The 57,384-nt window shown below is 35.5% G+C and carries 63 protein-coding genes and 1 pseudogene (1 of these 64 cut by a window edge); 31 read left to right on the top strand and 33 right to left on the bottom strand.

The window, feature by feature from the left end; genetic code table 11:
• A protein-coding gene (locus CDZ92_RS19400; protein ID WP_096156841.1) for a dicarboxylate/amino acid:cation symporter crosses the window boundary here: on the top strand, positions 1-1,043 show its 3' portion. 124 nt of this gene lie to the left of the window's left edge; only the last 1,043 of its 1,167 coding nucleotides appear in the window; its start codon lies off the left edge, out of view; it ends in the stop codon at positions 1,041-1,043.
• Positions 1,044-1,133: 90 nt separating this feature from the next.
• Here the strand turns inward: CDZ92_RS19400 and CDZ92_RS19395 are convergent, their stop codons facing one another.
• Positions 1,134-1,316, bottom strand: coding sequence for an H-type small acid-soluble spore protein (locus CDZ92_RS19395; RefSeq protein WP_096156840.1), 183 nt, complete (start codon positions 1,314-1,316; stop codon positions 1,134-1,136).
• Positions 1,317-1,430: 114 nt separating this feature from the next.
• On the opposite strand from CDZ92_RS19395, the gene CDZ92_RS19390 reads away from it, so the two are divergent.
• On the top strand, positions 1,431-1,685 hold the full coding sequence (locus CDZ92_RS19390) for an atypical membrane-integrating protein (Mistic protein) (protein ID WP_227521433.1): 255 nt from the start codon (positions 1,431-1,433) through the stop codon (positions 1,683-1,685).
• On the top strand, positions 1,685-2,695 hold the full coding sequence (locus CDZ92_RS19385) for a potassium channel family protein (protein ID WP_176483823.1): 1,011 nt from the start codon (positions 1,685-1,687) through the stop codon (positions 2,693-2,695). Before CDZ92_RS19390 ends, CDZ92_RS19385 begins: the two co-directional genes overlap by 1 nt.
• On the opposite strand, the gene CDZ92_RS19380 is transcribed toward CDZ92_RS19385, so the two are convergent.
• The 3 genes from CDZ92_RS19380 to CDZ92_RS19370 form a co-directional block, all read right to left on the bottom strand.
• Positions 2,692-3,093, bottom strand: coding sequence for a YugN-like family protein (locus CDZ92_RS19380; RefSeq protein WP_096156838.1), 402 nt, complete (start codon positions 3,091-3,093; stop codon positions 2,692-2,694). The genes CDZ92_RS19385 and CDZ92_RS19380 overlap by 4 nt on opposite strands.
• Before the next feature lie 126 nt (positions 3,094-3,219).
• The gene (locus CDZ92_RS19375) at positions 3,220-4,569 is read right to left on the bottom strand and encodes a glucose-6-phosphate isomerase (protein WP_096156837.1); all 1,350 of its coding nucleotides are present in this window, start codon (positions 4,567-4,569) and stop codon (positions 3,220-3,222) included.
• A 198-nt stretch (positions 4,570-4,767) separates the two neighbouring features.
• Positions 4,768-5,004, bottom strand: coding sequence for a hypothetical protein (locus CDZ92_RS19370; RefSeq protein WP_096156836.1), 237 nt, complete (start codon positions 5,002-5,004; stop codon positions 4,768-4,770).
• Between the two features lie 302 nt (positions 5,005-5,306).
• Between CDZ92_RS19370 and CDZ92_RS19365 the strand changes: the two genes are divergently transcribed.
• Genes CDZ92_RS19365 through mnhG form a run of 7 tightly spaced genes read left to right on the top strand, consistent with a single transcriptional unit; the run spans position 5,307 to position 11,086 of the window.
• The gene (locus tag CDZ92_RS19365) at positions 5,307-7,727 is read left to right on the top strand and encodes a Na+/H+ antiporter subunit A (RefSeq protein WP_096156835.1); all 2,421 of its coding nucleotides are present in this window, start codon (positions 5,307-5,309) and stop codon (positions 7,725-7,727) included.
• Entirely contained in the window at positions 7,714-8,136 is a 423-nt protein-coding gene (locus CDZ92_RS19360) for a Na(+)/H(+) antiporter subunit B (protein ID WP_096156834.1), read from the top strand. Before CDZ92_RS19365 ends, CDZ92_RS19360 begins: the two co-directional genes overlap by 14 nt.
• Positions 8,136-8,477, top strand: coding sequence for a Na(+)/H(+) antiporter subunit C (locus tag CDZ92_RS19355; protein ID WP_096156833.1), 342 nt, complete (start codon positions 8,136-8,138; stop codon positions 8,475-8,477). Before CDZ92_RS19360 ends, CDZ92_RS19355 begins: the two co-directional genes overlap by 1 nt.
• A complete protein-coding gene (locus CDZ92_RS19350; protein ID WP_096156832.1) occupies positions 8,470-9,951 on the top strand; it encodes a Na+/H+ antiporter subunit D in 1,482 nt (493 codons plus the stop codon). The genes CDZ92_RS19355 and CDZ92_RS19350 overlap by 8 nt, the downstream gene beginning before the upstream one ends.
• Before the next feature lie 5 nt (positions 9,952-9,956).
• Positions 9,957-10,433: a Na+/H+ antiporter subunit E gene (locus CDZ92_RS19345; RefSeq protein WP_096156831.1), complete on the top strand. Its 477-nt coding sequence runs from the start codon at positions 9,957-9,959 to the stop codon at positions 10,431-10,433.
• A 1-nt stretch (position 10,434) separates the two neighbouring features.
• A complete protein-coding gene (locus tag CDZ92_RS19340; protein WP_096156830.1) occupies positions 10,435-10,731 on the top strand; it encodes a Na(+)/H(+) antiporter subunit F1 in 297 nt (98 codons plus the stop codon).
• Entirely contained in the window at positions 10,715-11,086 is a 372-nt protein-coding gene (mnhG, locus tag CDZ92_RS19335) for a monovalent cation/H(+) antiporter subunit G (protein ID WP_096156829.1), read from the top strand. Before CDZ92_RS19340 ends, mnhG begins: the two co-directional genes overlap by 17 nt.
• Positions 11,087-11,131: 45 nt before the next feature.
• On the opposite strand, the gene CDZ92_RS19330 is transcribed toward mnhG, so the two are convergent.
• Positions 11,132-12,295 (bottom strand): iron-containing alcohol dehydrogenase, encoded by a 1,164-nt coding sequence (locus CDZ92_RS19330; protein ID WP_096156828.1) that lies wholly within the window; start codon positions 12,293-12,295, stop codon positions 11,132-11,134.
• A gap of 495 nt (positions 12,296-12,790) precedes the next feature.
• Between CDZ92_RS19330 and CDZ92_RS19325 the strand changes: the two genes are divergently transcribed.
• Positions 12,791-13,024 carry a DUF378 domain-containing protein gene (locus tag CDZ92_RS19325; protein ID WP_096156827.1) on the top strand — a complete coding sequence of 78 codons (234 nt, stop codon included), beginning with the start codon at positions 12,791-12,793 and terminating at the stop codon, positions 13,022-13,024.
• A 245-nt stretch (positions 13,025-13,269) separates the two neighbouring features.
• Here the strand turns inward: CDZ92_RS19325 and yugI are convergent, their stop codons facing one another.
• On the bottom strand, positions 13,270-13,674 hold the full coding sequence (gene yugI / locus CDZ92_RS19320; protein WP_096156826.1) for a S1 domain-containing post-transcriptional regulator GSP13: 405 nt from the start codon (positions 13,672-13,674) through the stop codon (positions 13,270-13,272).
• A gap of 306 nt (positions 13,675-13,980) precedes the next feature.
• Here yugI and CDZ92_RS19315 point away from each other — a divergent pair, with 306 nt between their 5' ends.
• Both CDZ92_RS19315 and CDZ92_RS19310 read left to right on the top strand, forming a co-directional pair.
• Positions 13,981-14,337 carry a helix-turn-helix domain-containing protein gene (locus CDZ92_RS19315; protein ID WP_096156825.1) on the top strand — a complete coding sequence of 119 codons (357 nt, stop codon included), beginning with the start codon at positions 13,981-13,983 and terminating at the stop codon, positions 14,335-14,337.
• Positions 14,338-14,675: 338 nt separating this feature from the next.
• On the top strand, positions 14,676-15,506 hold the full coding sequence (locus CDZ92_RS19310) for an alpha/beta fold hydrolase (RefSeq protein ID WP_096156824.1): 831 nt from the start codon (positions 14,676-14,678) through the stop codon (positions 15,504-15,506).
• Positions 15,507-15,578: 72 nt separating this feature from the next.
• On the opposite strand, the gene CDZ92_RS19305 is transcribed toward CDZ92_RS19310, so the two are convergent.
• Positions 15,579-15,839, bottom strand: a complete 261-nt coding sequence (locus tag CDZ92_RS19305) for a DUF1871 family protein (protein ID WP_096156823.1) — start codon at positions 15,837-15,839, stop codon at positions 15,579-15,581.
• A 253-nt stretch (positions 15,840-16,092) separates the two neighbouring features.
• On the opposite strand from CDZ92_RS19305, the gene CDZ92_RS19300 reads away from it, so the two are divergent.
• Positions 16,093-17,262: a MalY/PatB family protein gene (locus CDZ92_RS19300; RefSeq protein WP_227521432.1), complete on the top strand. Its 1,170-nt coding sequence runs from the start codon at positions 16,093-16,095 to the stop codon at positions 17,260-17,262.
• A 211-nt stretch (positions 17,263-17,473) separates the two neighbouring features.
• On the opposite strand, the gene CDZ92_RS19295 is transcribed toward CDZ92_RS19300, so the two are convergent.
• The 4 genes from CDZ92_RS19295 to CDZ92_RS19280 form a co-directional block, all read right to left on the bottom strand.
• A complete protein-coding gene (locus CDZ92_RS19295; protein ID WP_096156822.1) occupies positions 17,474-18,073 on the bottom strand; it encodes a histidine phosphatase family protein in 600 nt (199 codons plus the stop codon).
• Positions 18,074-18,285: 212 nt separating this feature from the next.
• Entirely contained in the window at positions 18,286-18,831 is a 546-nt protein-coding gene (locus tag CDZ92_RS19290; protein WP_406564914.1) for a superoxide dismutase family protein, read from the bottom strand.
• A 132-nt stretch (positions 18,832-18,963) separates the two neighbouring features.
• Positions 18,964-19,167 carry a hypothetical protein gene (locus tag CDZ92_RS19285; RefSeq protein WP_096156820.1) on the bottom strand — a complete coding sequence of 68 codons (204 nt, stop codon included), beginning with the start codon at positions 19,165-19,167 and terminating at the stop codon, positions 18,964-18,966.
• A gap of 142 nt (positions 19,168-19,309) precedes the next feature.
• A complete protein-coding gene (locus CDZ92_RS19280) occupies positions 19,310-20,041 on the bottom strand; it encodes a peptidylprolyl isomerase (RefSeq protein WP_096156819.1) in 732 nt (243 codons plus the stop codon).
• Between the two features lie 85 nt (positions 20,042-20,126).
• Here CDZ92_RS19280 and CDZ92_RS19275 point away from each other — a divergent pair, with 85 nt between their 5' ends.
• The gene (locus CDZ92_RS19275) at positions 20,127-20,510 is read left to right on the top strand and encodes a kinase-associated lipoprotein B (RefSeq protein ID WP_096156818.1); all 384 of its coding nucleotides are present in this window, start codon (positions 20,127-20,129) and stop codon (positions 20,508-20,510) included.
• 83 nt (positions 20,511-20,593) lie between these two features.
• On the opposite strand, the gene kapD is transcribed toward CDZ92_RS19275, so the two are convergent.
• On the bottom strand, positions 20,594-21,199 hold the full coding sequence (gene kapD, locus CDZ92_RS19270) for a 3'-5' exonuclease KapD (protein WP_096157074.1): 606 nt from the start codon (positions 21,197-21,199) through the stop codon (positions 20,594-20,596).
• 282 nt (positions 21,200-21,481) lie between these two features.
• On the opposite strand from kapD, the gene CDZ92_RS19265 reads away from it, so the two are divergent.
• A complete protein-coding gene (locus CDZ92_RS19265; protein WP_176483861.1) occupies positions 21,482-22,666 on the top strand; it encodes an MFS transporter in 1,185 nt (394 codons plus the stop codon).
• Between the two features lie 147 nt (positions 22,667-22,813).
• Here CDZ92_RS19265 and CDZ92_RS19260 read toward each other — a convergent pair whose 3' ends face one another.
• From CDZ92_RS19260 to CDZ92_RS19250, 3 genes are all read right to left on the bottom strand, one after another.
• Positions 22,814-23,197, bottom strand: coding sequence for a hotdog fold thioesterase (locus CDZ92_RS19260; protein WP_096156816.1), 384 nt, complete (start codon positions 23,195-23,197; stop codon positions 22,814-22,816).
• A 357-nt stretch (positions 23,198-23,554) separates the two neighbouring features.
• Complete coding sequence (locus CDZ92_RS19255; RefSeq protein WP_096156815.1) at positions 23,555-24,181, bottom strand: SIMPL domain-containing protein; 627 nt, start codon at positions 24,179-24,181, stop codon at positions 23,555-23,557.
• A 52-nt stretch (positions 24,182-24,233) separates the two neighbouring features.
• The gene (locus CDZ92_RS19250; RefSeq protein WP_096156814.1) at positions 24,234-24,842 is read right to left on the bottom strand and encodes a DedA family protein; all 609 of its coding nucleotides are present in this window, start codon (positions 24,840-24,842) and stop codon (positions 24,234-24,236) included.
• 177 nt (positions 24,843-25,019) lie between these two features.
• Here CDZ92_RS19250 and CDZ92_RS19245 point away from each other — a divergent pair, with 177 nt between their 5' ends.
• From CDZ92_RS19245 to rodA, 9 genes are all read left to right on the top strand, one after another.
• Entirely contained in the window at positions 25,020-25,865 is an 846-nt protein-coding gene (locus CDZ92_RS19245) for an SDR family oxidoreductase (protein WP_096156813.1), read from the top strand.
• Positions 25,866-26,414: 549 nt separating this feature from the next.
• Positions 26,415-26,873 carry a hypothetical protein gene (locus CDZ92_RS19240; RefSeq protein ID WP_141395248.1) on the top strand — a complete coding sequence of 153 codons (459 nt, stop codon included), beginning with the start codon at positions 26,415-26,417 and terminating at the stop codon, positions 26,871-26,873.
• Positions 26,874-26,997: 124 nt separating this feature from the next.
• Positions 26,998-27,855, top strand: a complete 858-nt coding sequence (locus tag CDZ92_RS19235; RefSeq protein ID WP_096156811.1) for an ABC transporter ATP-binding protein — start codon at positions 26,998-27,000, stop codon at positions 27,853-27,855.
• A complete protein-coding gene (locus CDZ92_RS19230; RefSeq protein ID WP_096156810.1) occupies positions 27,852-30,077 on the top strand; it encodes a hypothetical protein in 2,226 nt (741 codons plus the stop codon). The genes CDZ92_RS19235 and CDZ92_RS19230 overlap by 4 nt, the downstream gene beginning before the upstream one ends.
• Before the next feature lie 33 nt (positions 30,078-30,110).
• Positions 30,111-30,716 carry an RNA polymerase sigma factor gene (locus tag CDZ92_RS19225; RefSeq protein WP_096156809.1) on the top strand — a complete coding sequence of 202 codons (606 nt, stop codon included), beginning with the start codon at positions 30,111-30,113 and terminating at the stop codon, positions 30,714-30,716.
• Positions 30,667-31,485, top strand: a complete 819-nt coding sequence (locus tag CDZ92_RS19220) for a hypothetical protein (RefSeq protein WP_096156808.1) — start codon at positions 30,667-30,669, stop codon at positions 31,483-31,485. The genes CDZ92_RS19225 and CDZ92_RS19220 overlap by 50 nt, the downstream gene beginning before the upstream one ends.
• Positions 31,486-31,497: 12 nt before the next feature.
• Positions 31,498-32,361: an ATP-binding cassette domain-containing protein gene (locus CDZ92_RS19215; RefSeq protein WP_096156807.1), complete on the top strand. Its 864-nt coding sequence runs from the start codon at positions 31,498-31,500 to the stop codon at positions 32,359-32,361.
• A 457-nt stretch (positions 32,362-32,818) separates the two neighbouring features.
• Positions 32,819-33,973: a putative lipid II flippase FtsW gene (ftsW, locus tag CDZ92_RS19210; RefSeq protein ID WP_096156806.1), complete on the top strand. Its 1,155-nt coding sequence runs from the start codon at positions 32,819-32,821 to the stop codon at positions 33,971-33,973.
• Entirely contained in the window at positions 33,949-35,115 is a 1,167-nt protein-coding gene (gene rodA / locus CDZ92_RS19205; RefSeq protein WP_096156805.1) for a rod shape-determining protein RodA, read from the top strand. Before ftsW ends, rodA begins: the two co-directional genes overlap by 25 nt.
• Positions 35,116-35,200: 85 nt before the next feature.
• Here rodA and CDZ92_RS19200 read toward each other — a convergent pair whose 3' ends face one another.
• The 4 genes from CDZ92_RS19200 to CDZ92_RS19185 form a co-directional block, all read right to left on the bottom strand.
• Complete coding sequence (locus tag CDZ92_RS19200) at positions 35,201-35,440, bottom strand: YueH family protein (protein ID WP_096156804.1); 240 nt, start codon at positions 35,438-35,440, stop codon at positions 35,201-35,203.
• Between the two features lie 444 nt (positions 35,441-35,884).
• Positions 35,885-37,216 (bottom strand): Na+/H+ antiporter family protein, encoded by a 1,332-nt coding sequence (locus CDZ92_RS19195; protein WP_096156803.1) that lies wholly within the window; start codon positions 37,214-37,216, stop codon positions 35,885-35,887.
• Positions 37,217-37,395: 179 nt separating this feature from the next.
• Positions 37,396-38,898, bottom strand: a complete 1,503-nt coding sequence (locus tag CDZ92_RS19190; protein ID WP_096156802.1) for a leucyl aminopeptidase — start codon at positions 38,896-38,898, stop codon at positions 37,396-37,398.
• 220 nt (positions 38,899-39,118) lie between these two features.
• Positions 39,119-39,496 carry a DUF309 domain-containing protein gene (locus CDZ92_RS19185; RefSeq protein ID WP_096156801.1) on the bottom strand — a complete coding sequence of 126 codons (378 nt, stop codon included), beginning with the start codon at positions 39,494-39,496 and terminating at the stop codon, positions 39,119-39,121.
• Positions 39,497-39,731: 235 nt separating this feature from the next.
• Here CDZ92_RS19185 and CDZ92_RS19180 point away from each other — a divergent pair, with 235 nt between their 5' ends.
• Complete coding sequence (locus CDZ92_RS19180; protein WP_096156800.1) at positions 39,732-40,214, top strand: divergent PAP2 family protein; 483 nt, start codon at positions 39,732-39,734, stop codon at positions 40,212-40,214.
• Between the two features lie 57 nt (positions 40,215-40,271).
• Here the strand turns inward: CDZ92_RS19180 and CDZ92_RS19175 are convergent, their stop codons facing one another.
• The 7 genes from CDZ92_RS19175 to CDZ92_RS19155 form a co-directional block, all read right to left on the bottom strand.
• Positions 40,272-40,994, bottom strand: a complete 723-nt coding sequence (locus CDZ92_RS19175; protein WP_406564872.1) for a 3D domain-containing protein — start codon at positions 40,992-40,994, stop codon at positions 40,272-40,274.
• Positions 40,995-41,220: 226 nt separating this feature from the next.
• Positions 41,221-41,550 carry a YuiB family protein gene (locus tag CDZ92_RS19170; RefSeq protein ID WP_096156798.1) on the bottom strand — a complete coding sequence of 110 codons (330 nt, stop codon included), beginning with the start codon at positions 41,548-41,550 and terminating at the stop codon, positions 41,221-41,223.
• A 119-nt stretch (positions 41,551-41,669) separates the two neighbouring features.
• Positions 41,670-41,792: a YuiA family protein gene (locus CDZ92_RS20165; RefSeq protein WP_176483822.1), complete on the bottom strand. Its 123-nt coding sequence runs from the start codon at positions 41,790-41,792 to the stop codon at positions 41,670-41,672.
• A gap of 175 nt (positions 41,793-41,967) precedes the next feature.
• Positions 41,968-42,447, bottom strand: a complete 480-nt coding sequence (locus tag CDZ92_RS19160) for an NUDIX domain-containing protein (protein WP_096156796.1) — start codon at positions 42,445-42,447, stop codon at positions 41,968-41,970.
• A gap of 169 nt (positions 42,448-42,616) precedes the next feature.
• Positions 42,617-42,757 carry a hypothetical protein gene (locus CDZ92_RS20160; protein WP_176483821.1) on the bottom strand — a complete coding sequence of 47 codons (141 nt, stop codon included), beginning with the start codon at positions 42,755-42,757 and terminating at the stop codon, positions 42,617-42,619.
• Positions 42,726-42,857, bottom strand: coding sequence for a hypothetical protein (locus CDZ92_RS20405; protein ID WP_255249845.1), 132 nt, complete (start codon positions 42,855-42,857; stop codon positions 42,726-42,728). Before CDZ92_RS20405 ends, CDZ92_RS20160 begins: the two co-directional genes overlap by 32 nt.
• 42 nt (positions 42,858-42,899) lie before the next feature.
• A complete protein-coding gene (locus tag CDZ92_RS19155) occupies positions 42,900-44,126 on the bottom strand; it encodes an NAD(P)/FAD-dependent oxidoreductase (RefSeq protein WP_096156795.1) in 1,227 nt (408 codons plus the stop codon).
• A 618-nt stretch (positions 44,127-44,744) separates the two neighbouring features.
• Between CDZ92_RS19155 and CDZ92_RS19150 the strand changes: the two genes are divergently transcribed.
• Both CDZ92_RS19150 and CDZ92_RS19145 read left to right on the top strand, forming a co-directional pair.
• Positions 44,745-45,737, top strand: a complete 993-nt coding sequence (locus CDZ92_RS19150) for an NAD(P)/FAD-dependent oxidoreductase (protein ID WP_096156794.1) — start codon at positions 44,745-44,747, stop codon at positions 45,735-45,737.
• A 311-nt stretch (positions 45,738-46,048) separates the two neighbouring features.
• On the top strand, positions 46,049-46,603 hold the full coding sequence (locus CDZ92_RS19145) for a hypothetical protein (protein ID WP_096156793.1): 555 nt from the start codon (positions 46,049-46,051) through the stop codon (positions 46,601-46,603).
• A gap of 301 nt (positions 46,604-46,904) precedes the next feature.
• On the opposite strand, the gene CDZ92_RS19140 is transcribed toward CDZ92_RS19145, so the two are convergent.
• The 3 genes from CDZ92_RS19140 to CDZ92_RS19130 form a co-directional block, all read right to left on the bottom strand.
• Positions 46,905-47,636: a hypothetical protein gene (locus tag CDZ92_RS19140; RefSeq protein WP_096156792.1), complete on the bottom strand. Its 732-nt coding sequence runs from the start codon at positions 47,634-47,636 to the stop codon at positions 46,905-46,907.
• Positions 47,637-49,478: 1,842 nt separating this feature from the next.
• Complete coding sequence (locus CDZ92_RS19135; protein ID WP_096156791.1) at positions 49,479-49,841, bottom strand: HesB/IscA family protein; 363 nt, start codon at positions 49,839-49,841, stop codon at positions 49,479-49,481.
• Positions 49,842-50,186: 345 nt separating this feature from the next.
• Positions 50,187-51,419, bottom strand: coding sequence for a NupC/NupG family nucleoside CNT transporter (locus tag CDZ92_RS19130; RefSeq protein WP_096157073.1), 1,233 nt, complete (start codon positions 51,417-51,419; stop codon positions 50,187-50,189).
• A 340-nt stretch (positions 51,420-51,759) separates the two neighbouring features.
• Here CDZ92_RS19130 and CDZ92_RS19125 point away from each other — a divergent pair, with 340 nt between their 5' ends.
• Positions 51,760-52,458, top strand: a complete 699-nt coding sequence (locus tag CDZ92_RS19125) for a DUF2225 domain-containing protein (RefSeq protein ID WP_096156790.1) — start codon at positions 51,760-51,762, stop codon at positions 52,456-52,458.
• Between the two features lie 62 nt (positions 52,459-52,520).
• Here CDZ92_RS19125 and CDZ92_RS19120 read toward each other — a convergent pair whose 3' ends face one another.
• The gene (locus tag CDZ92_RS19120; protein ID WP_096156789.1) at positions 52,521-52,757 is read right to left on the bottom strand and encodes a YuzB family protein; all 237 of its coding nucleotides are present in this window, start codon (positions 52,755-52,757) and stop codon (positions 52,521-52,523) included.
• Positions 52,758-53,013: 256 nt separating this feature from the next.
• Here CDZ92_RS19120 and CDZ92_RS19115 point away from each other — a divergent pair, with 256 nt between their 5' ends.
• A complete protein-coding gene (locus CDZ92_RS19115; RefSeq protein ID WP_096156788.1) occupies positions 53,014-54,084 on the top strand; it encodes an NAD(P)/FAD-dependent oxidoreductase in 1,071 nt (356 codons plus the stop codon).
• A gap of 43 nt (positions 54,085-54,127) precedes the next feature.
• On the opposite strand, the gene CDZ92_RS19110 is transcribed toward CDZ92_RS19115, so the two are convergent.
• Positions 54,128-54,451, bottom strand: a complete 324-nt coding sequence (locus tag CDZ92_RS19110) for a YuzD family protein (protein WP_096156787.1) — start codon at positions 54,449-54,451, stop codon at positions 54,128-54,130.
• A gap of 426 nt (positions 54,452-54,877) precedes the next feature.
• Between CDZ92_RS19110 and CDZ92_RS19105 the strand changes: the two are divergent.
• A pseudogene (locus CDZ92_RS19105) lies at positions 54,878-55,108 on the top strand (NifU family protein); the annotation flags it as partial.
• 58 nt (positions 55,109-55,166) lie between these two features.
• Here CDZ92_RS19105 and CDZ92_RS19100 read toward each other — a convergent pair.
• The gene (locus CDZ92_RS19100; protein ID WP_096156785.1) at positions 55,167-56,135 is read right to left on the bottom strand and encodes a 2-hydroxyacid dehydrogenase; all 969 of its coding nucleotides are present in this window, start codon (positions 56,133-56,135) and stop codon (positions 55,167-55,169) included.
• 235 nt (positions 56,136-56,370) lie between these two features.
• Positions 56,371-57,375, bottom strand: coding sequence for a spore coat putative kinase YutH (yutH, locus tag CDZ92_RS19095; RefSeq protein WP_096156784.1), 1,005 nt, complete (start codon positions 57,373-57,375; stop codon positions 56,371-56,373).
• Positions 57,376-57,384 lie beyond the last annotated feature (9 nt).

Genomic DNA, 57,384 nt, shown 5'->3' with positions numbered 1-57,384 from the left:
TTTTAGGCTTTGCCATTCCATTAATTATTATTGCGTTCATCGCACCTGGTATTAGTGATATAGGTAAAGGAGCTGGAAAGTTTCTAGGAATAACAGCTGGAATAGCTTATTTATCCACAATAGTCGCTGGTTTACTAGCATATTTTGCAGCTGTAACCTTGTTCCCTACTATATTAGGAAATAGTGTTTCTAACAATGCATTTGACGGTGCAGAAGATGCAATGCTTTCTGGATTTTTCGAAATTCAAATTCCTGCCGTAATGGGTGTTATGACTGCACTAGTTTTAGCATTCACGCTTGGATTAGGTATGGCAGCAATCAAAGGAAGTTCTTTGAAAACTGTAATGGTAGACTTCCGTTCTATTATCGAATTAGTAATCTCTAAAATTATTATTCCATTATTACCTGTTCATATTTTAGGTATTTTCGCGAACATGACTCAAGGTGGACAAGTTCAAACGATAATGAGTGTGTTTGCTAAAGTGTTTGTGTTAATTATCGCGCTACATTTTGTCATGTTAATTTTACAGTATATTATTAGTGGAACGATTTCGAAGAAAAATCCTTTTGCCATGATGAAAGGTATGTTACCAGCATACTTCACAGCATTAGGAACGCAGTCTTCTGCATCTACTATTCCTGTTACTTTAGAAAGAGCAAAGAAAATTGGCGTGAAAGAGAAAGTGGCAGATTTCGCTGTACCATTACTTGCAACGATTCATCTTTCCGGAAGTACGATTACAATCGTCTCTTGTGCGATGGCAGTAATGTACATTAATGGTTTTGAATTTTCATTTGGTTTAGTTTTCCCATTCATTATGATGTTAGGTGTAACGATGATTGCAGCACCTGGTGTTCCTGGTGGAGCAGTAATGGCGGCGTTAGGTTTACTTGACACAATGTTAGGATTTAACGGAACAATGCTAGCGTTAATGATGGCCCTGTACATGGCGCAAGATAGCTTCGGTACAGCATGTAACGTAACTGGCGACGGTGCGATTGCGAATGCAGTAGATGCGTTGACTAATAAAAAAGCTAGCTAACGATATTAAACTTCTACTAACAAAGATTAGTAGGAGTTTTTTTTATACATTAAAAAAGCCACACCATGTTCAGTGTGACTCTTTCCTCTCCTATTCACTTTCTTGCAAATCACCAATATCTACAGTAGTTCTCTCTTCTAATGGTCCTCTTAAATGAACTGTTGCAGTTCTGCCGTCTTCGTGAAGTTCATCAATCCAAACAGAAGCACCCTGATACAATACATTAATATCTGCTGATGAAGATAATATTTGCTTTACTCGTCTTTGATCCATCCATTATTCACTCCTCTTAATTGTTCAGTTTATTTTTCCAAAAACACTAGAATTTATGCTTTTGTTAGTTTTACAAAATGTCTAGTTTGACCATGATAGTAATTGAGGTGAAAGATGATGAAGCTAAATCCAGATGAGAAAGCTAAGTTAAGTCAAGCCATCGATCAAATGAATGAAAGTTTGGATGAATTTATTGAATTATATAATGAGGCTGAGGAAGATAAAGAGGTTATTGTGTTTGATGAAGAAGTAATGGAGTTAGTTAAATTAGGTAAGGAAGCTATTGGTGAAGAAGCATTAACGAAAAAAATAAATTCCATCATAAAAGAAGTATTATCTTTCATGAATACAAAACAGGAGAAGGAATAATGGCTAGGAGAAAAATACGTGGTCCTTTCTATTTTGACTTTTTACACTGGCCGCTTATTTTACGAATTCTCGCTGTCATATTTATCATAAACCTGTTTTTTGGAATTGTTATACATTTTGTAGAACCTAAAGAATTTCCGTTAATTTTTGACGGAGTTTGGTGGGCATTTGTAACTACTGCAACACTCGGATATGGTGATTACGTTCCTATAACTATTTTAGGCAGAGTTATTGCAATTATTTTAATTTTATTTGGTACAGGTTTTGTTACAACTTATTTTGTATCGTTAGCAGCGGGTGCTATCGCATCACAGACTGCTTATACGGAGGGTAAAGTGGATTATAAAGGATCAAAACACATTATTGTAATAGGATGGAATGAAAGAGTTAGAGCAACTATGGAGCAACTGAAAGAATTAGTTAGTGAACCAATGTCCATTGTATTGATTGACGAAACATTAAAGGAAATACCCGTGCACCATAATACTATTTTTTATATTAAAGGAAACCCTTGCCACGATGAAACGTTAAAAAAAGCGAATATTAGTGAAGCCGAAATTGTGATTATTACTGCAGATCAAGGAAAAGATGAACGGTTAGCAGATATGGGCACCGTATTAACGATTTTAGCAGTGAAGGGTTTAAATCCAAGGGTTTACACGATAGCTGAAATATTAACTGCTACTCAAGTGAATAATGCAAAGCGGGCTGGTGCTGATGAAATTATTCAAACAAATTTATTGTCTAGTTATTGTATGACAAATAGTATGGTTTCAAACGGGATGTCAACTACTTTGGTGAATATGTTAGATCAACTAAAGGGAAGCAAATTAAAATATTTAGATGTGAATGAGGAAGATTTACAAAAGACGTTTGAACAAATGAGTAATTTTTTATTGCAAAGCAAGATTTTGTTAATAGGAATTAAAAGAAGAGGGGAAACAATGGTGAATCCACCTCTTCATACTAAGATTGAGGAACAAGACAGACTATTGGTTATTAAAGACTAAGTTAAGATTTGTTCGAGTTCTTTTACTAGTGCATGACCAAGTTCTACATATTCTTTTGGAAATTCGGCGTCTGGGTCTTGTGGTTCGGAAAATTGATTGAAAGACGCCGATTTGTTCCATACTTGTACATTATCATCGAGTCCAACTTGGTATTTATGTGCTAATAAAAATGGGCGGCCAATTTCAACGGTTGCACCATGTGAGTCCAACTGTCCATCAATTGATTGAAATGGTACACGAAGGAATTGATACCCTACTTTGTCATCTATTTTGTAATCAAAATAACCATGGTCATATTCCCAGCCGCCACCTATAACATAGCCTAACGGTTTAAGTTCTTTTTCTAATTTGTATAATTGGAATTCTTGCCCTTCAACTTTTGAAGGAATTGGAATCATGCCTTTACCCCCCTTTTTAGGAATATGTTGCCCTATTGGGGGGATTGTCATTCCTTTCCCTTGAAATAGATAAAAGCCCGCACAATCAGCAAAAAAACTGACATGCGGACAAGATATCAACTATCTTTATTTCAATCTCTTCTCTAATTCCGCTTTCACATCTTCATATCCTGGTTTACCTAATAAAGCAAACATGTTTACTTTATAAGCTTCTACGCCTGGCTGATCAAACGGGTTGACACCTAATAAGTAACCGCTCATCGCACATGCTTTTTCGAAGAAGTATACTAAGTATCCGAATGTGTATGCATCCATTTCTGGAATACTTACGATTAAGTTCGGTACGCCACCGTCTGTGTGAGCAAGCATCGTTCCTTCGTAAGCTTTCGTGTTTACAAAGTCTACTGTTTGACCAGCTAAGTAGTTTAAGCCATCTAAATCTGACGCTTCTTCTTCAATCACTAATTCATGACGAGGTTTTTCTACTTTAATAATGGTTTCAAATAAGTCACGGCGGCCTTCTTGTACATACTGACCTAAAGAATGAAGGTCTGTAGAGAAGTTTGCTGATGCAGGGAAAATACCTTTCTGATCTTTTCCTTCACTTTCGCCGAATAATTGCTTCCACCATTCTGAGAAGTATTGTAAACCTGGCTCGTAGTTAATAAGCATTTCAATCGTTTTTCCCTTGTTGTAAAGGACATTACGGACTGCTGCGTACTGGTAAGCAATGTTCTCGGATAGCTCTGATTTTTCTAAATCAATGCTAGCATCTTGTGCACCTTTCATCATCGCTTCAATATTCACACCAGAAACGGCGATTGGTAGTAAACCTACAGCTGTTAGAACGGAATAACGTCCACCAACATCATCCGGAATAATGAATGATTCATAGCCTTCTTCTGTAGCTAGTGTTTTTAATGCTCCACGTGCTTCGTCTGTTGTTGCGTAAATACGTTTACGCGCTTCTTCTTTCCCGTATTTCTCTTCTAACATTTTACGGAAAATACGGAAAGCTAGAGCTGGCTCCGTAGTTGTTCCTGATTTAGAAATAACATTAATAGAGAAATCTTTTCCTTCGATTAATTCCATTAAATCTTTCATATAAGTTGAACTAATATTGTTTCCAACGAAAACTACTTGTGGAGTTTTACGTTGCTCTTTCGTTAAAGCGTTATAGAAAGAGTGGTTTAACATTTCAATCGCCGCACGTGCTCCTAAGTAAGAACCACCAATTCCTACTACTAAAAGGATATCCGAGTCGCTTTTAATTTTCTCTGCACTTGCAACAATACGAGAAAATTCTTCTTTATCATAATCTGTCGGAAGTTCTACCCAACCTAAAAAATCGTTGCCCGCACCAGTTTTCTCGTGTAAAGAGTGGTGTGCTACTTTTACTGCATCTTGTAAGTATGTAAGTTCGTGTTCGCCAAAAAACGATAAAGCTTTCGTATAATCAAAGCGAATATGTGTCATTTTCATTGCCTCCTAAAAAACATAATTGCCATTCCAACTTCACTTTACCTAATAAAGAAAGAGAATTCAAGAACCGTAGTGAATTGTAAGCGAATACAAATAAAATGTTCTTATTTTCTTCATATTAATAGAAGATAAATAAACAAGGTTACCTAAAGAGTCGATGAACCGACTTCTTTTTGGTAACCTCGTTTCGTTTCAGGTTGGTTCCACTTCTTCTTTTTCTTTCTTTTTCTTTGCTACTACTCGAATATATTCACGCGGTTTAAACGGTTCATAAACCGTAACTTGTCCAGCATTATTTCCAATCAATACTAGTGTTGGGTCTGAATTTTGTGCTGGATGAACCTTTATTTGTTCCGTATGAAACCACCAAGCACTAGCAAACAATGTTGTAAAGATAGAAAGAGCAACAGCGGCTTTTCTTTTAACCATACATACCACCACCCTAACTATAGAGTGGCTTATTTATGCATTTTTTATTCATACAAAAAATTTTTTTCATTGTTTTATCCTAGTTTCTATTTATTTAATATACATGGGCAAAGTTGTCAATACTAAAAGCCTAGAGAGATGCAAGCAAATTCAATTTAGTATATAATTTGTTACAGTAATCATTCTTAAGTAAAATTATTTACTTTTGAAAACTTCGGCTCCTCACTTGACAAATTAGGTTGGTTGCCGTTGTTTTCTTATGTCATTTAAAGGAAATTAAAGATTTAGGGGAGGTTTGTGTCTTGTCACTGATTCATTTAGTGATTCTTTCGCCATTACTTTTGGCGGTACTTGTGCCATTTTTACATAAGTATTTCCGTCAATTACATACTGGCTGGTTTGTGCTAGTATTGCCAGTTGTCCTGTTTGCTTATTTTATAAGTTATTTAGGGCCAATAATGAATGGCGAAGCTTTTATTAGTACGATGAGCTGGATTCCTTCATTAGGAATTGATTTTATTGTGTACTTAGATGGTCTAGGTTTACTTTTTGCCTTGCTCATCACTGGAATAGGTTCATTAGTTGTTCTTTACTCTATTTATTACTTATCAAAAGAGAAAGAAGCACTTAACACATTTTACGTGTATTTATTAATGTTTATGGGTGCGATGCTTGGAGTTGTTCTTTCTGATAACCTTATCGTTATGTACTCCTTCTGGGAGTTAACAAGTATTTCTTCTTTCTTATTAATTAGTTATTGGTATCACCGTGAAAAATCTCGCTATGGAGCACAAAAGTCGATGTTAATTACCGTATTCGGTGGATTAGCAATGCTTGGTGGTATTGTTCTTCTTTATAATATGACTGGCACGTTTAGCGTTCGTGAGATTATTGCAAACCTTGATTTAGTAACATCTAGTCATTTATTTGTACCAGCATTGGTTCTATTTTTACTAGGAGCATTTACAAAATCAGCTCAATTCCCATTTCATATTTGGTTACCAGATGCGATGGAAGCACCTACTCCAGTTAGTGCATACCTACACTCTGCAACGATGGTTAAAGCGGGAATATATTTAGTAGCTCGTATGAGTCCAGTTTTCGCTGGAGCACCAGAATGGTTCTGGCTCATATCGATATTTGGTATTATCACATTGTTCTGGGGATCTTTCTCCGCAGTAAAACAAACGGATTTAAAGTCCATCTTAGCTTTCTCCACTGTGAGTCAGCTTGGTTTAATTATGACACTACTAGGAATTGGTAGTGCAGCAGCATATTACGATATAGATGGAACACATGCCTATTCGTTTGCTTCCGTTGCAACAATGGCCGCTGTTTTCCACTTAATCAACCATGCAACGTTTAAAGGAAGCCTGTTCATGGTAGTCGGGATTGTCGATCATGAGACAGGAACGCGTGATATTCGTAAACTTGGTGGTTTAATGACGTTAATGCCTATTACGTTTACACTTGCCATCATCGGAACATTTGCGATGGCTGGTTTACCACCATTCAATGGTTTCTTAAGTAAAGAGATGTTCTTTACAGGAATGTTAAGAGCTACAGAAATTGGAATTTGGAACATGGATACACTAGGCATTCTATTCCCAGTTTTAGCTTGGGTAGCTAGTATCTTTACGTTCATTTATTCCATGGTTATAGTATTCAAAACATTTATGGGTAAATATCAACCTGAAAAGCTTGATAAAAAACCACATGAGGCGCCGATTGGTATGTTAGTTCCTCCAATCATCTTAGCTTCATTAGTAATTATATTCGGATTTTTCCCAGATTTATTAAAAAATCTAATAGGTGTAACCGTACAATCGATTTACTTTAATACGTTAGATGTCCAAATGGTTGAAATTTATTTCTGGCATGGATGGACTGAAGAGATATTTATGACAATTGGAGTAGTTGCATTCGGATCATTGCTATATTTAACACTTGCAAAATGGGGCAAGATTTACGATTGGTTCCCACAACGTTTAGCATTAAACCGATTATATGATGGTGGGTTAGTTGCAATAGATAGAGGGTCTGCTGCATTTACACATTCTTATATGACGGGATTTATCCGTGACTATTTAGCGATTGCATTTGCGTTTATGATAGTCCTCTTAGGGGCTGTTTTTATTCGTGTAGACGCTTTTGCATTTAATACGGAAAATGTTGCTCCTGTTGGAATATATGAGTTAGTATTAGCTCTAGTTATGGTTGCTGCAGCAGTTACAATTTTGTTTGCTAAATCTCGTTTGGTGGCAATTATTTCATTAGGTGTTGTTGGTTATACAATGGCTCTTTTCTTTGTACTATTCCGAGCACCAGATTTAGCGCTTACCCAATTAATCATAGAAACAGTTTCAGTAGCATTATTCTTACTATGCTTCTATCACTTACCTGATCTTTCAAAAGAAGTAAATCGACTACGCTTTAAAATGACAAACTTCATCATCTCTGTAGGAGTTGGTTTACTAGTAATAATAATTGGTATATCTGTTAATAGCTCTAGACTGTATGATTCTATTTCAAGCTTTTTTGAGATGTATTCATATGAAAGAGCTGGTGGAAAAAATATGGTAAATGTAATACTAGTTGATTTCCGAGGTTTTGATACTTTATTTGAAGCAGCTGTTTTAGTTATTGCTGCCTTTGGTATCTATACGATGATCAAGTTCCGTATGGTTGGTAAGAAAGGAGGGGTAAAAGGTGAAAGTAAATGATGTTATTCTTCAAACCGTCACTACCGTCCTATCTTTTATCGTTATTACCTTTGCCATTTACCTCTTTTTTGCAGGCCACTATACACCTGGTGGAGGTTTTATCGGGGGATTAATGACTTCAGCAGCATTAGTTCTGTTATTGTTAGCATTCGACATGAAGACAGTTAAAACAGTTTTTCCAATAGACTTTATGACAGTTGCAGCAATCGGATTATTAATTTGTATACTTAGTGGCGTCGGTTCGCTTTTCTTTAACGTTCCATTTTTAACGCATACTTTTACGTATTACGATTTTCCGATATTAGGGAAAACTGCATTAGCAACACCCGTAATTTTTGATGTTGGAGTATATTTAGTAGTTGTCGGCGTTGCGATGACCATTATTCAAACGATAGGAGAGAGTGAATAATGGAGATATTAATGATATTTGTTGCAGGTATTTTAATTGCAATTGCAACCTATTTAATTCTTTCAAAAAGTATATTAAGAATTATAGTAGGTACAGGATTATTAGCACATGGAGCTCATATGTTTTTACTTACAATGGCAGGTTTAAAGCGAGGGGCTGCACCTTTACTAGGACAAGAGGCCGATTTGTACGCTGACCCCTTACCTCAAGCTCTAATATTAACTGCAATTGTTATTAGTTTTGGAGTTACATCTTTCTTCCTTGTGTTAGCATACAGAGCGTACCAAGAATTGAAGACAGACGATATGGATAAATTAAGGGGAAATGAAAATCATGAATAACCTTGTCATCTTACCTATCCTTATCCCTTTTATCACTGCTTCGATCCTATTATTTATACCTAGGAAAATTCAGTTACAAAAGTGGATAAGTGTAGTTTCATTGTCTCTTGCAACTATTGCCTCTTTTATCCTAGTTCAATCCGTATATGAAAATGGTGTACAAACACTTGAACTTGGTAGTTGGGAGCCACCTTACGGGATAGTACTTGTTGCAGATATGTTTGCAGCATTGCTTGTACTTACTGGATTAATTGTAAGTTTTGCTTGTGTATTATTTGCTTTTCGTGGTGTAGGCGAAGAACGGGAGAAATATTACTATTATGCCTTTTCTCAATTTTTAATAACAGGCGTAATGGGGGCATTTTTAACAGGAGACTTATTTAACCTTTTCGTATTTTTCGAAGTAATGTTAATTTCTTCATATGTACTTATTGTAATCGGTGGCACTCAAATTCAAATGCGCGAATCTTTAAAGTATATTTTAATTAACATTGTTTCTTCGGGTTTATTCGTTATAGCACTAGCTTATTTATATGGAGTTGTTGGTACCTTAAACATTGCTGACGTATCTGCGAAAGTAGCGGAATCAGGTCAAACTGGAATTCTAACTGTAATAGCAGTATTGTTCCTAATTGTTTTCGGCTTAAAGGGTGGTATATTCCCACTTTACTTATGGTTACCTGGTTCTTATCAAGCACCGCCATACGCTATAACAGCATTATTTGCTGCTTTGTTAACGAAGGTAGGAGTGTACGCGATCATACGTACATTTTCGATAATTTTCTATCATGAACCACAAATAACTCATATGATTATCGGCGTTTTAGCTATCATAACCATTTTAATCGGTGCGATTGGCGCTATTGCATATTGGGACGTTAAGAAAATATTAATTTATAACATTGTGACGGCAGTTGGAGTAATCGTTTTCGGTGTTGCTATAGCAACAGAGATCGGTTATGCAGGATCAATCTTCTACTTAGTTCATGATATGGTTATAAAAGGAGCTCTTTTCTTACTAGCAGGAGCACTGTTTGCTATTACAGGTACAGATAAAATCAAAGAAATGGGCGGAGTCATAAAACGTCACCCATTACTTGGTTGGATGTTCTTTACTGCAACTCTTGCTTTAGCTGGTATTCCACCTCTAAGTGGATTCGTTGGAAAGGTCTTACTAACTCAAGCTGGATTAGCTGGAGGTCATTACGTATTTGTTGGTGTTATGCTTTTCTCAAGTCTTTTAGTTCTTTATTCTGTGATGAAAATATTCATGAACTGCTTCTTTAGAGAAGAAGTACTTACAGAAAAAGAAGAGAAAGGATCTACAAAAGGACTTCTTTATCCTTCTGTCATATTGATTGCAGTCTCTGCATTTATCGGTTTAGGGGCTGAAACAATAACACCGTACATCATGCAAGCAGCAGAAACGTTGATGGATCCTTCAATCTATATCCAAGCGGTTTTAAAGGAGTAGTTGCGATGGCTTTTCAAATATTAATAAATTTATTGATTGCATTTATATGGATGTTTTTGAAAAACGAGTGGTCTTTCTCGACTTTCTTTGTCGGTTTTTTCTGGGGCGGTTTTATTATTTGGGCAATGAGAAGGTTCTTGCCTGGCAGATTATACTTCTCAAGAGTATGGGCTGCGACGAAACTATTACTCATCTTCCTAAGAGAGTTAATACTATCTAACATTCAAGTTATTAAAGATATCTTAAAACCAAAATTAGACATTAAGCCCGGTATTTTCGCAATGCCAACAGACTTAAAGTCAAATTGGGAAATTACTCTTTTATCTCTTTTAATTAGTTTAACGCCAGGGACATTGGTTATGGATATTTCGGATGATAATAAAATCCTTTATATCCATGCGATGAATATGCCAGACGTTGATAAAATTATTAGTGATATTAAACATAACTTTGAAGAGGCCATTAAGGAGGTGACTAGGTAAAATGCCAGATACACCCTTAGACTCCATGCTGACAATTGGTTTACTCATTTTATCTATCTCCACCCTTGGTCTTGTATATCGGGTTGTAAAAGGCCCCTCTGTACCTGACAGAGTAATGGCTTTAGACTCGATTGGAATTAACTTGATTGCAATCACTGCTATCATTTCTATTATGTTAAGAACGGATGCATTTTTAGAAGTTATTTTATTAATCGGAGTTATTGCTTTTGTTGGTACAGTAGCGTTCTCGAAGTTCATACAGAAAGGAGAGATAATCGACCGTGACAGAAGCAGCTAGTTATATAATTGGTGGAATCGTCATTCTAGGTTCTCTCCTTAGTTTAGTAACAACGATTGGTTTACTTAGACTTCCAGATGTGTATTGTCGGAGTCATGCAGCTTCTAAAAGTGCAACACTAGGAGTATTGTTCGTTTTGATTGCGACTCTATTGTATTTCTGGATTGCAGATAATTACTTTAGTGCACGATTAATACTTGGTATAGTGTTTGTATTTGTCACTGCACCTGTAGCAGGGCATCTTATTACTAGGGCTGCTTACTATACAGATGTTAAGTTAGCTGATAGCTCCATTCAAGATGATTTAAAGGCGAAGAAAGAATTAGCTGAGAAACAAATGAAGATGAAGGCATGAAGCAAAGAACCGCTACTTTTTATAGTAGCGGTTCTTTTTTGAACATTATAGAGATGCCTGTAAAATTGCTTTAACGTCCTCTTTTGCTAAAGGTTTAAAGTTACCTATTGGGCCACGAGCTAGTGCATGCTCTACCATTTCGTCTATATGTTTGTCATCTATTTCATACTCGGCTAATCGGGAAGGAGCTCCTAAGCTGTTCCAAAACTCTCTTAGCTTTTCGATACCTTCTAATGCCACTTCGCGATCGTCTCTTCCTTTTTCGTCTACACCGAATACTCTTATAGCTAATTGCTTAAATTTTGGTACATTCGTATCTATTACATGCTTCATCCAATTCGGAAAAAGAATTGCTAAACCACCAGCATGAGGAATGTCATAAATAGCAGAAACCGCATGTTCTATTCCATGTGACGCCCAGTCTCCTCTATATCCCATTTGTAACATACCGTTAAGTGCAATAGTACCATTATAAAGGATAGTTTCTCTGTGCTCATAGTTGGTTAAGTCTTCTAACAATTTAGGCGCTGTTTCCATCACTGTTTGAAGAACAGATTCACACATACGGTCTTGTAGTGGTGTATTTGTTCCTGTGTTGAAATACTGTTCGAATACGTGTGACATCATATCAACAATACCGTAAACAGTATGGTCTTTTGGAACAGTGAATGTGTTCGTTGGATCTAAAATTGAGAATTGAGGGAACGTCACAGGACTTCCCCAGCCATATTTCTCTTTTGTCTCCCAGTTTGTAATAACAGAACCAGAGTTCATCTCAGAACCTGTAGCTGCTAAAGTTAAAACCGTACCAAAAGGTAACGCTTCTGTAGCAATATGGTTTCGTAATACTATATCCCATACGTCTCCATCATATTTTGCACCAGCTGCAATAGCTTTTGTACAGTCAATAACGCTCCCTCCTCCAACTGCTAATATAAAGTCTATACTGTTTTCTCGACATAGCTTTACTCCTTTTCTAGCAGTTGATACTCTTGGATTTGGCTCTACGCCTGCAAGTTCTGTTACTTGTGCTCCAGCTTTATGTAATTGATCAATGACTTGGTTATAAAGACCACTCTTTTTAATACTCCCTCCACCATAAACAAGTAAAACGTTTTTTCCATAGTTACTTAATTCATCTGGCAAAGTTTCTAATTGACCTTTTCCAAAGATCAGTTTTGTTGGATTATAAAATGTGAAATTTTCCATTTGACTATCCCTCCTATTGTGTCTATTATGTAATATTCCATCATTGGTTGCAAAGAATGAGCTCTTTTTTTAGAAGTATTACTTTAAAAAATGTCACTGATAAACACCGCTGTTGATTTCCATGCAAGGCTTCGCTTTCCGCGGGCGTGTCTAGGTCAAGCGACTAGCTCCTCGAGTTTAAGCCATGGCCAGCTCGACGCATTCGCATCTGTGGGGTCTCCCCGTCTCCCGCTTCTCCCGCAGGACAAGGAAGGCTACGTGAGCGATGCATCGCACGAAGAAAATGAGGTAGCATTTTCGAGGAGTCTTCGCCTTGCACGGAAATCAACAGCTAGTTACTATATTTTCAAAAAATAGTCTGAATACAACCTAAAAATATTGTAAAACCTTTGAGATAAGATTATTTTCAAAAATATTTTTGCATAGCATGAATAATTTTGGCGATGAAACAAACTATATATATGAAGCACTTATATTCTCAAGGAGGGAATGTGAATGAGTACAATTCAAAGAATTGCACTAGTGTTGACGATTATTGGTGCGTTAAACTGGGGATTAATTGGTTTCTTCGGTTTTGACTTAGTAGCAGCAATCTTCGGTGGACAAAATGCATGGTTATCTCGCATCATCTATAGCTTAGTTGGTATCGCGGGATTAATTAACCTTGGTTTACTTTTCAGACCATCTGAAGAGTACGAAAGAGAAGTTGAACCACGTACTACTCGTTAATTTGATTAGATTTATGTAAGTGCCGCTTCTTCAATTGAGGAAGCGGTTATTTTTATTATTTGAAGAAGTGTACAAAGTAGTAAATCTGGATATAAAATAATTTTTCCAGATAAAATTGAACTTTTACGGATTAATTTAATTTTTAAAGATATCCTCTAATTTCTTGATTTATATCATTTTTAAAGGATAACTCATAAAAAGAACATAAAAAAACCCCTACAACATGTAAGGATTTTAAAACTTTATTACTTTTTAATTAAATCTTCACGCTTAGATTGCTCGATCCACTCTTCAAGTTTATCTTTTAAAGTGTTGAAGCCAGCAGCTGAATCGTCAGTTTTGACAGTTGTAGTTGCTTGACGTTTTTTGTTAGGCTTTTTTGGAGCAGCAGCTTGTTGCTTCGGTGCTTCTTCTGTAGCTTTGATTGAAAGACTAATTTTTCCGTTCGCTTCGTCTACAGAAAGAACCTTAACTTTCACTTCATCTCCAATTTTTAAATGCTCATTAACATCTTTAACATATCCGTGTGTAATTTCAGAAATATGAACTAAACCTTGAGTTTCTTCGTCTAATGCTACAAACGCACCATACGCTTGAATTCCCGTTACTTTACCGTCTAAAATGTTACCTACTTGATATTTATCTGACATGAAAACACTCCTAATAATTATATTTTTTTATATACTTTCAACGCAATAAATAATTATACCACAAACTTTACTTTTTAACAAAAAATATTTATTGCGTTACATCTCTTTGTTATGTTTTACAAATGAGAATGTTTTTATTTACCCTGATACGATAGTTTATATTTGAGTCTAATGTTTAAAATTTGTGACAAAAATTGTTTCAAAAAACTAAATCTTTCTTTCTAATTATCGAAAAATGTTCATACTTTTTAAAGTATAGCGGTGATATGATAATAATAAGAAGACATATTAGAGAGGGTGATAGTAATGAGGAAGGTTGGGGATAACATTAAAACGTACCGTGAGCGTGCCAAATTATCTGTAAGAGAACTTGCCAGAAAAATCCGCGTAGGCTCCGCTACTATTGAAAAGTATGAATCTGGGGAACAAACACCTGATCTAGAAACAATCCTAAAGCTTTCTACCGTTCTAGATGTACCTGCTTCTGAGCTTTTAGAGAATACAAGTCAATCTGCTTGTGGTAATGACATAGAACTTCAAGCACTTATTAAAGAGATTGGCATAAATCGTTCGAAGTTGATATTACGTAAAGCAAAAGATTTGTCTGAGGAAGAATTTTTAAACATCATGCAATCCATTTATGAGAAAAAGTATAAAGTTTAGTTTTTTTCTAATAACTTGTTTAAATTAGTAGAGAATTGGGAATACTTATTTTAACAATACTTTTTTAGTATTCCCCCTATTTTTTGACAAAGCCTTTACTGGCTTTGTCTTTTTTTGTTTGGCTTTGTTAAATACCGCTGTTGATTTCCGTGCAAGACTACGCTTTCCGCGGGCGGGCCGGGAGTCTCAGCCTTGCACGGAAATCAACCGCTTATAAGAAATTTTAAAAAACAATAAGTATTAACTCTGACTTTTATTTTATTATAGGAAAATAAAAACACGTTTGAAATGGAGTTATCAGGTTAAACTACCTCTAAATAATAGTTGGAGTGTTTAAAATGGACAAAAATCATTTCACAATGAATGTGTTAGGTGTTGATGTATATTATGAATTACATGATAGTCGCTATAGCTATGAGAAGCCGACAATTGTGCTGATACACGGATTTTTATCCTCTACCTTCAGTTTCCGGCGTCTTTTACCATTGTTGAAGAAGCAATACACGGTCTTAGCAGTCGATCTCCCACCTTTTGGAAAGAGTGGTAAAACAAGTTCCTTTATTTATTCTTACGAAAACATGGCTAAAGTAGTTTTGAATTTAATACAGCAATTAAATTTTCAAAAGGTCGTGCTGGTTGGACATAGTATGGGTGGACAAATAGCGTTAAATATGAGCAAACAGAAACCAGATTCAGTAGATAAAGTTGTATTATTATGCAGCTCTGGTTATTTAAAGAAAATGTCCACGCCAATCATCTATTCTTCAAGAATTCCTTACTTCCACTTATGGTTAAAGTACTGGTTAGGAAGACGTGGACCCGTTCAAAATTTGCTTAATGTTGTGCATGATCACTCGTTAATTGATGATGAGATGATAGATGGCTATTTACAACCTTTTATGAATGACGATATTTTTCGTGCATTAACAAAAATGATAAGAGATCGTGAAGGAGATTTGGCTGCAGAAATTTTAAAGTCAATTGACACACCTAGTTTGCTTATTTGGGGAGAAGAGGATAAAGTTGTACCAATTGAGGTTGGCTATCGTTTATCAAAAGACTTACCAAATTCAAAGCTCATTACATATCAAAATACAGGGCATTTGTTACCTGAGGAGAACCCTGAAGGAGTTCATGAGAATATTTTAGAGTTTATTGAAGCGACTTAGTTTTACAAGCCGTTTTAATTGAATAAAGTAAAAAGGGACAGTAAAGGATGTTGATTCCCTTACCGTCCCTTTTTAAATGGAACAAGCATCATCACTATTTTTGATTTGCAAAAGTTCTATTGCTTTCTTTTTACATTCTTCTATAGGTATCATTTCTTCAAAGGAAAACTCATATATATGTTGAATTTTAACAGAAAGGGCTTTTTCATCATTCAGCTCATGTACAGCTTGGATGACATCTACTCTTTCTGTTTCATAAGCATCTTCACCATATCCTAGTGGGTCCCAGCACATTAATGTATCCATTAACATTAAATTCACGTTTGGCTTCATCGTAACACCTTCTTTCTTACAGAGTGTAGTGAATATTAATACTATACGAAAAACGAGTAATAACCCAGTAATATTAAGGGAAAACAGAAACATATTATAAACAAATAAAAAATAAGAAAAATATAAATTTCGTTTTTCAATAAAGGAACCGTATCTATGGGATTAAATAACATAATTACGATTAACTATTTTTTCATTATACAGTGTTTCAATTCGTTTGTTTAGTATGAATCAATGGACAGGAGGAATAGCGGTGACATTTGAGTTACAAAAGGTAGTGAATCGAAAAAATACGTTAAGTATCAAATGGGATGAAACTAACACTTTCTTTGGTAGAGAAGACGTATTACCGATGTGGGTTGCTGATATGGATTTCCAAGCACCACCAAGTGTGACTGAAGCAATAAAAAAACGTATGGAACATGGGGTTTACGGTTACACCTCTGTCCCGCGCTCTACTTCATCGTCTGTTGTAAATTGGGTAGCTAGAAACCATAACTGGAGTATGAAAGAAGAATGGCTCACTTACATTTCTGGTGTTGTTCCAACATTAAGTTTAGCTGTGCAAACTTTCAGTGAAGTCGGTGATAAAATAATTACTTTTTCTCCTGTTTACTATCCATTTTTTGATATGATTCAACTGAATAATCGAAAGTTAGTAACAAGCTCCTTAGTCTTAAAAGACGGTCGGTATGAATTTGATTTGGAAGATTTTGAATCAAAGTTAGATGATTCAGTGAAGATGTTATTGTTGTGTAATCCCCATAATCCAGGTGGAACGGTTTGGACAAAAGAGGAATTAACACGTCTTGGTGAAATGTGTTTAAAACATAATATTTTAGTTGTTTCTGACGAAATTCATGGTGATCTTGCATTAGATGGATATGTTTATACACCTTTTGCTTCTATCGATCCAAATTTTTCTAACAATTGTATCACTTGTATTGCTCCAACTAAGACGTTTAATATCGCTGGTTTACAAGCGGCTGTGATCGTAATAGAAAATAATGAGTATAGAAAACAGGTTGAACTTTTTCAAAAGAAAAATGGCCATTTTACATTAAACACTTTTGGTATCATTGGAATGGAAGCAGCATATACAGAAGGTGACGAGTGGCTTAAAGAGGTGAAGAAAATAATAGAATCTAATGTTAAGGAAGCCACATCGTTCATTGAAAAAGAAATGGGCGAGAAGTTGAAAGTGTGTCCTCTTGAAAGTACTTATTTATTATGGATTGACTGTAGAGGACTAGGTATAGATGATGCTGAACTGAAAAGCCGACTACTCCATAAAGGCATGCTTGCCTTAGAAATGGGCGAGAAGTTCGGTCCTGAAGGAAAAGGATTTGTCCGAATGAATATCGCTTGCCCACGAGAAACTTTATTAGATGGTCTTAACAGATTAAAAACTGCATGTAAATGAATCAATTTCATAATTACGGTTCGTTTAATGAAAAACGAATGTTTTAGTGATATACAAAATAATAAGTTCGTTTATTAAGGTTTTTAAATACAGAAAACGATGCTTTTAAACGTTTTTCGTTTAGTAGTCATACATTATGAAACGTACTCAAATAATCAAAAAGACTGTAAGAAGATATAAAGAGTCTTCATGCAGTCTTTTTACGAATAGATTATTTTAAATGATCTTGTTTATTTAAATAAACAACCGTCACTTGATCCTCATGTTTTTTAAAGCAGTGCATTCCAGTATCGCAAGTGTAAAACTTAATTGGAGTGTTAACAGGTAATTGTAATAAGCTTTTAATTAAGTTTGAAATAGTACCACCGTGAGAAATGATTGCAATTCGTGCCACAGCCGAACTTTCTGCTAAAATTTTAGAAAGTATAATTTCAGACCTCATTCTAAACTCTAAGTCTGATTCTCCTTTTTCAATCCTTTCATGTGGCTTTCTTCCACCTAGCGGCAGCGGATACTTCGTTGCTGCTACTTCACGTGGTAAACCTGCAAGGATTCCATTATTGTATTCCATTAAATCTGGCTCAAGCTTTAACATGCATTCCACTTTTTTTGCGATAATCTCAGCTGTCTCTGATGCACGTAATAAAGTACTACTCCAAATAATGTCTGGAGGACAAAATTCATTTAAATAATCCGCCACTTTTGCAGCTTGTTGTTTTCCTAACTCAGTTAAGGGAAAATCTGCTCTACCTTCATGGACATTCAGTAGATCCGCTTTAGACTGTCCATGTCGAATTATAAGAATCTCCACGGCTCCCCCCCCTTTTTTATATATTTATTACAGAATTGACGAATTAATGAGAATTATTTCAATAGTATTACAACTATTTCGGATTTGTAAAGAGTATTTTGTACGGATACATGTGAATTATTTAGTTTTACGAAGAATTTTGAAGAATTTATGACAATACTTTTACAAAAAAATTGCCTCAACTAATTTAATTAGCTGAGGCGAAATGGTTACTATTCTTCTGTCTCTTCTACCGGCTCTTCTACTGGTTCACCTTTTTTAGCAACTTCTTTCGTAATAACACCGCATGCGATTCTTGCTCCTGACTCTCCTGTTGGTTGTGTCATTCCATCGTCTGGCTCTTCTGTAATAATGATTGCCGTTCCATCTTTACCAAATACTGAAAACTTACCATCCTTTAATGTTAGTTCTGGAGCCATTAAATCAATGACGAGTGTCCCATCATCCTCCACAATTATGTTTGGTAAGTCTCCAGCGTGTGCACCTTCCGGATGTAATAAACCATGTTCTTTCCCGTCTGGATTAAGATGATTACCAGCTGTTTTGAAGTCTGGAGCATCACATTTCCCCGTTTCATGTATATGTATTCCGTGTTCTCCAGGTGGCAGTCCTTCTAAATTTAATGAGACTTGAACGCCATCTGGCACTTCTTTTAATTTGGCAACACCTAAACTATCTCCATCTGCATTAAAAATTTCTACATCGAGATGCGTAATATTTTCTTCCATACAACCTGTTAGGAAACCGGTAATGATCATAAGAAGTACTAACGCTTTCTTATACACTTTAATATCCTCCATTAAACGAATTTTCCTATAGTTTCTCCATTTCACATGGAAAAATGCGTAAATAAAAACACCCAATTGTAAATGGGTGCTTATTTTGCAAGTTTAATCTTGAATAATGTTCTCTTTGCGTAATTTCTCTTCTAGTTTCTTTGCTTCTTCGGACTCTTTATTAGACACCTTCACGATGAAGAGAAAAGTTAAGATACAAAATATAAAAAAGATACTAAATGAAATTGCTGCTGGAATATATTCGCTTTTATCTTCTGGGAAATATAAGAACAAGTTTATAACAAACATGGATAGCATTTGTCCACGACCTTTCATTGTTAAAGGAAAAGTGAAATTACTTTTCTGAATACGTCGGTCTCATTATAACAAAAATGCTGATACCTAACCAGTTTTGAGTATTAGTAAAGCCTGGTAACATGTCTGTTAACCAGGCTTTACATTAATTTTTAATTGTTATCGTTTCAATCACAACATCTTCCACCGGTTTGTCTCCTGGGCCAACTTCTGTTTCAGCGATTTTGTCAACGATATCCATACCATCAATAACATGACCGAAAACAGTGTGACGGTGATCTAACCATGGAGTTCCACCATTTTCCTTATAAAAATCTACTACTTCTTCAGGGAAACCTAATTCTAAGTATTGGTCATCGTAACCTGATTGGAAATCTTTTGATTGAACAATGAAGAATTGGCTGCCGTTTGTATTTGGACCTGAGTTAGCCATCGATAATGCTCCACGAATATTTAATAGACTAGCATTAAACTCGTCCTCAAATGGTGCATCCCAAATACTTTCCCCACCAGACCCTGTACCTGTTGGATCGCCACCTTGTAACATGAAGTTTTCAATCACTCGGTGGAAAATTAATCCATCATAATAGCCGTTTTCAGCGTGAGTAATAAAGTTTTCTACCGCTTTAGGTGCCATTGTTGGAAAAAGTTTAATTGTTATTACTCCATAGTTTGTATGTATTTCTGCTACTCTTTCACATTCTAATACTTCAGTCGTTAATTGAGGAAATTCAACATTTTCAAAATCCATACCTTCTGTAAATGGCGTTCTTTCTTCTAAACATTCAGATGCTTGTCCATTGTTATTTGTTCCAGCTCCACAACCTGTTACAATAAGAAGGGCAACTACACAAACGATAAACCATAATTTTTTCATCTTAATCACACTCCAGTTTCTTATCTATAATGTAGATAATACCGTAAATGGAGGAAAAATAAAACAATTAGAGAGGTACAAAACGATGACAGAATTAAAAATTGGGGATAAAGTAACAGGGATTTATAAAACAGGTAAATATATTGGGGAAATTACAGATGTAAAACCTATGCATTATTTAGTGAAAGTACTAGCTGTAGAAAAGCATCCACAACAAGGAGATTTACATTCACCGAAAGATGTGGATGTACCATTATTTCACGAACGTAAGGCGCTTGCATTTAGGGAACAAACAAATATCCCTAAAAACATGGTTAAGCTTTATGAAGGAGAAATTCTTGAATACAAGGAATCATTAGTGCTTTCACTAGAAAAAATGGAAGAAAAACTAAAAGAAGAAAATAGTAATTGGGCAAAAAGAAGCCTTGAGAACGTTCAAGTCCTAAAGAAAGACTACAAACTAAACTAATTTCTTTCGACAAAATCCGGGTGGTGCCTGGCACCTGTCATCAAAAGTTAAAGGCCAAAACACTGTTAGAGTGATTTGGCCTTTTATAGTGCGAATTTATTCATGATTTTGGACAAGTCAATTCTATCCCCTATCGTCGTCGGTGTCGGTTTTGCTAAGTAACGTTTATCTTTTTCTACTAATTTAAAAATGTTATACGTCGTTTTTGCATCATCTAACGCACGATGGTGTTTTCCTGTACCTTCTTTTCCGTATTCCTGTACTGCTTTCCATAATCCAGTTTGGTTTTGGTCGCCAAAGAACCTTTTATACTCCATGGACAGATCTGTAAATTTACACGATTCAAATGGAAAAGTAATTCCTTGAAAATCACAGTTTTTCCTTAATACTCTCATATCCATATTCCCCCAAGTGATTACACTCGTGTTACCTGGCTCATGAAAAGTTTGAAGTACTTGAATTAAGTCAGCAAAGCTTATTCCGTTGTTTACATTTTCTTGCGTAATATTTAGAAAGTCTCTGCAGCGTTTCGTTAAGTTTGGAAAGGCTTTCGGTCTAACATATGAAGAATAATCATGTAGAACTTCATCTCCCTGCACAACAACTAATCCAACTTCAATAATTTCTGGAAAAAAGTATTTTGGATAATTTCGGTTTTCAGGCATCGTAAATTCAAAATCAATGAACATATATAAAGGCGAGCTCTTCAATCTATAGTCCCTCCTCTCGTGAAGTTTTCAGAATATTTATTACTTCATTATATCATGGTTAATCAAGGTTTAAGCGCAAAAAATTAAATTTTCCAAATTTTTTTATATCATTGATAGAATAACAATAAATACTTCGTCTTCCGAATTAAATTCTTTGCTTTTTTCTGCCATTTTGTTATTATTTAGTTATACGAAATATTTAATGGCCGAAATAAAAAGAAGGTGAATAAAATTAATAACTCAAAGCGCAATTTGTATATTATGTGGTTTGCCAACTTTTTTGTCGCAGCTAGTGCCACGATGGTCCTCCCTTTCTTATCCTTGTTTATTGATTCACTTGGAGATTTTTCACAAGCTTATATTCAACGTTGGTCTGGCATCATTTTCGGGATTACGTTTTTAACGGCATTTATCGTTTCACCTATTTGGGGAAGAATTGGGGATAAGTACGGATTTAAACCAATTTTACTTATAACTGGTATAGGTATCGCCACTAGTATTCTATTAATGAGTTTTGTCACAACTGTTCATGAGTTATTTTTCTTAAGGCTTTTCATGGGAGTTGTTACAGGGTTCATTCCAACGTCGATTGCCCTTATTTCTGCTCAAACAGATAAAGCAATAGCTGGAAAAACATTAGGGACGTTGCAAACAGGTACTGTGTCAGGAGGCTTACTTGGCCCATTAATTGGGGGCGTAATGGCAGATGCATTTGGATTTACTTATACGTTTTTCATTACAGCTGCTGTTATTTATATCGCAGTATTGTTAGTTGCTTTTGGAATACATGAGAAAAGAAAAAGTATTGCGGAGAGAGCAAAAGAAAAGCAATACACTAGAAAAGAAGTGTTAGGCTACATTTTTAAAAGTCCTTTATTATTAAAGATTATGTTTATTTCTTTGTTTATCCAGGCAGCAAATTTTAGTATTCAGCCACTTCTAGCCTTATATGTTAGTGACCTAACAGGAGCTGCAAATGTTGCATTGCTTGCTGGCTTTGCCTTTTCGGCAACTGGTTTTGGGAATTTGCTTGCATCAAGAAACTGGGGGATCCTTGGTGATAAAATTGGGCATGAGAAAGTAATTGTCCTCCTTATGTTCTTAGGTGCAGCTTTATATATTCCTCAAGCGCTAGTTACCTCGCTTTGGCAACTTGTGTTATTTCGATTCCTTTTTGGAATGGTGGTTGGTGGATTAATTCCGTGTATGACAGCGTTTATACGAACGGCAGCACCACTTTCAATGCAAGGAGAAGTGCTTGGATATAATGTAAGTTTCCGCTTTCTCGGGAATGTTATAGGTCCTGTATTAGGCGGGATGGTCGCAAGTTGGTATGGTATTACATCTGTATTCTATATTACTAGTTTCATATTTTTAGTTTCTGCTTGTTTTTTACTATATAGTATTCGTCACACAGAAACGTCCAAAAGAGCCATTGAAGCATAAGAGTTGGAACTTGTTAACAGTTCTAGCTCTTTTCTTTTTGCTTCCTTTTCTCTATAGTTTAAATATATGTATCCTAGGAGGTTCAAAGACTATCCTAGTTTCGTTCGAACCTAATGGATAGTCTTTTTCAGTGACTCCTTACTTACTTTACCTCTTTTTTAAAATAGCCATCGTACAACGAGACACACAGATTAAATTTTCTTCTTCGTCTACAATCTTTATGTCCCAAACCATGGTTGATTTACCTCGGTGTAAGACAGTTCCGATTGCCGTAACCGTGCCATCTTTCTTGCCGCGAACATGATTTGCATTAATTTCTAAACCAACGCAAATCTCATTTTCTTTATCAATTAAGTTATATGTCCCAATACTCGCTATGGTCTCAGCAAGTGCAACGGATGCTCCGCCATGCAAAACTCCGAACGGTTGATGTGTACGCTTGTCCACTGGCATTGTAGCAACTGCCATTGTATCAGACAGTTCTACAATCTTCATCCCTAAATGGTCAATTAATGTATTAGATAAGTCCATTCCCTATACCTCGTTTCTATTCCTTTTGCCTTAATAATAGCACTGCTCCAATAAAATAAACAAAGAAAAAAAGAAAAACGGGAAGTAACGCAGACCAGTCTATCACACGTATCACTCCTTTTCTTATATAGTAAAAGTGGATTGTTATGCACATGTGGATTGTTAGTGAAAAGTTCGTAAATGGATGGTATGAAATAAAGACGGATTTATCTTACTAGCTTATGAAGGATTCGATAAAATGGTGAAATTCTTTTATTTGAGTATACTTAGAACCATACATGATGAAACCGACCGACCCATATAGACAAATAAACTTCTAACCAATGAAACAATTAGAAGTTTTTATATCATATTATATTAATAGACATACTCTACATTCACTGTAGCTGTTATCGTGACATCTTGTGGTTGGATAGGGGTTGGGGCCATCTCTTGTACGGAGAACGCCATCGTTTTTGCACCAAAAAATATAGGTTGAGAGGCTTCTTCCACTTTGTATGGAACGGGATGTAGAGGAACTTGTATGGTACTAGCAATAGCACTCGCCTTTTTGTAAGCATCTTGAACTGCTCGTTGTAGCACATTTCGATAAAGGGTATTAAAGTTACTAACATCATACGTAATACTTTCCGCAATATTTGCCCCGTTTTGAAATGCAACATCATAGATCGTACCGACCTGCATAATGTTTCGTACCGTTATTTTAAATAAATGGCGAACTTCGTAAGCAATAAGTTCTCCTCCTTGTTGAAAGTCTTTATAACGTGGAAATACGGTGTAAGATGTGGATTCAATATCAGTTTGATCCATTCCAAGCTCAAGTAACGCTGCAATCATTTGGTTAGCACGCACACGATTTTCCTGTTGGGCTTCTTCTGCATTTTTACTTGATGTCATAACACCAATTGTGACATATGCAATATCAGGCTTAACATCTTTTTCTGCTTTACCTTGAACTACTATTTTTCTTATATTTTTGTTCATAAAAAACACCTCACTTCTTCTAATGTATGAAGAGTGAGGTCGTATTTATACGCTATCTATACTTAGACATTGGCAAAATTTCTTTTTCCTTTAAGTATTTTCTGATGATGGTATATACAACAAGCAATAAAAGAACAATGACCGTTATCTCCACACGATAAGCAATAAGCGTCTCTAAGTTTACCGAAATCGTTGTCCCGAGGAAAAAGAAAGCCGATACCCATATAATAGCTGCAGAATACGCAGCAATGGCAAACTGGTAGAAAGGAAGTTTCATAAACCCAGCTACAAAAGGAACCGCATTGCGCAATCCAGGGAAGAAATAGGAGAAACATAAAGCAAAGGTATGATGGCGATCAATTAAATCTTGCGCTCTTTTAAAGTATCGATTTAATCGTTTAATATTAGATAATTTATTGTATAAGCCTTTCCCGGCAAATCTACCTAACAAATAACTCGTTGTAACACTCAAAATGACACCAATATACGTTATAATTAGGGCAGGGATTAGCACTAAAATTTTTTGTTGTGCGAGGACACCGATGGAAGTTACTAGCAGTTCATTTGGTACAGGTATTCCAAACATGCCTAACCATAACCATAATAATAGACCAATATAACCAAACTGCTGAACAATTTCTATAATGACATCTAGTTCCAATTCTCATCCCTCCTCCCTGACTTACTTACTTATTCCCTCATTGATAAGTTTAGTAAACAGCCGAATTTTAGTATCTATTCTTTTTTATATTCTAATCTATTCTAAAATGTTCTTTTATTTGTTTACACGCTACACTTGACTATATGCACTCTCACTTTTTTGATTGGAGGACCAACTTTGAAAAATAAAACCGTCGTTATTACAGGTGCTTCAGGTGGATTTGGGCTACTTTTTGTTCAACGATTTTTAAAAGATGGTTGGAATGTCATTGCAACTGTTCGGAATGAGCATAAAGAACAGGATCTTCTTAAAACTGTTACAGAAAGGTTTCCAAACTTAATGATTACTCATCTAGACGTTTCAAAGGACGATTCCGTCAAACAGTTTCAACTTTTTATGAATAATTATCATCGTGTTGATTTATTAATTAATAATGCTGGATTTGCGGTTGGTGGTTTTACGGAAGACGTGTCTATTGAAGAATATAAAATGCAATTCGAAGTAAACTTTCTTGGTGTAATCCGAGTGACAAATGTCCTATTACCTATTATGAGGAAGCAAAAGACAGGAAAAATTGTAAATATTAGTTCCATAAGTGGTGTCTTAGGATTGCCTTCGATTTCCGCATATGCTGCAAGCAAGCACGCTCTAGAAGGGTATAGCGAAAGTCTTCGGTTAGAAGTAAAACCATTCGGTATAGATGTTGCACTTATTGAGCCTGGCTCTTATTCTACTAATATATGGACAACTGGTACATACTTCGCAAAAAAATATGAGAAAGAAAATTTATCTGTATATTCATCTATGTTAACACGAATACAAGCCCAATTGCAAAAAAATAACAGTAAACTTAGCCCACCAAATGAAGTCGCAGATGTAGTGTTAAAGATTAGTAGAATGAAAAGATTAACGAGACTAAGGTACCCGGTAGGAAGCAGTGCAAAATGGACTATATTCTTCAAAAAAATTCTCCCTTGGTTTATATGGGAACGAATTATTTTACATACCTTATATAAGAAGTAATGTGTAACTATTTGATTGTTTTGAGTATTTCGATATCTAGCTGTTGATTTCCGTGCAAGTCGGAGACTCCTGCGGGAGAAGCGAGTAGCGGGAGACCCCACAGGCGAAGCCGAGGAGGCTCCCGGCTCGCCCGCGGAAAGCGAAGACTTGCGCGGAAATCTACAGCGGAATTCAAAAGAATTCAACTACATAGGAGGAAAAAATAATGAACTAACGTTTCGTGTATGTCATGATTATTTTGTTAAGTGAGTAGTTTTATAATAAACTACTACTAGCTGAAAAACGAATGATTACAAGTAGTAGTTAGGACTGGGGATTTCAATACTAACTACTCGCAACTATAAGGAAATAAGTATTCGTTTACCAATAAACGAATCGTATTTATTATTTTAACTAAAGTATATTAGCCATCATTCCAAGAAAAATATCTGTGAACATCGTCAACAATCAAAAAATTAATAGTAAAGACAAATAATACAGGATGACAACTTTCCCTCCTCCTGCCTCTCACATAGGCTATGAAAGAAATGTTTTCGGAAGGAGTGGAAAATGATGTACCACCATTCAATACCAAGTTATTCTCCTATGCAATACCCAGCTAACCCATTTGTTCAGCCGCACGTACACCAAGCTTCTACTACCAATTATCGAACACACCCTAATCAACAAAACTATTGGCAAAATTATTATCAATATTATAATCCTTTTGCACAGCGCCCATATCCAGAAGTAGATCCGACCATGTTTACCGAATCCGCACATGAAATGCAAGAGTTAATGAGAGAGGCTAGTCTTGTTTTAGACCGCTTAGCTGAATCTAAAGATTTTGCAATATCTGTCATGAGTGCGGCACAAGAATCTGACACCAAAAAAGTAGATGAACTGTTAAAAACAACTGGCATACACTCTAGTGTAGATGTAACATACAACCCCGACGGAATTAATTTAAAACTTACAGGTGATAAAAATTGTTGTAACTTAACCATCGCGTTAAGGTGGAGAGGCTAAGTTTAATATCGTTAACTATTCAGCGACCAAAATTTGGTCGTTTTTTATTTTTCCTAAAGTTAAACTTTTTCCTCACTTGATTCGTTATAATTATTGTAAAAAACGAAGTCAGGAAGTACGGAAAATGATTGAAGTGAAAAGTTTAACTAAAAAATATAATTCATTTAATGCCCTAGATGATGTAAGCTTCACTTTTTCAAAAGGGGTTCTTGGACTACTTGGCCCAAACGGCGCTGGAAAAACAACTTTTATGAGAATACTAGCAACACTTCTCGCTCCCTCAAGTGGGGATATTTTCGTAAATGGAAAACCATTAACAAAGGAAGCAAACCATATCCGCTCTAGCGTTGGTTACTTACCACAACACTTTCACGTTTATCCACAAGTAACTGCTTATGAGTTTTTAAACTATATAGCAGTTATGAAAGGAGTTAAAAACAAAAAAGTTCGGCGAGAGCATATCATGCATGTATTGGAAGAAGTAAATTTACTTCCTAAAGCAAATGAAAAAGTAAAAACGTACTCTCATGGTATGAAGCAAAGGATAGGAATTGCTCAAGCATTAATTGGAGATCCTACTCTTCTTATATTTGATGAACCAACAGTTGGATTAGATCCAGAAGAACGGTTACGCTTTCGAAACTTAATTTCTAAAGTTAGCGATGAGAAATGTGTCCTACTCTCTACTCATGTTGTATCTGACATTGAAAGTAGCTGTCATGACTTAGTTGTTTTGAATAAAGGGAAAAAAGTGTTTGGTGGTACAGTGGCTGATTTAAAAGAGAAAGCGCGGTGTAAGGTTTGGGAGGTTCCTGTTAAGTCAACTAGCGATTCATTAGGATACACGGTTCTTCAAATGAAAGAAGAGAACGGCCAATTGTTTGTATATCTTCTAGCAGATGAAAAGCCCTACCAATATGCAAAAGCTATTGAACCTACTTTAGAAGACGGGTACATGGATTTATTGGAGGAACTAAAATGAGAAAGTATTGGCAACAGTTTCAATTAGAGAATAAATTCCTTTATAAAAATTGGTTCTTTCTCATTACCCCTATCCTTTATCTCTTCATTACAGTTATTTGGATGGCAAATAGAAACTATTACCCTAATCATGACTTTTTAAGAAGTTCGTACGAGTTTTTATCTTTAGGTCATACCATTACATTGGGTATTGTATTCCTAGCAAGTGTTTTATCCATTAGAAGGGATAGCCAGACAGAACTATTAGAATGGATGAACACACTTCCACATTCTTATTTGTCTAAGCTTTTAGCGAAGTTTTCGTCCATATTTTTGTATACAAATATTTTTTCTGTGGTCTTTTTAATTCCGTATTTTCTATTGGGGAAGTCGTATACTGACTTTTCTATTTTACAAAAAGAAGCTATTTCCATTCTTTTACAAAGTCAAATAGCATATAGCGTTACCATTGTTCTCGGAATGACTTTAGCGGCTTTTATTACACATAGAATTGTTTATATTATCGTGTTTTGCGCTTGGATGTTTGGAACATTTTTCATGGAAGGTTTCATTATGGAAAGGTACAACTTATTTATTTTTAAAGTGTTTCATTTAAATAAGTTTTTCTTGTCGAACACTTATCAATATGGTTGGTCCATTAATCTTCAGCAAACGGAAAAAATGTATGCACAAATTTTTGTCATTGGATTTACTATCCTTTTATTCTTCATTACTCTATTAAAATTAATGTCAAAAAGGCTTATGAATAAAAAGAGCGCAAAGCTAGTGAGTATAAGTTTAGTAGCTATAGTAGCTTGTAGTACTTTTATACCTTACTCCATGTTTTGGAAGGATCGACTTCAAAATCATCATTACTTAGTAAACGGAGTAAAAGAACAGTCTGATAACGAATCCGTTCTATTTCCTAGTGAAACCTATAAGATTGACATGAAACGTAAGCAAGATACTATTTTGTTAGAGTCGAAAGTTACCCTACAAAAGACGAACCAACAGCCCTTTACCTTTACACTCTATCCAAACTTTGAAATTGAAGATGTGATATGGAACGGAAAAAGTGTCCATTTCGATCGGGATTTTCAATTCATAACGTTTGAAGAAGAAGAGTTAGAGGAAAATAATTTAGTCGTGAAATATTCTGGTGAATTAAATGAATGGACTACTATAGGAGGTCGCGAAAGACTTCTTGCTTTTATTGAAGGCTCCGACATGTTTTTACCTTCTAATATTGCATGGTATCCAATTATTGGACAATATAAAATATTTCAATTGGACTATTATACAGCGCAAGAAAACCTTTCTCTTTCCAATCTATCTAATAGTAATACCTTTTATCCGTCAGACTTTCATGTTTCCTTAACTGGCTTTGCTCATGAGGTTTTTGGTACATATGAGGAAAAAGAGATAACTGAAGATAATACTATGGTTGTTAAAAGCAATAATAGAACTGGCTTAACATTATTTTCAATGGATGGTTTAACAGAAACATCACTCTCTTCTGTTCCTATATCTATCGTGACGAAAGTAGAGCAAATGAAGAAGCTTATTGATAATTCGTTACAATTAAACGGAATGTATGATTATCTTTCGGACTGGTTACCAATACAATCTAGTATGCCAACGTTAATTAGTCTCCCAGGCCTTCAATTGACTGGATCGGATCCATTTTACGCAAACACTCGTGATAGCTCCTTGTTTTACGATATGCAAATGGAGTTAGGTTATTATAATAATGATGAGTGGATGGACCAAACAGCTGACTATTATATTACGGAAATAATAAATATATTTTTGTTCCCTGAAAACCCTCGGAAACTGTATGGAGATTATGTCGAATATCGCCAAGACTCTGTTACCGTCGGAATTGCACATGGATATATATTGTTGACATTAGTCGACTTTTTCGGCAAGGACTGGGACTATTTTGACAATTATTACACTAGGTCTCATTATATGTTAAATGAATTGGGAAATATAACATGGTTTAGTAATAATAGTAGTTTAAGTAACGAGGAACGGATTAAAGAAATTTTAAAATCACAAAATTTATTTCATGATTATAACTCAAAAGTATTGTTTGAAATTGCTCTAGCACTAGAAACAGGAAAGAAGGAGCAAGTGAAAGAAGTTCTCGCTTTCTTTTATGATGAAATATTAGACACTCCATACATTACCTATTCAGAATGGAAACAGAAATGGGATGAGGTAGAAAACAATTTAGATTGAAGGTTACAAACAGGAGTGAGAGGGGGATTAGTATTGGTACAAGATGAACAATTGTTAGAGCTAATGGCGAAGGGCGACCAAACAGCTTTTGAAGTGTTTGTCCATCGCTATCATGCGCCAATCTATCAATATATAGAACGACTTGTGAAAGATTCAAAAAAAGCAGAAGATCTTGTGCAAGATACGTTCATACGTTTAATAAAGCAATTACAACAAAAACATATACCAACACATCCAAAAGCATGGCTATATCGTGTGGCGACTAATATTTGTAAAGACTATTGGAAAAGTGCACAATACCGTTCGGAGTCTCCGCCAGCCGATGATCTTCCTATTAAGAAAGATGAAAAGCCATCCGTAATAGAAATTTATGAACATCAAGAAACTAGAAAAGAGATTCTACATGCATTGAATCATTTGCCCCAAACGCAACAGCAAATTGTTATGTTGCGCTTTTTTCAAGATTTAAAGTTAAAAGAAATAGCTGAAATAACGGATTTACCACTTGGAACAGTAAAGTCTAATTTATTTCACGCATTAAAAAAGCTTAAGCATTTTATGGAAGATGAAACGAAGGAGGCGGCTAAAAGTGAACAACTTCAAGAACAACGACGAAGAAATGTACAGGTTAGAAGATGAGTTGAAAGAAACACTAGCCCAATATGTTGTTAAAACACCTTCCAATGAGGATACAAACAAACTTTTATCCAGCTTACAAATGGAGTTCTCAAAGCTTCAGCAACAAGAAGAAGTTCCAGCAGAAGCTTTCAAATTACAAAAACCAACCTTACTTTCACAGATGAAAAATCAATTGTCCTTTTATCAATGGCATTTTTGGATTGTTAGTTTAGGGATATTTACTATGTTAACGCTATATACAGCTAGTGCAACACCAAGAAATCCAGAAACATTCTTTTTATTTGTCATACCTCTTTCCATCATAATAGGAATTTTTTATACGTTTCAATCATGGAATAAAGAAATTCGGTTAGTCGAAAGTATTACACCTTTTCCACCAGCATTGTTATTAATGACTAGAATGTTAATCATCCTTTTTATGAACTTACTGTTTGGTGTCGTTAGTTCTGTTATTGTAGGTGCTTCTGTTTCGATTTATATGTTACCGTTTCTCTTATATTGGATTGCTCCGGCTATTTTAACTTTTGGAGCATTTGCGTATGTTACGATGAAAAAAGGAGTATTGTTCGGACTAGGTGCAGCCGGCGTTACGTGGCTTGCTATTTTTATAGCAGACGTCTTTTTGCAAGAAAATTATTTGTGGCGTGAAGAATCTAACATTACAATGAATCATATGGCTATTTATCAACTAATACTGTTGTTTATCGGTATTGTATTGTCCATTCGTGCTCTAAGAAAGAGCTTATTTGCAACAGACTTCCAAGTATAGAAGGTAATAATTATGATAGTAATAGACAACTTACAATGGGAGTATAAAGATTTTAAGGTAACCATCGATTCCCTAACATTGCCTCTTGGTATTAGTTTGTTAGCTGGGAGTAATGGAGCTGGTAAATCTACTTTCCTACACTTATTAGCGACTGCAAAACTAACAGATTCCGGCGCAATCTATTATGATGATAGATGTATTAGTGAGCAGTTGTTAGAAATTCGTAGCCAAATAGGATTTGTACCAACGGGTATTGAATTGTATCAAGACTTTACCCCGATAAAATTATTAAATTATTTTGCACAACTAAAAGGATTACCAAACTCTTTTGCAAAAATGCAAATTTCGAAGTTATTAAAAGTTTTTCGATTAGAAGATGTTTCAAAGAAAAAGATAAAGAAGCTCTCACAAGGCATGCAGCAAAGGCTAGCACTTGCACAATCTTTGCTTGGTAAGCCAAAATATATCTTATTAGATGAACCGTTAAACTTTTTAGACATTCATGAACGGAAAGCTTTTTTGCAATACTTAGTGGAAATATCCATGCAGTCAGTAGTGGTGGTAGCAACCCATGAATTAAACGAATGGGAGCATATAAGTCGAAATGTGCTATGGCTAGCAGATGGAAAAGTTCAATTTTTCGGAAGTAAATTGAATTGGAAGACCGATTTAGATCAAAGTGTATGGTGTGGCGTGGTCCCTAGTAAATACACAGATGACTTTTTTAAAAACCATAACGTTATTTACGCTAGCAGACGTGAAGATGGCGTTTTTGTAAAATGTATAAGCAATAACCCGATAGATGGATTTACTAAATTAGACACAACAATGGAAGATGCATTCTTTATTAGAAAAGCCTCGTTAGAGAATGTTTGATAAGAAATGAGTTATTTTAAAAAGTATAAAGTGCCGGTTGTGTGGCCGACTCCTGCGGGAGAGGGCAGGCTGGTGAGACCCCGCAGAGCTTTTAGGCTCGAGGCGGCTCACCGCCTCTACGAAAAGTGAGAGCGGCTCGTTCAGCTCCGACATGTATTAGCCAAGGTCATCTTGAGGGCGTTTTTTGTCCTCGAGATGACCTTGGCTTATACTCGAGGGGCTAGCCGCTTGACCTAGACACCCCGCGGAAAGCGGCCACACAACCGGCACGGCTTTTATATACACTATAAATACTGAAAGAAAAAAACAGTGTAATATTCTTTTCACATATTCCCAATATCATTGTAATGTATTATTATTGTATAATTACATTGGGATACTATTTTCACTAACCCAAAACAACATTATTCTTGCAAATATAAATAATTATTTTTCTTGCCCATAAGGAGTATATTAAATGATATCGTACTTTAGAAAATATGATTGGTTACTAATAGCGGCTATCTTTTCCCTATGTTTATATGGGTTAGTAATGGTATACAGTGCAGGTATGCTGTTTGGATTGCAAACTTACAAAAGTGCTTCTTACTTTTTTGATAAACAACTTAACTGGTTTCTTATAGCCATTCCTTTCTTTTTATTGGCTATGACATTCAACTATAAAGTTTATGAGAAGCTAATTAAACCGGCAGTTATTTTTATTATCATACTCCTTATCTTAGTCCTACTTTTTGGTACAAACATAAATGGGTCTACTAGATGGTTAAAAATCCCTATCGTTAACTTTACTTTCCAGCCTTCCGAAATGGCAAAATTAGTTATGGTAATGTACTTTGCTAGTGTATATGCAAAAAAGCAACCTTATATTCAAGATTTTTTAAAGGGTGTGACACCACCTCTTTTAATGTTAAGTTTTGTTTTTCTATTAATATATAGGCAACCAGATTTAGGAACTGCCACTTCCATATTACTAGCATGTGGAGCTATTTTAATTTGTTCTGGAGCAAAAGTATGGCATATGTTAGGTTTATTAAGTGCAGCAAGTGCACTGATTTGGACACTTGCTAATAGTGCTTCTTACCGAATAAAACGTCTTACTGCATTTAGGGACCCGTTTGCCGATGCACAAGATACCGGATATCAATTAGTCAATAGTTATATTGCCATTGGCGAAGGCGGCTTATGGGGACGTGGTCTCGGACAAGGTGTGCACAAATTAGGTTATTTACCTGAAGCACATACTGATTTTATTCTTGCTGTCATATCCGAAGAGCTAGGGATAGTAGGAATTTTAATATTGTTCGTCTTATACTCTATCATTCTAGTAAGAGGGGTCCGCGTTGGTATTAATATTAGTGACCCATTCGGAAAACTACTAGCATTTGGTATTACATTTCAAATTTGTATGCAAGTTATTTTTAACGCAGGTGCCGTTAGTGGTTTACTTCCTATTACCGGGATTACCTTGCCATTTATTAGTTATGGTGGTACGTCCCTACTAATTACTGTCGTATCCACTGGTATTCTCGTTCACTTATCGAAACATGCAAACAAAGCAATTGAAGCACGAGAGGAGACACAAACATCATGGGTACAGAAAATAACAAGCTAGAGCATAGTCGTATCGATTATACGCTGTTATTTTTACTCTTTCTATTATTTATTATAAGTTTAGTAGCAGTATATAGTGCTTCAGGACAATATTATCAGAGTGATCCATTTTACTTTTTAAAAAGACAAATTGTATGGTATGTCATTGGGGCATTTGTCATGTTTGTCGTTATGCTATTTGATTATGAGTTACTAGAGAACGTCGCTCTACCACTCTATTCGGTTGGATTGGCGTTATTAGTAGCTGTACATTTTTTTGGTGTCGTTCGTAACGGTTCTCAACGTTGGATAAACTTAGGTGGATTCTTATTACAACCTTCAGAGTTTGTGAAAATATTTTTAATAATGGTACTTGCTGCTGTTATATATAAATGGGAAAAAAATAAAGATGAGCTAGAAGAAAAAACACCGTTAATAGTAGTAATAAAAATCATCGCCTTTTCATTGCCTGCTTTCTTCTTAATCTTGAAGCAACCTGATTTAGGTACAGCACTTGTTATTGCCGCAATTATGGTAACGATGGTATTTATAAGCGGTACATCCTGGAAAGTTTTATTGGCATTTGCAGGAAGTATTATTGCTGGGATAGCGACGTTAGTTTATCTTCATAACCACCATTTTGAGATATTTACGAAGATTATTGCAAAACACCAATTAGCACGTATATATGGTTGGTTAAATCGTCAAGAGTATGCATCTTCTTTTGGTTTTCAGTTAACAGAAGCATTAAAAGGTATTGGGTCTGGTCAAGTATCAGGTCGCGGGTTACTAGATGGAGTTCAATCCCAAAGTGGTCGAATTCCTGAAGTGCACACAGATTTTATTTTCGCTATAATTGGAGAAGAGTTTGGCTTTATTGGAGCAACAGTTGTTATTTCGATTTACTTTATCATGATTTACAGAATGATTATTATTGCTATTGCATGTGACAATCCGTTTGGTACGTATTTAGTTACTGGAGTTATCGGGTTATTGGCTTTCCAAATTTTCCAGAACATCGGAATGACGATAGGATTAATGCCAATTACAGGTTTAGCTTTACCATTTATAACTTACGGTGGTAGTGCGCTCCTTACGAATATGATAGCAATGGGAATAGTCATGAACGTAAAGTATAGAACGAAGCAGTTTATGTTTAATTAATGTAAGTGGGCAGTTTAGATACTGTCCACTTTTTTATGCAAGCACTTAAAAAGAGCACGGAACAGAACTGTTCACGTGCTCTTTTTTACATTTCGCTAACCCATTGTACGAGTTTTAGCGCTAAATGATTTGCTTCTTCCTCGTTTAGTTTAGATTGGTAAACCTCTGTTAGCCTGTTCGTTAATGTTGTTTTTTCTTCTTCATAGGGGATGATTGTTGACCATTGAAGAGATGGAATTGCTACTAATGTTTGCTCTTCTTTTTTATTTTCATGAATATATACCGTATATGTACCGGATTGCATGTTGGCTTTTCTGATTTTCATTCTATTGTTGCCTCCTTGTAACTTCTACGATAATTATTTTATATGGAATACATGGAATGTTCAATATAGTAGGGAATAATAAAAAAAGATGGTGGGAAAAACCCAGTGAAGTTCAACTGCAACAAATTTTTAAAGGCCGATGAACTTCATTGGCCTTATGAAGTTCAACTACAACAAATTTTTAATGCCAAATGAACTTCATCAGCCTTATGAAGTTCAACTACAACAAATTCTTAATGCCAGATGAACTTCATCGGCCTTATGAAGTATATCTACAACAAATTTTTAATGCCAAATAAACTTCATCGGCCTTATGAAGTTCAACTACCACAAATTATTAATGCCAAATGAACTTCATAGACTATATGAAGTTCATTTGGCATTAATTTTTAGGACAAGATGAACTCCACAGTCTTGTTGTCCCGAACTCTTTCTCTTTTTTGCTTATAAAACTAAAGCCGCGATACAGCCAAACACAATTAAAGGTATATTGTAGTGTAGGAAGGTTGGAACACACGTGTCCCAGATGTGATTGTGCTGTCCATCGGCATTAAGACCGGATGTAGGTCCTAGAGTGCTATCAGAAGAAGGAGATCCTGCATCTCCAAGCGCAGCAGCTGCTCCTACAATAGCTAATGTAGCCATCGGACTAAACCCAAGTTGAATACATAATGGAACAAAGATTGCTGCGATAATTGGAATGGTAGAGAATGATGAACCTATGCCCATCGTAATAAGTAAGCCGACAAGTAACATTGCGAGTGCCCCTACCAATTGATTACCGCCAATCCAATTGGCTGATGTAGTAACTAAGCTCTCAATGTGACCTGTTTCTCTTAATACTTGAGCAAATCCAGATGCAGCAATCATAACAAAGCCGATAAACGCCATCATACGCATTCCATTAGAAAGAATAACATCTGTTTCACTATATTTCATCGTACGGCTTAAATAGAGTACTAGAATACCAGCCAGTGAGCCATAGATCATCCCTTGAACACCAACAACCTCTGTTAATAGTACTTGTACTGTAAGAGAAGTAATAACAGCTATGATAGCAAATGTGATGCTATTTCTTGAATATTGCACATCTTCTTTGCCTGCTACTTCTTTTTGTTCATATTTTCTAGAATTTTTATAGCTGAAGAAAATAGCAATTAATAAACCTACTAACATTCCACTAACTGGTAGTAACATCGCTACTGGGATATCACTTAGTGCAACTTGTAAACCACTCTCCTCAACGTTTGTTTGAAGAATATCGTGAAAAATTGCTCCAAACCCTACTGGTAACAATATGTAAGGTGCTGTTAGTCCAAATGTTATTACGGTTGCTGTCAGACGACGATCTATTTCAAGTTCATTTAGTACTTTTAATAATGGTGGGATTAAAATTGGGATAAAAGCAATGTGAACAGGTATGACGTTTTGAGACATAATAGAGATTGCTAGAATAACGATAAGTAATAGAACTTTAGAAAATGTTTTCTTTTTTGTTTCACCATTTTTTCCAACTAATTTTACTGCAAGATTAACGAGTGCGTCTGGTAGTCCAGTTTTAGATAAGGCGACAGCAAATGCTCCAAGTAGAGCATAGCTTAATGCAACTGTTGCATTTCCGCCTAAGCCAGATGTGAATGTATCTATCGTAGTTGCTAGTCCTAAACCACCGACTAACCCTCCAATTAATGCTCCCGTAACAAGGGCGATAACTACATTTATGCGAAGCAAGCTTAATGCTAGCATGATAAGTACTGCAATGATGACTGCGTTCATGGGTAACTTCCTTTCTTTTATGATCACTTTTTCACTTTAGTTAATTAGAGTGTTAGAGAAATAAAAACTATGTTTATTAATCTATCACATGACGGAAAGGTCGTCAAACGTTTTTTCTTTGCTCTATATAAAAAAAACCAACCAAATGAAATTGCATTTGGTTGGTTCTAGCGATAAATTTATTCTGTTTTTCCAAAACGTTCTACTAGCGTTACTAACGTACGTACCATTGCGCCTGTTCCGCCTGCTGGTCCTAAGTCGTATGCTGATTTTGTTGTTGCTGTTCCAGCAATATCAAGGTGTACCCACGGAGTATCTTCGGCAAACTCACCAATAAATGCAGCAGCAAGTAATGCATGACCGTCACGTCCAGGAGAATTGTTAAGATCCGCTACTTTGCTGTTTCGAACTCGCTGAATTTCTGTTTCAAATAATGGTAATCTCCAAATTTGCTCGCCTGCTTCGTGAGAAGCTTCTAGCACTTCTTCACAGAAACTTTCGTTGTTTGTCATCGCACCTGTCGTATGGTTTCCTAGTGCAACAATTACTCCACCTGTTAGAGTCGCTACATCCACTAAGTAGTTAGCTCCATGCTGTTTTGCATATGTGATTGCATCTGCCAAAACTAAACGGCCTTCTGCATCTGTATTTAACACTTCAATTGTTTTTCCGCTCATAGATGTGATTACGTCGTCCGGCTTAAATGCATGACCGCTTACCATATTATCTGTTGCAGCAATGACAGCTAATACGTTTTGCTCTGGCTTAACTTCACCAATTACTTCCATCGCTCCTAAAACTGTCGCAGCTCCACCCATATCAGCTTTCATACCAACGATTCCGTCTTTTGGCTTTAAGGAATATCCACCAGTATCAAAAGTAATACCTTTTCCAACTAGACCTAAAACATCAGTCCATTCCTCTTTCCCTTGATACTTCATAACGATCATTTTTGGTGGTTCCGTCGAGCCTTGGTTTACCGCAAGAAGAGCGCCCATTCCTAGCTTTTCCATCTCTTCTTTATCTAAAATTTCGATTTCGAAATCATATTTGCCTGCTAATTCGGCAGCATAGTTTGCTAAGTCTGTTGCAGTTAACATATTTCCTGGCTTATTAACAAGTGTTCTTGCAGAGTTCGTACCTAATCCAAAGTAATACCCTACTTGTGCACTTGCTTGAACTTCATCAGCATCTACACTACTTACAAGTGTTACATTTTCAATATGCTTTACAGGTTCATTCGATTGCTTTTTATATCCATGATAGTGGTAAGTTGCTAAAGGCAATGCTTCCCCTAAAGCATGAGCAACATCAAGTGCATCTATATTTTCTGAAGTGAAAGAATCAATTGCTACTGTCAATTCTGTTAACTTGTTACGTTGGATTTCTTTACTTACTTTTCCAAGAATCTCGCGAACAGAAACAAATTGTAAGTCTTCTTCTTTTCCAAGTCCAACGATGAAAAGTCTTTTAAAAGCTGTTTTACCAAACGTATGTATTTTCGTAATCTGTTTCTTTTTAGAAGTAAGGTCTCCTTCTTTTAGTAACTCTGCTAGATGGCCATCTAATGCTTCGTTTAATTCACCTAGTAAGCCGTCAAGTTGTTTGTTTTTACTTGTTAAACCAATTACTAATGCTTGTTGTTGTTCTGAAAAGTCCGTATGATCTTGTACTTTGAACATCCTAATTCCACCTCTCAAGTTTCTTTTTCCATTATAACGAAAAATACTAAATATTTCGAGTTTCTAATCGATTCCGTTTCATAATGTATTACTACTATCTGAAAAACGAATGACAAAATATTATTAAGGTAGAATTACAAAACTAAATATGAACATCAAAAAACAATTGAAATATACAAAAATTCGTTTTTCCATAAAGAAATATATTCAAAATATTAACTCAATCGTCTAAATATAATATGAAATTGGGTAGCTTTGGCAAACTATCAACTTGTTCATAAGGTACTCGTTCTATTTTGTCTGGTATGGTAGCTATGCATTCTTCAATAAATTGGTTTACTTTTTCTAAATCAACTCCCCAATACTTAGGGCGATATTTTTGAATGTATAGGTGCCCTGCTTTCATCATTAATCTAGCACCTTTTACATTTCCATACTCGTAATGGTAAATAGCTACTGTCATTTGTAATAGGCCTTTTAGAAATAAGTTATCTTTTTCCGTCATCCAAATCTCTTCCAACAAATCATGACACGTATAATAATCCCCCTCATTAAACTTCACAAAGAACTCGTAGTACTCTTTTGGATAATAGTTCATTTTTCACACCCTTTTTACAATGTTTTTTTAAAATTAACTAATTTTATCTTAACAAAGGAGGAAAAATCATTCATAATAATTAGAAAAGCTGAGGGTACATGCTTGAATTAATTATTATTAATAAGTTCTACTTCTAATATATAAGGGAATAGTACATTAAGAGGAAAATCTTTTATGTCATACTGTTATTATACTTATCTTTTAGGATAATCAGCAAAGAAAGGGCGATTTCATCGTGGAATTATTTACAAATTTTCCTTTATGGGCAGCACTAGCTGCAATTGGTTTTGCACAGTTTGTGAAAGTACCGATTCAATTTATTGCAATTAGAAAGTTAGATTGGTCTTTAATTACTAGTACAGGTGGAATGCCAAGTTCTCACTCTGCTGCTGTTACCGCATTGGCAACTGGTGTAGCGTTTGAAACAGGGCTAGGCTCACCAATTTTCTCTGTCGCAGCCGTTTTTGCGATTATTGTTATGTTTGATGCAAGTGGAGTTCGTCGCCATGCAGGGGAGCAAGCAACCGTATTAAATAAGCTAGTAGCCGATTTTAATCGTTTAGCAGAAGATGCAAAAATGTGGCCAAAAATGAATGAGGAAGAAAAACAAAAAGAGTTAAAAGAATTATTAGGTCATAAGCCAATCGAAGTTTTCTTTGGAGCTATAACAGGAATTTTACTTACATTACTTTTGCATTTTATTTTTCATGTCCTATAAAATAAATACGAAAAGAAAAACGGTGAAAGGAATGCGATTTTCCTATCACCGTTTTTCTTATGAATCTTTCTTTTCTATATATTGCTGACGGAATACTTGCATCGTTTCATCTTCGTTCAATAATTCTAACTCTTCTTTTGTAAACTTACCTGTACCGCGTTTTACAATATAAACATCCGTCGTTTTCTTGCCCCATTGTTGGAAGACGTCTTGTACCGTTTCATAGTAAAGATCAATCTTATTTCCTTTTATGGCTCCACCAATGTCAGCTACTACACCATAGCCATAGCCAGGGATAAAAAGTATTGTACCGATCGGAAACACTCTTATATCTGCTGCAATAGTAGAATACAAGTCACGAGTCACTTGTACACCTGAATATGTAATTCCATATTGAGGATGACCAGGGCGTTTACCCGTTGATTCAAAGCCAGCGGTATAGCCAGTTGCTAGCACGTTCATTTTCTCATATTGGCTCCAATCTAATTCCTCTAACGTTAATGGAGCTTCAATTTGTTCTTCTGAACTAATCGCTGTTTCTACAGCACTAAAGAAATTTAGTTTCTTAAAACCTAATCCTACTTTACGAAAGAAACCTTCTGATTCACTAGATGTATTTGTCGCTAATCTTTGTTGTTTGCCATACATATCATTTTCAGCCAACCATTCTTGCAATGTCTTTGCTTCTACCCCTGAAACAGATTGAAAGGTTACTAACAAAGCACATACAAATAATAAAGATGTAATTATCCTTCGGCCTATCGTTTTTGCCGTTTGCATAAGTACCATTCACTCCTCTCACACAAACTATTACTTCCCATTACTGTTAGAAAATATACCGATTTTGAGTAAAATCACGAAAAAATTACTAGTATTATAGAAAAAAATACCAAAATAGATTCCAATATTTCCTATAAATTAATAAATTCGTATTATCTGATCCGTTTTTGAGCATAAAAAAGAAGCCATTGAATGGATGGCTTCTTTCTTAAAGAGGTATAAAAGTTTAGAACATTTGATATCCGCGTTTACGCAACATGCGAATGACGATTCCGGAGAATAATGCTCCAAGAAAACCGCTAGACAAGATTAATATATCCGCTGCTCCGAGTGAAGTAATTTTTTCTCCTAAAAATTGAAAAGAAGTTACTGGTGAGAAGATATAGTCAAACAAGCCGTTTTGTTCATTACCAATAATCCAAATACATACGATTGGGTAAACAATCGCCATGATCCAAGACATTCGTAATAACATATTTAAAAGGAATCCAATTCCGAAAAAAAGCACAAAAAATAGTAACATAGAAATAAGTACTACTGGAATCTCCATAGACATTTGAGATAACACCTCCTGTACACATCACCTTTTAGTGTACTCAAATGAATAATACTAGTCAATTCCAAGTTCTTTACATTTCCATATTACTAATGTATTAGACAAATTTTGTTCAAATCTTATTTCTTTCCGCTTCCTCCACAACAATTGCATGTTTCGGATCCACCTAATAATAGTTGAAAATACCCTTTTCCTGAACAATATGGACATTGATGCTGTTCACTGCTTAGTTGTTTTTTCATTCCAAACCCTCCAAGTTGGTAGATTAAATTAAAAAACTTAATTTTCTGATAATATACCACCATCGTGACACTTTTAAAAGGTTTGAATTTTCTGAAAATAACCTGTGTAAGCGAATACATCTTGTTCAAACTATTGTATCCTACTTTTTTCTTACTTTTTTAGATTGTGTTTCATTTAGAAGAAAACGTTGTATGAAGTATAGCCGAAAATTTCTCCTGGCCCTTCCGTTTGTACTTGTTTCAAGCTGTTTTTGAGCTTGTTATCAATATAGTAATGGACTAATAATGAAGTATTTGGGTCATTTTTTAATTCCTCATGTGTAAGAAACACTGCTTCTATTAGTTCATTTTCGTCGTGCACGATAGTTGTATGTATAGGATGGCAAGAAAACATAATCATGTTATCACTTATTTCGTTTTTAATGACACCTGATCGCACACCTACTATGCTTTCTATTGTGCATTCTATTCCTGTTTCTTCTTTAATCTCTCTTATGATAGCCTGGTCTAATGTTTCCCCCGCTTCTAAAAATCCAGCTGGAAATGACCACTTTCCTTTTAAACCTCCGTATTGTTTTTTTACGACTAGCACCTTTCCATCCTCTGATTCAACGATTCCAGCAACGGCTAACCAAATGCTACCCCTTTTTGTCATATTCGTTTCTCCTTTCTTCATTTTTTATGGGACATGATTTCTTTACATAATGTAAGTTAAGTTTACTACATGTTTAACAGATTAATTTTAGATTTGTGTTTCAATCTAGTATTCTTATGTTACAATTTCCTACTCGTTTGTTTCAATCTTCCTGTCTTGTATTTCAATTTCAACTGTATCTTCTTCTTTTTGGTAGTTGTGTTTCATTCCTCTTTACTTGTGTTTCAATTTTTGGTTGTTCTGTTTCAATTCCCATGGCTTCTGTTTCAATATCTACTTTATCCTCTTCTTTTACTTTTTTGTGTTTCATTTCTCTTTACTTGTGTTTCAATTTTAGGTTGTTCTGTTGTTTCAATCTTCGACAATTGTGTTTCAATTACCATTTTGACTAAATAAGAAAAAATGCCCAAGGAGTTTCCCCCCTGAGCATCTCTATCTGAACGTATTAATGATTATAATACGTTAAATTTACCTTTTTTCATTACAAGACCAGCTCCGCCCATCATGTATAGAGCACGGTTATCAACCATTTTCTTCATGAATGAAGCTTTAGAACCCCAAACTTTACGACCAAATACAACACCAATCGCATCGTCTTCACCTAAAGAACAAACTGTTCCTTTTAAGTCTGGTGTAAATGTTTGTAGTTCACCTTGGCCACGTACTAAAACAGTTAAGTTTTTCGCACAAACTTCACCTTGTTGCATAGCGATTTGAGCTGTTGGTGGGTAAGGGCGGTTAATCTCTTCGTTAATGATTAATGCACAGTCACCTACGATGAATACATCATCATGACCTGGTGCACGTAGGTAAGGATCTACTTTCACACGGCCACGCATGTTTTCGAAACCAGAATCTTCTACTAAGTGATTACCACGTACTCCTGCTGCCCAAACAACCGTACCAGCTTTAATTTCTTCTACTTGGTCTTCTTTTGAAACGATAATTCCTTCTTCTGTTGCTTCTTTAATAGCAGTTCCAATTTTGAATTCAATTCCTTTGCGCTCTAATTGAGTAACAGCGTACTCAACTAGCTCTGGATCAAATCCTGGCAATACTGTAGGAGCCGCTTCTACACAAATAATACGTACTTTATCATGTGGTACGTCAAACTCTTTGCAAAGTTCTGGAACTCTGTTAGCTAATTCTCCAAGGAATTCGATACCTGTGAATCCTGCTCCACCTACTACTAGAGTTAAGCGTTCATCACGACGATCTTTTTCTGTATTGTACGTAGCAAATTGATATTCAATATGCTCACGAATTTGACGTGCAGCGTTTAAGTTAGCAATAGAGAATGCGTGCTCTTTTAAGCCTTTGATTCCGAAAGTTTCGGACTCATAACCTAAAGCCACTACTAAGTAGTCGTAAGAAAGCTCTCCGCCCTTAGTTAAAGCAACTGTTTTCTCTTCTTTGTTAATACCTGTAACTGTATCAACTAAGAAATGTACTTTACTTTTTTCAATAACGTCTGATACTTTATATCTTGTGCGTTCTGCTGGTAATGTACCTGCAGACGCTTCATGTAACCAAGTTGACTCATAGTGATAGTCATTTTTATTTACTAACGTAATATCTGCTTCGTTAACGCCGATTGATTTTTGTAGGCGTACAGCAGTCATTAACCCACCGTAACCCGCACCTAAAATAACGATTTTTGGCTTTCTCACCCGTAACATCCACCTTTACAAAAGATTTATAAGTATAATAAATATAGAATGACGATTGACAAATTTCATACTACTACTATCCGCTTAAATAGACTTTTTTATGAATGATTAAGATTGTGAAACACTTCACTATCGTAAGCGCAATAAACGTGCGAAATTTGTCACAAAATCTTATTATGCCTACACTACATAATATTCTTTTTCCTTTCATTTTTCAATACAAAATATTAAGTTGGTAACGTTTAGAATTTTTAGAAAATGATAAAAATCGAATATATTTCGTAAATACCGTTCGTTTAGTGAAAAAGGAATTTTCTGTCCAATATCATATTATAACGTCCGCATCAAATAATATTTTATTTACATAAACAGTTTTAAAGTTCGTTTTTCGTAAAGTATTTGTACTTTATAGAACTTACTCAATCAATAATCTAAGAAGATTATACTCACTTTTCTTTATTTATATGATAGAAATGGTTATATTGTTAATATATTCACAAAAGCGCTTTCATGTTTTGGAATTTTATAAAAATTTGTTAGAATTAACAATAAACATCACAGTAAAACTGTCTGTTTTGTGCTATTATATTTATTGGAAGAAGATTTATACATAGGGGGTTTGTCAGTATGAGTGAAGAGCAAAAAGTATACGACATAACGATTATAGGTGGTGGTCCAGTTGGACTATTCACTGCATTTTATGGTGGTATGAGACAAGCAAGTGTAAAAATAATTGAAAGCTTACCACAATTAGGTGGTCAGTTATCTGCTTTGTATCCTGAAAAATACATATACGACATTGCTGGTTTCCCAAAAGTACGTGCTCAAGAGTTAGTCGATAACTTAAAAGAGCAAATGTCCAAATTCGAGCCAACTTCAAGTCTTGAACAATCCGTTCAAACAGTGGAAAAGATGGCTGATGGTGTTTTCAAAATTACAACGGACAAAGAAACACATTACTCAAAGGCAATCATCATTACAGCTGGTAATGGTGCGTTCCAACCTAGACGCTTAGAGCTTGAAAGCGCAGTTGCTTATGAAAATAAGAATTTACACTACTTTGTAGATGATATGAATAAGTTCAAAGGGAAAAAAGTTGTTGTATTTGGTGGCGGAGACTCTGCAGTTGACTGGGCATTAATGTTAGAGCCAATTGCTGAAAAAGTAACACTTGTCCACCGTCGTGACAAGTTCCGTGCTCATGAACATAGCGTTGATACGTTAATGAATTCTAAAGTAGAAATTAAAACACCTTGGGTTCCTTCCGAAATCATTGGTGATGAAGCTGGAATTAAGCAAGTAGTCTTAGAAGAAGTGAAAACAGAAAATAAAGAAGTATTAGATGTAGATGCAGTTATCGTAAACTACGGGTTTGTTTCTTCATTAGGTCCTATTAAAGATTGGGGCTTAGAAATCGAGAAAAATTCTATTTTAGTTAATTCAAAAATGGAAACAAACATCCCTGGAATTTATGCTGCTGGTGATATTTGTACGTACCCTGGTAAAGTGAAATTAATCGCTTGTGGCTTCGGTGAAGCTCCAACAGCGGTGAACAACGCAAAATCTTACATTGACCCTAAAGCAAAAGTACAACCATTACACAGTACTAGTTTATTTTAAAAAATAGATATGTTAAAGGTTAATGTTGATTTTGACACCTTTCTAGCAGTTGATTTCCGTGCAAGTCGTAGACTCCTGCGGGAGTAGCGGGGGACTGGAGACCCCACAGGCGAAGCCGAGGAGGCTCCAGCCACGCCCGCGGAAAGCGGAGACTTGTGCGGAAATCAACTGTGGTCTTTAACAGAGCCTGAAAAATAGATAAAAACAGTCAACTCTTAGTGAGTTGGCTGTTTTTTATACTGCAACTTTCCATCTACCATTACGTCTAAACATTTAGCAACATCAAACCCCACACGAAAGGTGTAGTGACAATGAAGTTACTTAAAATTTGCTTCGCGTTTATGATTTTCTTAATCGGAGCCTTCTCCTTCTCTGCTAGCGGTTCTGCTTGTTCTTGTATGCCAAATGAAGATCCAGCAACAGAATTTGAGCGCTATGATGCTGTTTTTGCTGGTAAAGTAATTGGAAAAAAGAAAAATCCAAACGACTCTATGGAATACTTGGTGAAAATGGAAGTGTCAAAAGCATGGAAAGAAGTAGAGCATAAGGAAGTATGGATAACAACGTCTTGGGACTCGGCAAGCTGTGGAGTTAATTTTGAAACGGATAAAGAGTACATTGTATATGGAATGAAACAAGAGGATGGAAAATATAATGTAAATTTATGCTCTCGCACGACCTTGTTACAAGATGCACAAGAAGACTTAACGATTCTAGGTGAAGGCTATGTTCCTTCAAAAGAAGTAGAAAAGAATCAAGCAATGTCCACATTAAATAACGATGAAGTGATGGTATACGGTTTTGGCTTAATAGTAATTTTAACTGGGGGAGTATTCCTTTTTAGAAGAAAGAGAAACAAAGAATAATACAAAGCGGATCGGTCGAAAAAATAATAGGCTATGATATTTACCTTCTTACATTTAATAGTTATACTACAAACTCTTTAATACAAATATACTGTTCATATGTCTTTTTCTTTGATGAAAATGATCGTGGGAGTCCTCTCCGTAATCATTTTTGTGTTTTTCTTTGGTGAAAATGATCGTGGGAGACCTCTCCATAATCATTTTTGTGTTTTTCTTTGGTGAAAATGATCGTGGGAGTCCTCTCCATAATCATTTTTGTGTTTTTCTTTGGTGAAAATGATCGTGGGAGACCTCTCCATAATCATTTTTGTATTTTTCTTTGGTGAAAATGATCGTGGGAGTCCTCTTCATAATCATTCTTGTGTTTTTCTTTGGTGAAAATGATCGTGGGAGACCTCTCCATAATCATTTTTGTGTTTTTTTTTATTGAAAATGATCGTGGGAGATCTATCCATAATCCTTTTTCTATTTTTTTTTGGTGAAAATGATCGTGGGAGTCCTCTTCATGATCATTCTTGTGTTTTTCTTTGGTGAAAATGATCGTGGGAGACCTCTCCATAATCATTTTTGTGTTTTTTTTTATTGAAAATGATCGTGGGAGATCTATCCATAATCCTTTTTCTATTTTTTTTTGGTGAAAATGATCGTGGGAGTCCTCTTCATGATCATTCTTGTGTTTTTCTTTGGTGAAAATGATCGTGGGAGACCTCTCCATAATCATTTTTGTGTTTTTTTTTATTGAAAATGATCGTGGGAGATCTATCCATAATCCTTTTTCTATTTTTTTTTGGTGAAAATGATCGTGGGAGTCCTCTTCATGATCATTCTTGTGTTTTTCTTTGGTGAAAATGATCGTGGGAGACCTCTCCATAATCATTTTTGTGTTTTTTTTTATTGAAAATGATCGTGGGAGATCTATCCATAATCCTTTTTCTATTTTTTTTTGGTGAAAATGATCGTGGGAGTCCTCTTCATGATCATTCTTGTGTTTTTCTTTGGTGAAAATGATCGTGGGAGACCTCTCCATAATCATTTTTGTGTTTTTCTTTGGTGAAAATGATCGTGGGAGACCTCTCCATAATCATTTTTGTGTTTTTCTTTGGTGAAAATGATCGTGGGAGACCTCTCCATAATCATTTTTGTCTTTTTCTTTGGTGAAAATGATCGTGGGAGTCCTCTCCATAATCATTTTTGTCTTTTTCTTTGGTGAAAATGATCGTGGGAGTCCTCTTCATAATCATTCTTGTGTTTTTCTTTGGTGAAAATGATCGTGGGAGACCTCTCCATAATCATTTTTGTATTTTTCTTTGGTGAAAATGATCGTGGGAGACCTCTCCATAATCATTTTTGTATTTTTCTTTGGTGAAAATGATCGTGGGAGACCTCTCCATAATCATTTTTGTGTTTTTCTTTGGTGAAAATGATCGTGGGAGACCTCTTCATAATCATTTTTGTGTTTTTCTTTGGTGAAAATGATCGTGGGAGACCTCTCCATAATCATTTTTGTATTTTTCTTTGGTGAAAATGATCGTGGGAGACCTCTCCATAATCATTTTTGTATTTTTCTTTGGTGAAAATGATCGTGGGAGACCTCTCCATAATCATTTTTGTCTTTTTCTTTGGTGAAAATGATCGTGAGAGACCTCTCCATAATCATTTTTGTCTTTTTCTTTGGTGAAAATGATCGTGAGAGACCTCTCCATAATCATTTTTGTCTTTTTCTTTGGTGAAAATGATCGTGAGAGACCTCTCCATAATCATTTTTGTCTTTTTCTTTGGTGAAAATGATCGTGAGAGACCTCTCCATAATCATTTTTGTCTTTTTCTTTGGTGAAAATGATCGTGAGAGACCTCTCCATAATCATTTTTGTCTTTTTCTTTGGTGAAAATGATCGTGAGAGACCTCTCCATAATCATTTTTGTCTTTTTCTTTGGTGAAAATGATCGTGAGAGACCTCTCCATAATCATTTTTGTCTTTTTCTTTGGTGAAAATGATCGTGAGAGACCTCTCCATAATCATTTTTGTCTTTTTCTTTGGTGAAAATGATCGTGAGAGACCTCTCCATAATCATTTTTGTCTTTTTCTTTGGTGAAAATGATCGTGAGAGACCTCTCCATAATCATTTTTGTCTTTTTCTTTGGTGAAAATGATCGTGAGAGACCTCTCCATAATCATTTTTGTCTTTTTCTTTGGTGAAAATGATCGTGAGAGACCTCTCCATAATCATTTTTGTCTTTTTCTTTGGTGAAAATGATCGTGAGAGACCTCTCCATAATCATTTTTGTCTTTTTCTTTGGTGAAAATGATCGTGAGAGACCTCTCCATAATCATTTTTGTCTTTTTCTTTGGTGAAAATGATCGTGAGAGACCTCTCCATAATCATTTTTGTCTTTTTCTTTGGTGAAAATGATCGTGAGAGACCTCTCCATAATCATTTTTGTCTTTTTCTTTGGTGAAAATGATCGTGAGAGACCTCTCCATAATCATTTTTGTCTTTTTCTTTGGTGAAAATGATCGTGAGAGACCTCTCCATAATCATTTTTGTCTTTTTCTTTGGTGAAAATGATCGTGAGAGACCTCTCCATAATCATTTTTGTCTTTTTCTTTGGTGAAAATGATCGTGAGAGACCTCTCCATAATCATTTTTGTCTTTTTCTTTGGTGAAAATGATCGTGAGAGACCTCTCCATAATCATTTTTGTCTTTTTCTTTGGTGAAAATGATCGTGGGAGACCTCTCCATAATCATTTTTGTGTTTTTCTTTGGTGAAAATGATCGTGGGAGACCTCTCCATAATCATTTTTGTGTTTTTCTTTGGTGAAAATGATCGTGGGAGGTATCAAATCTATCGACTTTTTGTTCCCAGACCTTTTATTAACAATCTTCTGGTGCCCCTGCATTTGTAGCAGTTTTGAAAGATGATCCACATCCACACGAAGCGATTGCATTCGGATTATCGATTGTAAAGCCTCCACCCATTAACGATTGTTTAAAATCTATAACAACACCTCTTAAGATAGGTTTGCTCTCATCGTCAATTAATACTGTAATTTCATGATGTACCTCTTCTATATCTGTTTCGCCTTTATCCTCTTCAAAACCCATACCATATGATAAACCTGTGCAACCGCCACCTTTAACAGCAACACGTAGAAACACATCTTCGCTTCCATGTTCTTTCATCATATCTTTAATTTGGAACGCAGCAGCTTCCGTAATTTTAATAACTTGCTCCATTTCTTTCACCCCCTGAAAGATTCTACTATTTTCATTATACTAATAGGGATAGAATAACTCAAAGATTGAATACTGGATTCTTACTATTATTGTATGCATTTTCAAATAAAAGTGACATGTTTATTCATACAACACGTATAATACATAGAAATGTGGACAAACTATAAATATCCCCCGTTTTAACTATATGCTTACACAATTGGTTAATATGTAAGCAAAAGAGGTTGAAGATAAGATTGGTAACACAACCTTATCTTCAACCTCTTTTTTTACAAAAATGACTGAATGATTACACCAATGTTAAAGGTGCCAGGCACTTTTAACATTGGTGTAATTTTAGTTTGTTTAGAAAAAGATGAACATGCCGGCAATCGCGGCGCTTAGTAGGTTTGCTAATGTTCCAGCTAAGATTGCTCTGAAGCCTAATTTTGCGATATCAGGACGACGTGATGGAGCAAGTCCACCTAAACCACCTAGTAGGATAGCTAAGGATGAAAGGTTCGCAAATCCACAAAGAGCGAACGAGATGATTGCAACAGATTTTTCATTAAACATATCAATTTGTGTAGAGAAAGTAGAGTATGCAACAAACTCGTTTAATACTAATTTTTGACCAATTAAGTTACCAGCTGCTACTGCTTCACTCCACGGTATTCCTATGACAAATGCAATCGGTGCAAATAAGTACCCTAAGATGAAGTCTAGAGATAGCTGACTGAATCCAACTGCTCCACCTAATCCGCCTAAAATTCCGTTAATAAGAGAAATTAATGCGATGAACGCTAATAACATTGCCCCTACATTTAACGCAAGCTTTAACCCATCTGATGCTCCACGAGCTGCCGCATCAATAATATTGGTAGGCTTTTCATCTTCTCCTTCATCTAATTCTTCTTTTGTAGGATTAACTGGTGTGTCTGTTTCTGGGATTAACATTTTAGCCATAATTAATCCACCTGGTGCCGCCATGAAACTAGCTGCTAATAAGTACTCAAGTGGTACACCTAATGCCGCATACCCGAATAATACAGAACCGGCAACCGAAGCAAGTCCACCAACCATAACTGCAAACAATTCAGATTTTGTCATTGTTTTAATATACGGTCGAATAACTAGCGGAGCCTCCGTTTGACCAACGAAGATATTTGCAGAAGCAGATAAGGACTCCGTTCTGCTTGTTCCAAGAAGTTTTGATAATCCTCCACCTAATAAACGAATAACCCACTGCATAATTCCTAAGTAGTATAAAACAGATATTAAAGATGAGAAGAAAATAATAATGGTTAGTACGTGAAAAGCAAAAATAAAGCCAGTTGTATCAGAAGGTGCACCAAGGACAGGACCGAATAAGAACCCAATTCCCTCGTATGCATAGTCAATGATATGCTGTACTTTTTCAGTTAGCCATAGAAAGGCTTTTCTTCCTATAGTTGAATATAAAACAATATAAGCAAATAATAATTGAATTGCTAAACCACCTAGTATCGTTCGAGGCTTTATCTTACTTTTATTTTCAGACAAAAGAAAAGCAATAGCAAAAATCGAAACAATACCTAATAGTCCCCAAAGGACGTTCATCATGAAATGTCACCTCTACTGTTAATTTTGTAATAACTGGATGTTGTATGTTGTCTGACATCAAACGAATACAAGTAACACTTTACAACAAAATGAAAGCGTTTAAAAGTATTTTCTTCTTGTAAATTTCATACATCCTCTTTTACTCGAGACAAATGAATCTATTTGTAAAATACCCAAAATGAGGGAAAGCATGTATTCATTTATTTCGTATAGCTTCTTTACTTTATGGATAATTCCGTAAATATTAAGTGACAAATAGTTCTTTTTACCCTAAAATGTTAGTAAGGTAGTTCTTAAGGTATATGAAAACTATAAAGCAACAGAAAGGTTGTTACTTATGAACCATCTATATGATAAAAATTTCACATGTCCTATTTGTGATAAAAAACATATATCAAAAAAAGTTCGTTCTAAATTTATAAAATCTATTTCACATGACAGTGACTTTTGTACTCACTACGAATCCGTTGATACAAATCCTCTTTTGTACTATGTAAATGTATGCCCTACTTGTGGTTATGCTTCTTCTGAAGAATTCTCGAATTATTTTAAGCCTGGAACAAAAGATCAAATTGAAACGAAGATTTGGAAACATTGGCACGGAAAGAGTTATGGAGAAAAAAGAACAGTTGATTTAGCCATTAATACTTATAAATTAGCCATTTACACTGGTCTATTAAAAAAAGAAACTCCAATTGTTATAGCAGGACTATATTTAAGATTAGCTTGGATCTATAGAACTTTGCTTGTAGATGAATTACAAGAAAAGCGATTTATGAAGCTAGCACTAGAGCAATACAAAGATTCTTATTCAGTGGGAGATTATATCGGGAAAGATTTGTCCGAATTACGGTTGCTGTATATTATAGGAGAACTATATTCAAGAATAGGTTACTTCGAACAAGCAATAAAATATTTCTCATTAGTTGTCCAACATAAAAACAGAACATTTGAAACTAGAATGGTAGAAAATGCCCGCAACCGATGGTTCGAAATTAGGGAAATGCAAAAAAGCAAAAAACCTGCTATGTCGTAAACAGTAAATCCAGTCCTAGGAATATAAAAAAATCAGCTCTTATTTTTGAGCTGATTTTTTCTTTAAAACATGGGATTTTCTTCTAGGTATTGATAAACATTTTCCACTAGTTCCTCTGGAGTGTTCCCAGATACAACATCTCCATTCACTAGAACATACATTGAATTAAAACATTTACCACAATATCCCAAGCATCCATATTCAACTATATCTAAATTAGGGTCTTTTTCTAAAATTTCTCTAGCTTTTTGAGCCCCACTTGCTAAATTACTTATACAAAATTCGATAATTGGCTTCATGCTATTCACCTCTCTATTGCCTCTTCATGCTACCTTTTTTCCCATAATTCGTCAATCATTTAACCCTTAACAAATTATAGAAAGTATGTTGTTATTTTGTCATAATTTCGATATACTTTTAGTTGGTATTTTTGTTATAGTGTTATACATTTTTCGTTATGAAAGCGCAATTTGATAATTATTACGATTATATTTATATAATTTTTCCTAGATTACCAGATTTTAACTACTAACATTCCAAAAGGGGTTTACACATATGAAAAAACTTGTTGTGCTTGGAGCAGGTTACGGTGGCATGCGTTTATTACAGCGTTTACTTCCTAATCAATTACCAATCGATATGGAAATCATCTTAGTAGACAGAGTTCCTTATCACTGTTTAAAAACAGAATTTTATGCATTAGCTGCGGGTACGATTTCAGACCATCACGTACGAGTTACGCTTCCAGAACATGAAAGACTTACTGTAAAGTATGGAGAAGTCTCCAATATTGATATGGATGGACAAAAAGTATATTTTGCTGATAGTGATGATACGCTAGAATACGATTATATTGTTATTGGTTTAGGTTGTGAAGATAAATATCACGGTGTTCCAGGTGCGGATGAACATACCTATAGTATTCAAACTATTAACAACTCAAGGAAAACGTATCAAGCTTTAAATGAACTTGGGGCAAATAAAGTAGTAAGCATCGTTGGTGGTGGGTTAAGTGGTGTAGAAATCGCAAGTGAACTTCGCGAAAGCCGTCCAGACTTACAAATTAAATTATTTGATCGTGGAAACGTTATTTTATCAAGCTTCCCTTCTAGATTAAGTAATTATGTTCAAGGTTGGTTCGAGACACATGGTGTAGAAGTAATAAACTCTTCTAACATTACTCGTGTTGAGCCTCAAACACTTTTCAATCATGATGAACCTATTCATAGTGATGTTATTGTATGGACTGCTGGTATTCAACCAGTTAAAGTAGTTCGTGATTTAAATGTTGAAAAAGATAATCAAGGTCGTGTTTTATTAACGAAACAACATAATATTCCTAATTTCGAAAATGTATATGTTGTTGGTGACTGTGCAAGCCTGCCTCATGCTCCAAGTGCTCAATTGGCAGAAGGTCAAGCGGAGCAAATTGTTCAAGTATTAGTAAAGAGATGGGCTGGCCAAGTACCACCATCTGAATTTCCACCTATTAAATTAAAAGGTGTTCTTGGTTCTTTAGGGAAGAAACACGGATTTGGTTTAGTTGCGGAACGTCCATTAACGGGTCGAGTTGCGAGACTTTTGAAATCTGGAGTTCTTTGGATGTACAAGTACCATAACGGTTAATAGATACGAAAAGCATGCCTATCATATTGGCATGCTTTTTTTATTATTCTGCTAAATAGCCGTACTTTTCCATTTCTGCATAAATCGTTTTTAGTTTCGGATTTCCTTCACCGACTATCTCATCATTGATGACAACTACTGGATAAAACATATCTTCTTCTATAACACGTTTTGCCCATTCTACTTTATTTTCTTCATCTGTAACTGGGTTAAAAATATCTATATAACTAATATGAAACGCTTGGCTTGGAAACTTTCTTGCCACTGCTGCTTGAAGCCATTCATACGTTTCTTTTGATGAAGGTAAATTCACACAGCTTGGACACAAAACTTCCGCACCATACACACAAATCTCTACTTGTTGCACTACAAAACACCCCTTCTACTCACTCATTTCCAATAATTTAATTTTACCTTAAAACGCTTACTTTTACATATAATAAATCTGATGAATCACTTTTGTATGTTGGAAGGTACTTTTGTTTGTTTTTTATAATTCAAATCCTTGAGTGGATTGGAGCGGAAGGCACCTGACTCCTGCGGGAAGTAGAGCAAAGCTGGAGACCCCGCAGTCGAAGCCGAGGAGTAGGTTTTTTCACGTTAGTGAAAATAACCTTCCACGTTGCTCCCCGCGGAAAGTAGGTGCCTGTAGCCAAGAGGAGCGGGCTAATTTACTAACAAAAAGGAAATTCCTTAAAAAGCCTAGACCTCTACAATAGATTTTTTTACTTAAAACCATTATAATAAAGATAAGAAGATTTGAAAGGAGCGATTTGCTATGTCTACAGAGAATCAAACAGAATTAATTGAACAAGTACAGGAAGTTTTAGATAAATTACGTCCATTCTTACTACGTGACGGTGGAGACTGTGAGCTAGTGGATATTGAAGACGGTATCGTAAAATTACGTCTTTTAGGTGCATGTGGTTCTTGTCCAAGTTCAACGATCACATTAAAAGCTGGTATTGAGCGCGCATTATTAGAAGAAGTACCAGGCATTGTGGAAGTAGAGCAAGTATTCTAATTAACATTCAACAAAAAGGTAAGGCCAGTTTGCTACATTCGAGCAAACTGGCTTTTTTTTATTTTGGCAAAACACTATTCACTTTTTTACCCTCTAATACAGCTTTTATGTTTTCACAGCATAATGCAATCATTGCACTGCGGGTCTCTACACTTGCGCTACCGATATGAGGAATAGCTGTCACTTGAGGGAAAGCTAACAAAGGATGTTCAGCAGATATAGGCTCTTCGTAAAATACATCAAGCCCTGCCCCTGCTATACTACCTGTTTCTAATGCTTCAATTAGAGCCTGTTCATCAACCGTTTGTCCTCTGCCAACGTTTACAAAAATGGCACTCTTTTTCATCAGTCCGAATTGTTCTTTCCCAAACATTTGCCTTGTCTCATTAGTCAATGGAGTCAAACAAACAACGAAGTCTGATTCCTTCAGAAGGTCTTCAAACGATTTATATTGGGCACCTAGTTTTTGTTCCGCTTCTATTTTACGATTACGGTTGTAATATAAGATGTTCATATCGAATCCAGTTGCCCTTTTCGCAACTGCTTCTCCGATATCCCCCATACCAACAATTCCGATCGTTTTATGATGTACATCACTACCCGCTAGCAAAAATGGACTCCAACTTTGCCATTTTCCACTTTTCACATATTCATTAGCTTCTACAATTCGTCTTGCTGTTGCAAGTAATAAAGAAAATGTTAAGTCTGCTGTCGTGTCCGTTAATATGTCAGGAGTATTACAAATGGTTATGCCTAACTCCTGCGCTGTAACAAGGTCAATGTTGTCATATCCTACTGCTAAGTTAGCGACAATTTTAAGTTTTTTAGATGAAGTTAATAGCTCTTTATCTACTCTATCTGATAGCATCGTTAACAATGCATCACTAGTTTCCGATTCTTTCTTTAACACCTCGTACGGTACAGGGATATCATCATGCTCCCACATTTTTACTTGAGCTACATGTTCAAGCATACTAACAATATTATCTGGTAACTTTCTCGTAATAAAGACTTTATATTTTTCCATTAACACACTGACCCCTTTAAACTTATTCACTCGAGTGAGTTTAATAATGTACAATTACTATACGAAAAACGAACATTAAAACCTATTCATTGGTATAAAAAAACGCTTTATATCGAACGTTATCTAATCATATTGAACTGAACATTCGTTTTTCACTAAACGTACCGTAATTATGAAGTTGATTCACTCATTATCATTTTAGCACATAAATTATAAGGGGCAGATGTCTCAACGCTTATACCCACTCTAGAGTTGGTATTTTGTAATTCCTCACAGGAACCGCTGCTGTATCGTAAAAGCTTTTCAGTAAATGCTCGTATGTTGTGGAGAAGTTTAATACTTCAGTTAATCTGTCTTCGTGCCATTTTTTATCTGTTCGAGCAGAACTCGTATAATAATTTTCAATACATTCTAAGTAATATACTGGAAAGATAAGTCTTGAGTACGTTAACCTCCATGAAAAAGTGGAAAGTGGTGCCACTCTCTCGTAATCACGAGTAAATTGATGTATTTTTGCTTGATCGTACGAATTCGAATAAACACATTCAGACCTAATGTATTCTGAAATATCTCTACTTGCATGGTCAAACACCCAGTCTAGAGGTAACTTAGCGTATTGTTGATTTTGTAGCCATGTGCTTTGGGAAAAGCGATGGTGACAAATGGTTGCTGCATCATTCATCATTGGCTGATCATCTAATTCAGTATCTACTAAATACTGGATTGCATTCTCGGTTAAACCTAAGTAATAAGGAAAAGACTCTACAAAAAGTTTATCAAAATAGTCTACAGGATGATTCCTTACCATTTCATAGTAAAAGCTTTCCATTTGATCAATACGCTTTTCCCATAATGATTTCCATTGGCCAATCCTATTCATTGCCTCTATTTTTTTCGGAAATGCGCGCGCTTTTTGGTGGAATTTTGCCAACTCCGATCCAATTGGCAACTCTGTCCTTGTTTCAACATAAGGTATTCGAAACAACCCATAAGTTGTTTCTTCTATTTCCGTTGTATATTCACCGTTTTTATTTTTCACGAGAGAACAGACATAAATATCTTGATGCTGTCTTAACATATAGTCACTTAGTTGTTGTAGTTCTTCTAATTCTTCTTTATCCATATACCCTAGAGGCACCATAATATATAAAACTCGATTTGCCCAAAATGCATCGTAATGGCGAAACTTTGTCTTACGTTCCATTCGCAAGTTGTAATGTTCATAAATTGCTTGTTTCAAAATACCCTC

It is taken from the genome of Bacillus sp. FJAT-45066 (assembly GCF_002335755.1).
Lineage (GTDB): Bacteria > Bacillota > Bacilli > Bacillales > Bacillaceae_I > Bacillus_CD > Bacillus_CD alkalisoli.
This window is presented reverse-complemented; position numbering and strand designations above follow the sequence as displayed.

Coding starts and splice junctions, on each gene's coding strand:
- CDZ92_RS19265 (WP_176483861.1), top strand. CDS start 21,482: ATGTGGTTTGCCAACTTTTTTGTCGCAGCTAGTGCCACGATGGTCCTC.
- CDZ92_RS19280 (WP_096156819.1), bottom strand. CDS start 20,041: ATGAAAAAATTATGGTTTATCGTTTGTGTAGTTGCCCTTCTTATTGTA.
- CDZ92_RS19275 (WP_096156818.1), top strand. CDS start 20,127: ATGACAGAATTAAAAATTGGGGATAAAGTAACAGGGATTTATAAAACA.
- CDZ92_RS19145 (WP_096156793.1), top strand. CDS start 46,049: ATGAAGTTACTTAAAATTTGCTTCGCGTTTATGATTTTCTTAATCGGA.
- CDZ92_RS19260 (WP_096156816.1), bottom strand. CDS start 23,197: ATGGACTTATCTAATACATTAATTGACCATTTAGGGATGAAGATTGTA.
- yugI (WP_096156826.1), bottom strand. CDS start 13,674: ATGTCAGATAAATATCAAGTAGGTAACATTTTAGACGGTAAAGTAACG.
- kapD (WP_096157074.1), bottom strand. CDS start 21,199: ATGTTCATTGATTTTGAATTTACGATGCCTGAAAACCGAAATTATCCA.
- CDZ92_RS20160 (WP_176483821.1), bottom strand. CDS start 42,757: ATGAAACACAAAAAAGTAAAAGAAGAGGATAAAGTAGATATTGAAACA.
- CDZ92_RS19350 (WP_096156832.1), top strand. CDS start 8,470: ATGAATAACCTTGTCATCTTACCTATCCTTATCCCTTTTATCACTGCT.
- CDZ92_RS19290 (WP_406564914.1), bottom strand. CDS start 18,831: ATGATCATTACCGGTTTCCTAACAGGTTGTATGGAAGAAAATATTACG.
- CDZ92_RS19380 (WP_096156838.1), bottom strand. CDS start 3,093: ATGATTCCAATTCCTTCAAAAGTTGAAGGGCAAGAATTCCAATTATAC.
- CDZ92_RS19330 (WP_096156828.1), bottom strand. CDS start 12,295: ATGGAAAATTTCACATTTTATAATCCAACAAAACTGATCTTTGGAAAA.
- CDZ92_RS19215 (WP_096156807.1), top strand. CDS start 31,498: ATGATAGTAATAGACAACTTACAATGGGAGTATAAAGATTTTAAGGTA.
- CDZ92_RS19345 (WP_096156831.1), top strand. CDS start 9,957: ATGGCTTTTCAAATATTAATAAATTTATTGATTGCATTTATATGGATG.
- CDZ92_RS19315 (WP_096156825.1), top strand. CDS start 13,981: ATGAGGAAGGTTGGGGATAACATTAAAACGTACCGTGAGCGTGCCAAA.
- CDZ92_RS19115 (WP_096156788.1), top strand. CDS start 53,014: ATGAAAAAACTTGTTGTGCTTGGAGCAGGTTACGGTGGCATGCGTTTA.
- CDZ92_RS19370 (WP_096156836.1), bottom strand. CDS start 5,004: ATGGTTAAAAGAAAAGCCGCTGTTGCTCTTTCTATCTTTACAACATTG.
- CDZ92_RS19240 (WP_141395248.1), top strand. CDS start 26,415: ATGATGTACCACCATTCAATACCAAGTTATTCTCCTATGCAATACCCA.
- CDZ92_RS19235 (WP_096156811.1), top strand. CDS start 26,998: ATGATTGAAGTGAAAAGTTTAACTAAAAAATATAATTCATTTAATGCC.
- CDZ92_RS19325 (WP_096156827.1), top strand. CDS start 12,791: ATGAGTACAATTCAAAGAATTGCACTAGTGTTGACGATTATTGGTGCG.
- CDZ92_RS19200 (WP_096156804.1), bottom strand. CDS start 35,440: ATGAAAATCAGAAAAGCCAACATGCAATCCGGTACATATACGGTATAT.
- CDZ92_RS19125 (WP_096156790.1), top strand. CDS start 51,760: ATGAACCATCTATATGATAAAAATTTCACATGTCCTATTTGTGATAAA.
- CDZ92_RS19190 (WP_096156802.1), bottom strand. CDS start 38,898: ATGTTCAAAGTACAAGATCATACGGACTTTTCAGAACAACAACAAGCA.
- CDZ92_RS19375 (WP_096156837.1), bottom strand. CDS start 4,569: ATGACACATATTCGCTTTGATTATACGAAAGCTTTATCGTTTTTTGGC.
- CDZ92_RS19305 (WP_096156823.1), bottom strand. CDS start 15,839: ATGAAGCCAAACGTGAATTTAATGTTAATGGATACATTAATGTGCTGG.
- CDZ92_RS19160 (WP_096156796.1), bottom strand. CDS start 42,447: ATGACAAAAAGGGGTAGCATTTGGTTAGCCGTTGCTGGAATCGTTGAA.
- CDZ92_RS19155 (WP_096156795.1), bottom strand. CDS start 44,126: ATGTTACGGGTGAGAAAGCCAAAAATCGTTATTTTAGGTGCGGGTTAC.
- CDZ92_RS19120 (WP_096156789.1), bottom strand. CDS start 52,757: ATGAAGCCAATTATCGAATTTTGTATAAGTAATTTAGCAAGTGGGGCT.
- CDZ92_RS20165 (WP_176483822.1), bottom strand. CDS start 41,792: ATGAAAAAACAACTAAGCAGTGAACAGCATCAATGTCCATATTGTTCA.
- CDZ92_RS19285 (WP_096156820.1), bottom strand. CDS start 19,167: ATGCTATCCATGTTTGTTATAAACTTGTTCTTATATTTCCCAGAAGAT.
- CDZ92_RS19170 (WP_096156798.1), bottom strand. CDS start 41,550: ATGTCTATGGAGATTCCAGTAGTACTTATTTCTATGTTACTATTTTTT.
- CDZ92_RS19255 (WP_096156815.1), bottom strand. CDS start 24,181: ATGAACAAAAATATAAGAAAAATAGTAGTTCAAGGTAAAGCAGAAAAA.
- CDZ92_RS19100 (WP_096156785.1), bottom strand. CDS start 56,135: ATGGAAAAATATAAAGTCTTTATTACGAGAAAGTTACCAGATAATATT.
- CDZ92_RS19385 (WP_176483823.1), top strand. CDS start 1,685: ATGGCTAGGAGAAAAATACGTGGTCCTTTCTATTTTGACTTTTTACAC.
- CDZ92_RS19390 (WP_227521433.1), top strand. CDS start 1,431: ATGATGAAGCTAAATCCAGATGAGAAAGCTAAGTTAAGTCAAGCCATC.
- CDZ92_RS19395 (WP_096156840.1), bottom strand. CDS start 1,316: ATGGATCAAAGACGAGTAAAGCAAATATTATCTTCATCAGCAGATATT.
- CDZ92_RS19130 (WP_096157073.1), bottom strand. CDS start 51,419: ATGAACGTCCTTTGGGGACTATTAGGTATTGTTTCGATTTTTGCTATT.
- CDZ92_RS19150 (WP_096156794.1), top strand. CDS start 44,745: ATGAGTGAAGAGCAAAAAGTATACGACATAACGATTATAGGTGGTGGT.
- CDZ92_RS19310 (WP_096156824.1), top strand. CDS start 14,676: ATGGACAAAAATCATTTCACAATGAATGTGTTAGGTGTTGATGTATAT.
- CDZ92_RS19355 (WP_096156833.1), top strand. CDS start 8,136: ATGGAGATATTAATGATATTTGTTGCAGGTATTTTAATTGCAATTGCA.
- rodA (WP_096156805.1), top strand. CDS start 33,949: ATGGGTACAGAAAATAACAAGCTAGAGCATAGTCGTATCGATTATACG.
- CDZ92_RS19195 (WP_096156803.1), bottom strand. CDS start 37,216: ATGAACGCAGTCATCATTGCAGTACTTATCATGCTAGCATTAAGCTTG.
- ftsW (WP_096156806.1), top strand. CDS start 32,819: ATGATATCGTACTTTAGAAAATATGATTGGTTACTAATAGCGGCTATC.
- CDZ92_RS19185 (WP_096156801.1), bottom strand. CDS start 39,496: ATGAACTATTATCCAAAAGAGTACTACGAGTTCTTTGTGAAGTTTAAT.
- CDZ92_RS19340 (WP_096156830.1), top strand. CDS start 10,435: ATGCCAGATACACCCTTAGACTCCATGCTGACAATTGGTTTACTCATT.
- CDZ92_RS19175 (WP_406564872.1), bottom strand. CDS start 40,994: ATGCAAACGGCAAAAACGATAGGCCGAAGGATAATTACATCTTTATTA.
- CDZ92_RS19135 (WP_096156791.1), bottom strand. CDS start 49,841: ATGGAGCAAGTTATTAAAATTACGGAAGCTGCTGCGTTCCAAATTAAA.
- CDZ92_RS19230 (WP_096156810.1), top strand. CDS start 27,852: ATGAGAAAGTATTGGCAACAGTTTCAATTAGAGAATAAATTCCTTTAT.
- CDZ92_RS19140 (WP_096156792.1), bottom strand. CDS start 47,636: ATGATTATGGAGAGGTCTCCCACGATCATTTTCACCAAAGAAAAACAC.